Origin of the sequence: Kamptonema formosum PCC 10802, assembly GCF_000332335.1 — a bacterium.
Taxonomy (GTDB): domain Bacteria; phylum Cyanobacteriota; class Cyanobacteriia; order Cyanobacteriales; family Oscillatoriaceae; genus Oscillatoria.
Genome location: NZ_KB235948.1, coordinates 3925979 through 3983649 on the forward strand (window position 1 = coordinate 3925979; position 57671 = coordinate 3983649).

Here is a 57671-nt window from a genome sequence, read left to right on the forward strand (position 1 = left end):
GGTGCGTTCAAAACTGCCTTGAAGGACGGAATCCCCTCTGGGTTCAGCTCGACACCCGCTGTGTTAACAACCGGCAGTCCGACCTTAGGAATTGCGATCACCTCCAGCGAGTCGGATTGCAGATATTTAGCCAAGTACGCGAGGAATAAGGCTGTCGCGACAAATTGAGTGGTTGTTGCTGCGATTATTCCCACAAAACCCAGTCGGGCTGCCAAATAGGTGGTTTCTAAGCTGAGGTTAGTAGCGAGTCTGACTGCCTCAGTAGCTGCCGCCAGTGAGGCGAGTTCCGAGGCGGCTGGAAGATATCCAGGAGACGGAATAAACCCTATAGTATATGTGCCGCTGAAACCGATTCCATTAAACGGCGGCGAAGAGGTCCGGATAGTTCCGCCAGACACCACACCCGTCTCTTCTATCAGCCAAGTTGGGTTCCAAGTGCCTTGAGCATCTGGCAGTGCCCCTTCTCGCATGAAGAAGACTTGAGTTCCCTCCGGCAAACCTGCCGGTGCGGGAATGGCCAGCTGCGCCGGCACCTTCATCGGGTCATCCCCAGCATCTAAATTGAACGCACCGGCAATCTCGAATCCTTCTGGCACAGGAAGCGATAAATCCTCCCGACTCAGCGGAGTCAAGCTGACAGTTGTGTTCTCCTCTAGAGCGCCAGGAGCCACCATTACCATCGAGCCATCAGAAGCTCGCACCACACCCCCATCCGCTCCCAAAGTTGCCGGTCCAAGCTGCGGATTTTGCACCCGGATTGGAATAACTTCCACCGCTGAACCGTTGCTAACCGTTACAGTGGCGTCCCCCGACTTCAATGCGGTAACTAACCCATCCTCACTCACGCTCAAAACTGAGGGGTCACTCACCTCATATCGCGTCCCCGACTCATCAGTATTTAAGTCAGGCGAATTGGGCAATTCGTTTACTTTCACCGATAATTGCCGCGTCCCCCCAACCGGCAGAGAAATCGCATCGGGATAGGGATCTAGCCCATAGAGTTGGGCGAGTTCCACACTAAATTGTACTTCACTGTCCAGACTGCCTGAATCATTGGTCGCCGGCACAAGGGTGAAGCGAATCCCCTCAAACCCCGACACATTGCCATATTCATCTATCGCCCGCAAATAAAGGGTGTGACTTCCCTCTGACAGCGAACCGCCAAATATTTCCTCTAAAGCATTTCGGTCTAATGAAAATGTTCCATCCTCGTTGAGCCGGCTGGCAATCTCAGTAAAGCGCTCCACCGGCATCCCTTCAAAACCGGCACGCAAGCTGAAAATCCCACTGACATCGATCGCAGTACCGACAATCGCCGGGTCAGAGGTAATCCCATCTGCAGTGTCCTCACCCGTATCGTTCTCTAGATATGCCGCAATTTCTGGCGGTTCGGTGTCGGCTGAATTGATTTCATCTAAAATTTGTCCCCCCAAAACTGTCCCGCGCCAGTCTAGGGATGGTACAATTACATTATTTACCGATGGGGCTGTGCCCGTCGCACCGGCGACCTGAAACATCACATCGTTGTAATCTCTATCCGCACCGGCATTCACCTGCATATCTTCAAAAGCAAAAGCATACCCCTTGCCGGTGACATCAGCTATCTGCCCAGAATTGAAAGCATCTCTGGGGTCAGCTGTCGCTAATGAGAACAGGGGCCGCAAGCCGGTCAGTGCCGGATTGTTAAAGACATCCTGTATCTTATTCCGGGGGGCTAAAATAATCCCAAACTCATCCCCCGGATTCATATATACTGTCTTGACGCCCTGGTATGTCCCCTTATTCCAATTTTGCGGCTCAGCCCCCAAAACCCCGGCCAACTTAGCGCCTTCTGTGAAGTCCGAGATGACGGCATGCCCCTCTGAAGAATTACTCAGCGCCCGCCGCGCGGCTTCTTTGGCAAAGGCACTGTAATCGTTCAGGAAAGCCGGCATCCCCTCCAACTTAAAGATGCCTACCTCTCCCTCATAGAAGCCGCCATCAAATAGATAACTTATATCGACTTTACCGGTTGGGCCTACTTTAAACACTCCCAACTCAAAGGGGCTGTTACTGCTGGGGGCTAGGGGCTGACCTGTGAGCGGGTCAGTGTTGGTTTTGGGACTCACCTCCAGAATATAATCTGTGTCGCCGCTCACCCGAGAGATTTCAATCGAGTAGTCCCCCGCAATTAAGGCATCGGCATTAATCACTTCTGGACTTGTTCCGCTATTAGATGATGTGCGCAGTACAGAGCCGGTGCTGTCCAGCAATTTTATATCGGCATCGGCGCTCAATTCGCCCAGAGACAGACTGAAACTGCCCGGTGCGTCCAGAGTAAGCCGGTAAATGTCTGTTGGTTCGGCACTCAATATATTGCCGATATATGTTTCGCTGCTTTCTAGGGAGCCAATGTTGAAGTCGGACATCACTCACCTGACCTGTAAACTGCACACCATCACCCCTCGTAGCACGAATCTCTCCGTCACACCTGTCGGGAGCGGCTGACTTGTTTTTTACTGTAGCGAGTTTTTTTTTGGCTGTCAAACTTCTGCGCTCTCCCCCTCTGACCCTGGGATTTTAATGATTTCTCTTTTTGATTAGTATTTCTAATATTTGCCGAGGCTCGCCTGAAGCCCCGGGATTTGTTATGATTAAACAGCCGTAACTTAGAAAGATGCCCCGCACCGGCACCCCCTCCGCACCCCCTGAGGGAGCGTTTTTAGCACGCCTGAGGGCGGAATTATTAAAAAATTAAATAATTATTAAGCGGAATTATTAGAAATTTCTATAGCCGCCCGCCATGCCAGCCGGCACACTGCTGCTTAACACCCAAAAGGTGCCGGTGTCAATGAGTATTTTTAGTTAACCAGATGCCGGCGGCTGTTGTGGCTGCCCTTCTTGCGGTTGGCCCCACCTGTGGCCCGGGCCAGTAGGAGATGGCCCTCAAGACAGCACACCGCCACAAGTCTCTCTGCTGCGGGGTGCGCCGCAGCGCACCTGACACCTGTCTAATACCGCTTCATGGCCCGCTCCATCTCGCGCTTGTCTTCCCGCCGGCGCTCATCTTCGCGCTTGTCGTGCAGCTTCTTGCCTTTGCCGAGGGCGACTTCAATTTTTACCCAGCCGCGCTTCAGGTACATTTTCAAGGGAACCAAGGTTAATCCCTGCTGCTCGACTTTGCCAATCAGCTTGCGAATTTCTTGCTTGTGCATCAGCAGTCTGCGGGTGCGGCGGGGGTCGTGGTTGAAGTATTCGCTGGCTGTGCCGTAGGGCGAAATGTGGGCGTTAATCAGCCAGGCTTCTCCATTGCGAATCAGGACGTAGCCATCTCGCAGGTTGACTTTGCCTTCCCGAATCGATTTGACTTCTGTGCCTTTGAGTTCTATGCCTGCTTCGTAAGTGTCTAGGATTTCGTATAGGAAACGGGCTTGCCGGTTATCGCTAACTATTTTAATTCCTTCGCTTTTTTGTGCCATAATTAGTTTGGTGTTTGTAACTTTAGTTTAACTATTGGTAGCTGGCGAGCGAGAGCTCAAGGGCAGTCTGAGACGGTGGCCGGGGGCGCAGGGGCGGCCACGGGGGGCCGCCCCTACAATCGGTAATTTCTAATTTCTGCGCTGGCGGGTGAGGTTATCGACGCCCAGATCGGACTCACCTGGAATTGCCCAGCGACCGTTGGCTTCGCTGTCTCGAATCCGGTAATCGGTGACTCCGAAATCATCCTGGGGTCCCCACCCGACAGCGAGCCAGTCCCCAGAACGCAGCCCAACGCCGCGATAGGTGGTGCGGTCTACTGTCCAGGTGAGTTCGTAGGTGTCATCCGACCGGCGAATCCTTAGAGATCCATTGTATTCCCCGCCGGAATCTCTGCCCTTCACTTCGTAGTTGCCCTCGACTCTGCCGGATCTGCCGCCGGTGGCTGTTTCCTCGCCGATTTGTCCCCTGCCTCCGCTGTAAGTCCACTTTCCGTCCAGGGTGCCGTCTGAGTTGATGCGGTACACGGCGACTCCGTATGTCTTTCCTTGGGGTGCCCAGCCGACAAATAGGCGGTCATCCTCCAGAAAGGCCAGCCCTGAGAATTCGCCCTCAGAGGTGTTCCACGAGACGCTGTAGAGATTGGCGTCGCTGCTGCGGCTGATGGCTTGAATGTCTGCGGTGCCGGTGTACCTGTCTCCGTTGGGAGCCTTGCCTTCGCTAATTTTCCAGCTGCCTTCTATGCTGTTTCGGGAGGAGCGCTGCGCCAAAAAAGCCGGCTGGAATGTTTCAATCCCTGCTGCCGGCGCATGCAGCTTGGCCTTCTGCGGGAGGCTCGCGCCGGTTGGGCCCGTGAGGGTGAGGCTGGTGCCTGCGATCAGTAAACTGGCTAAAATCCGATTTCGCATCATGGTGCCTGTTTGGTTTGGGCGTTGAAGAATATTGCCCCGCCGCTGCTCGTCTAGAAACCCGGTTTCTTGGAGAAACCGGGTTTCTGGGGTTTCACCGGCTCGTGTGCTATTTGGACGGGTTTGGCGCTGTGTGAGTTGCTTGGCGCAAAGGACAAAAAGCGGGGCGGTCTGGAAGCCGGGCCGTCTCCGCCGGTGGCCACACCCCCGCCGCCGGCCCCGAAACTCTGACCTTTATGTAAATTTTTGTAAAAACCTTGACAACTGCCTAAAAAACAGTAACAATGAATACAGAAAAGAAATCGTTCATCTCTCAGGTGGGGGCGGGCCGACAGCTGGCCCGAGACACAGGAGAGACGGAAGTAGGGAGTCATTCCATCCCGAAGGAACGCGCCTCAACTCACCACACGCTGATTAGGAGGCGAAAACCATGCAACTGACAAATAGCGGAACCAACTACGAAGACACCCTGCCGGTGCTGTCTGCCGAAGAGAAGGCTCGCTCTCTGATGCACAACCGGCAGCTGGCCACTCAAAATCGCCAGCGTTCGCTGTTGAGCCGGGCTGCAGCCGAGATTGGACTGGCTCTCTAAGGTTTCCAGCTCCAGGAACCCGATAGGAAGCGATTTGCGAGTTTTGGCAAGAATGTCCGATCGTGGCCTTACAGTTTACCGCTGAGCAACCAGCGGGATGTCCTAAGAAAACTCATCTGTACTCACACCCCCTGAGGGGGTGTTTTTTTTGCTGGACTGCGCTCGGAGCGAGAAGGGAAGTCCAGAAAACTGATAAGCTCGCACTCAGCTGAATCTGCGCTATCCATCTTTAGAGCAGCCGGCAATTGGGCACGGACATCAGTGGCCTAGGGAGAAAAGGCGTAGGTACGGCGTTCGCCGGGCCTCTTAATCTAATGTCCTAATCTAACTGGCTACTGCTATATCCCCTCGTTAGGGGTCCAGGGACGCTTTCCTGGCCCGACAGGCGGGAAGGGGAGGCGAGCGAGGGGAGGCGAGCGAGGGGAGGCGAGCGTGCGAGGGAAAAATTCTCTGGGTTACGAGCTTGGCGAGGGGGATTATGAATGGGAGCGCGCGGCACGCCGTTCCGTGCAGGCGGCGTGCCCGAGGCAGCGGTAACGATATGATGATAAAAAACTTCCCTGTTGTGATAGCGTCAGCCCCAGAGTCCAGCGTCTATGTCTAACTCCGCCCAGATCGCAGACCAACGCCAGCCAAAGCCGCACCCCTCAAGTGCCAGCCACTCTGCCAGCCGATCTTCCAGCAAAGACAGCCGCAGAGACAGACGGCGGGAGAGGCAACTGAGGGACTCTGAGGGACCTCTAGAGCGATTGATTGGCTTTACCAGTTCAATTTTTTCTACATTCCGGACAGGAGCCTCCGACTGTCAGGCCGGTAACAAGTGGTACAGAAAAGGCAACTACGAGCTGGCGGTTGCCGCTTACGAAAAAGCGATTCAACTCAAGCCCGAGCTGCATGCGGCTTGGCTGCAGATGGGCAAGGCGCTGGAAAAGCTGCACCGGCACTCCGAGGCGATCTCAGCCTTTGACAGAGCGCTGCAACTGAAGCCGGACGACGGCATTAGCTGGACATTGCGAGGGAAGTGCCTCTACCACTTGCAGGAGTATGAAGCGGCGCTGGCCTCTCTGGATCAAGGCATTCAAATCGATCCGAAACGGGATGAAGCCTGGTATTACCAGGGCCGGTCGTTTGAGGCGCTGCAACAGCACCCTGCTGCGGCTGAGGCTTATGGCAAAGCCTGCCAGCTGATGCCTTCCTCGCACGCGGTTTGGCACCACCGAGGGCGCATGCTCCAGCACCTGCAACAGTTCTCACCGGCAGCTGACGCTTACGAGCGAGCGCTTCGCCTCAAGGGGGATAACTTTGAGACTTGGCTCAACTACGGCATGACGCTGGCGGTTTTGAAGCGATACGACGCAGCGGTGGCGGCTTGTGAGCGAGCGCTGCAACTGAACCCGAGCAGCTTGGAGGCTTGGATTCAGCGAGGGCTGGCTCTGGAGCAGCTGGAGCGGTATACGGATGCGGTCAGCTCCTACGACAGAGCGATTATACTGCAGCCGGATGCCTACGCGGCCTGGTATCACAAAGGGATGGCCCTGAAGCACCAGTGGTATGAAGCGGCTATCGCTTGCTTGGACAAGGCGATTGAACTGCAGTCCGATATCCCGCTGGGGTGGCACGGGCGGGGTGTGGCGCTGGCGGAATCGGGACAGCACGCAGCGGCGCTGGCTTCTTTTGACCGGGCGACTAAACTCAATCCGAAATGGCCGGATGCCTGGTTGGGGCGCGGGAAGGCGCTGTGCGGATTGCGCCGGCACAAGGATGCGATCATTGCCTACAGCAATGCCATTCAGCTGCAACCCGACTTCTCTGAGGCTTGGTTTGGGCGGGGCGAGGCGCTGGAGCAGCTGCAGCGCTACGCAGAAGCGATTGCCGCTTATGACAAAATTATTCAGCTGCACCCGGATGACTTGGGTGTGGCCTATCGGGCTTGGCTGAAACGCGGTCAGGTGCTCGAGCAGATGCAGCGGTATGAAGAGGCCACCGCCGCCTATGACACATTAATTGTCATTCGCCCGAAGGACGTGGAAGCTCGGCTGAAACGCGGCTACGCCCTGGAGCAAATGCAGCGGCACGCCGACGCCCTGGCCACCTATGACGAAGCTCTGGGCATTGGGCCAGAAAACGGCGCTTTTTGGCTGCGGCGCGGCAAGGTGTTGAGTGAAATGCAGCGCTACACCGAGGCTTTGGCTAACTTTGACCGGGCGATTCAGCTGATGCCCGGTCAGTACGAAGCTTGGTTGAGGCGCGGCGAACTGCTGGAATTGTTACAGCGCTATAAAGAGGCGGCCAGTTCTTATTCGATCGCGATGGAACTTAAGCCCGACTGCCAGGAAGCGATTCAGAACTGCCAGCGGGTGATGAGCAGGCTCGGAGAGTCATCATGACGTTCGGTTTTTCAATCCCGTGTTTGTTTCAATCCCGTGTTTCAATCCCGTTGCCGGGATTCAGCTGGCCAAAAATATGCCTCTCCTGCCGCCTGCTGAAATGATTGTCGCATTTATTTCGGCTTCTTTGCACAACCCTTGATGCTCCCCGGTTGCCCTGCCCGCAAGTCGGGTGCCCCAGAAGTGCCGGCGAGTCCAAAACTTATTAATTTTTGGGCCCGCCGCACCCTTTCTCGCCGGCACACTCCGCAACTGAGGTAAGGCAGATCGTCTGAGGGGGAGAGGGGGAAAGAAAGCCGGTCCATGAACAACTGATGATATAATTAAGGGCTTTTTGCATTAAGATTTCCTGTAGGGGGAGGGAGGCAAGCAAACTTGACCGCCCCAAGAATTTGTTTGGGTTTAAAGATATCCGTTTGGGTAATGTATATAAAATGGGGGTGTGCCAGTCGGAAAAGAGGTGGCATTTGCAGCGGTGTGGAGGAATTGTGCTGTGGGGCAGCCTCCGGTTTTGATGGTAAAGTAATAAAACGGATGCGAGTGCGGCTCTGGCGGGAGGGCGGTGAAGAGCGTGCGCAAGAATCCAAGAAATGTCAGAATAGAAAGTGGGAACCTGACGGATGCTGACAGGGCAGGTGCCGGTATGACGAAGGCCAGCAGGGTAAACAGAAAAGTAAGTGGGCGCGAGAAGAAACCAGAAGCGTAGAAGCCCGTTTTCGTGGGAGTGAGCGGGTTTATTGGAACGGCTCACAATCAGGGTAGTGGATCTGCTAGGCAACTGCGACAACAGCACTCCTGTCCAAACCCAGAAAATTTTGGCACACGATTGGATAATGAGCCACTTTCCAGACTTTTCTAGCCACGGCTATCAAGTCATTCAGGAACTGGGACGCAACCGTGAGGGCGGTCGTATTACTTACCAGGCGATTGACATCACTGGCGACCGGCAGGTTGTAATTAAACAGTTCTGCTTCACGGAAGCCGGTGCCAGCTGGGCGGGCTTTAAAGCGTACCAGCGCGAGATTCAAATTCTCAGAGAGCTAAATCACGCGGGTATCCCCAGCTACCTGAACTCGTTTGAAACCGCATCAGGGTTTTGCCTGGTGCAGGAATATAAATCGGCTTTCTCTCTCGCCGACCGGCACAGTTTTGCTGCGGATGAAATCAAGCACATTGCTGTGTCAGTATTAGAAATTTTGGCCTACCTGCAAAATCGCATTCCGCTAGTAATTCACCGGGATATTAAACCAGAGAATATCTTACTGTCAGAGGGCGATCCTGGCGGGCAGACCCAAGTTTACCTGGTGGATTTTGGTTTGGCCAGGATTAGTAGCGGGGGAGTTGCCACCAGCAGTGTCGCCGCCGGCACCTTAGGTTTCATGCCGCCAGAGCAGCTGTTCAACCGCTCGCTAACAGCGGCGTCAGACCTGTACAGTTTAGGGGCGACGCTGATTTGCATCCTCACCGGCACGGCATCGGCAGATATCGGAAACCTAATTAACGACACCTGTGGCTTTAATTTCAAACACCTACTCCCCAAACTGAACCGGCGTTTTGTTCACTGGCTGGAAAAAATGGTAGCTCCCAGCGCTAAAGATCGCTATCCCGACGCGGCGACAGCACTGGAAGCGCTCCAGCCGATTCAGGTCAAGAGCTCTCGATACCCTTCTTTTCGGGGGGTGCCGCTGGTTAAGCCGGCAGCTATCGCCGGCGCACTCTCTGCTGTCTGCGCGATTTTTGGGATGTTGCCCTCTGTGCGAATTGATGTGCGGCCCCCTTCCACGCTGAGTTCGCCGGCATCTACCCCGCCACCGGCTGCGAAAACTGGGGCGGCTGAATGGGTGAAACGAGGAGATTTGCTTCGCGACAGGCAGCGCTACTCTGACGCCTTGGCGGCTTATAACCAGGCGCTGAAAGTCAGCGACAGCTCTGCGGAAGCTTGGTATGGCCGGTGCTATGCGCTCACGAATTTGCAGCACCCCCAAGAAGCGCTTTTCGCCTGTGACAGGGCGTTAAACCTGAAGCCAAATTATGCGGAGGCGTGGCACCGGCGCGGCTACGCGCTTGACGACTTGGAACGCTATTCTGATGCGATCCAAGCTTACGACAAAGCGCTGCAAATCAAGCCGAACTACGATACGGCATGGCATAACCGGGGCTTCACGCTGGAAAAATTAGGCCGCTATCAGGACGCGCTCGCCTCTTATAACAAGTCGCTGCAATTCGACCCAAAGGATGCCGTGACTTGGCAGGAGCGAGGCCGGCTTTTAGATGCGTTGCGCCGTTATGACGAAGCGCTCGCCTCCTTTGACAGAGCGATCTCCCTGAAGCCGAAGTGCGAAAATGCTTGGCGGCAACGGGGCTTAACGCTGCGGAAAATAGGTCGCTATCAGGAAGCGCTCCTTTCTTATGATAAGTCGCTAGAACTCGACCCAAACAACCCAATTACATGGCACAGCAGGGGCGCAGTCTTAGAGAAATTGCAGCGCTTGGAAGAGGCGGCTGTTTCGTATAGCAAAGCGCTGCAATTCAATGCGGACTATCAATTGGCGCTTCAGGCCCAAAAGCGGAACATCAGTGGGAGCCAATCTTTAAAGGGCAAGCTGAATCCTTAAAAATGTTCCCCCTGAGCGGAGTGGGGGCGGGTTTATCGAGCTAGGGGTTTTCAGTGGGATGAAGTGCGGATAAGAAACCCGGTTTTTTTGAGAAACCGGGTTTCTCAGTACCTCACGCTTGATGAAAAACGCTCTAAGAAAAGGCGAAGCCGCAAGGCGCTTTTAGAGGGAGCATCTCATGCAGCGAGCAATCGGTGACGCCGAACCCGCCCTACCTTTGCCGGCAGCGCCCCACACCGGAGGGAAGCGCCGTTCCCGCTCCCCCTCTATCCGAAGGGAGATGCCCGACCGGCAGCTGGTGGGGGTGGCTCAGGGCGGGTGCGGAGCGCACAGTGCCATGATTTTGTCAATCCTTCAGTGATACAGATCACGCCTAGTCCAAAAATTTATCACGGATCGAGGTGGAGTAGAATCACAGAGACAATCTGCGGTAGAATAGAAAATGAACGTGGTAAAAAATGTTTGGGTTACAGGTTTGCCGAACAGGTCAGGTATGCAAATGGGTCACAATACGCTTGGAAAACTCTTACACAGTGAAAAAAGTGCGGTTTCAGCACTCCCAGATGTCAAGGAATGGATATCTGATTACAACTTCACGGTCAGCCTCTGTTTAGCCGTCAAAACAATGAAACAGGTGCTGGCTGAGGCGGGTTCGGGAGAGGACCACTGCTGTTTCTCCACTCCTGACGGGAAATTGGTGCTGACGCCGAAAGCCTTGGATATCTTGAGATCCCACTGTCTGGACGAACACTGGGAGTATTTTCAAAATTACCTGCTGGCGTAAGAGGTTTACTAGGAAAAAGTAGCCGGTGCGCCGGTGCGCCCTACCGCGTTTGGGGAGGGCGGAGCTTTTGATTTATGGGATAAGGCCATGTTATGTTTATGTCGGCCTGCTTATACGATTGCGCTTTTATGTCCCAGAAGCCCTACGATTTACTCCTCCGGGAGTGCCGGCTGCTCACCGGCGAGGTGGTTGATATTGCCATTAAAGATGGCTGGATTGCGGCGATTGCGCCCCAGCTCGGCGAGCCGGCTGATATGGAAATCAGTGTTGGGGGCAAGCTGGCCAGCCCCCCCTTTGTGGAGTCGCACATTCATCTGGATTCGGCTTTGAGTGCCGGTGAGCCCCGACTGAATGCCAGCGGCACGCTGTTTGAAGGGATTGAAATTTGGGCGGAGCGCAAGCAAAGTTTAAGCTTGACAGATGTTAAAAAACGTGCTATAGAAACCCTGAAGCTGCAAGCGTCTCAAGGGGTTTTGTTTGTTCGCACTCATGCGGATGTGAGCGAATCCAGCCTGACGGCGCTGCAAGGTTTGCTGGAAGTGCGGGAGGAAGTTAAAGACTGGATTTCCGTGCAAGTGGTGGCGTTCCCTCAAGATGGGATTTATGGCAAACCCGAGAATGAGGCGCTGCTGGAAAAAGCTCTGGAGATGGGGGCGGATGCGGTGGGCGGCATTCCGCATTATGAATTCACGCGGGAAGATGGGGTGCGCTCGGTTCACCGCATCTTTGAATTAGCTGAGAAATATGACAGGCTGATTGATATTCACTGCGATGAAATTGACGACGAGCAGTCGCGGTTTTTGGAAGTTGTGGCGGCTGGCGCGATTCGCACCGGCATGGGGGCGCGAGTCACCGCCAGCCACACGACGGCGTTTGGCTCGTACAATAGCGCCTACGCTTACAAATTGATGGGGCTATTGGAGCGCTCTCAAATCAATTTTATTGCCAATCCCCTGATTAATATTACGCTGCAGGGGCGGACGGACACTTATCCGAAACGCCGGGGGGTAACGCGGGTGAAGGAGTTGTGGCAGCGGGGGCTGAATGTATCGTTGGGGCACGATTGCGTGCGAGATCCCTGGTACAGTTTGGGCACCGGCAATATGCTGGATGTGGCTTATATGGCGGTGCACGTTTGCCAGATGACCGGCGTGGCGGAAATTGATGCCTGTTATGATATGGTGACGAGTCACGGCGCGCGCACGCTGCAGCTGGAGAATTACGGAATTGAGGTGGGGAAACCGGCGTCTTTGATTGTTTTGGATGCGGAGAGCCGGTATGATGCTATTCGCCGCCGCCCGACAGTTGTTTATGTGATTTCGCGGGGTAAGCTGTTAGTTGAGACAGAGGTGCCGGTGACGAAGTGGCGCTAAGTCACAAGAAACCGGGTTTCTAGAGAAGAAACCCGGTTTCTGGCTTTCCGAGAGTAAAGTCACAAGTGTCACCGGCAGTGATATAATAAGTACCGAACGGAGGCCATAGGGCGAATCGCAAACAAACCAACTACCACGAGACTGGATAAATTTCATGCTGCAAACCGTACTGGGTGGGCGCTACCACATCACCAGCCATTTGGGGGGCGGGGGATTTGGTCAAACCTATCTCGCTGAAGACCGGCAGCTACCCGGTTCCCACCGCTGCGCCGTTAAGAAACTTTTGCCGGTGGCGAGCGATCCGGCAACTTTGCAGATAGCGAGACGTTTATTCGATACCGAAGCGCAAGTCTTGCACAAATTAGGAAGTCACGACCGGATTCCCCAACTTCTGGCTTACTTTGAGGAAAATCAAGAATTCTATCTGGTGCAGGAATTTATTGAAGGTCGAGAGCTGAGTCAGGAACTAACTCAGGGGAACCCGCTGGGTGAGGGTGAGGTTATCTCCCTTCTGCGAGACATTCTGGAAGTCTTGGAATTTGTCCACCGGCAGAATGTCATTCACCGGGATATCAATCCCCGAAATATCATCCGCCGCGACAGAGATGGCCGGTTGGTTTTAATTGATTTTGGGGCGGTCAAACAGGTGGCCACCCAGATAAGCAATCCTCAAGGGCAGACGCGCTTGAGTGTTATCATTGGCACGCCCGGTTATATGCCCAGCGAGCAAGCTCACGGGAATCCCAAACTCAGCAGCGATATTTACGCGGTGGGGATAATTGGAATTCAAGCCCTCACCGGCTTGCTTCCCAACCAGCTTCCAACCGATCCCGCTACAGAAGAAATTATCTGGCATAACCGAGCATCTGTCAGCCCTGAGCTAGCAAGAGTTTTGGACAAAATGGTTCGGTATGATTTCCGCGAGCGCTATGCGTCAGCGGCGGAAGCGCTGCGAGCGATCGAAGCGTTGAAAGCCCCCACTGTCACTGTTACTCCCGCCACAGTGCCGGTGGCCAAACCTGCGCCGGCTCAGCCGAAAAAATCTGGCTCGCTCCTGTTAAAGGTTTTCCTCTCCACCGGCTTACTTGGAATCGGGGTTGCTGCGTCGTTTTTTCTGGCCAGAGCCCTCAATTCCTCTAACGCGACTGATTTATATAACCGGGGCAATACCCTGTATAATTTAAAGCGGTATGAAGAAGCCCTCGCCGCTTACCAAAAAGCGATTAAAATTAGACCGGACTACGCTGAAGCTTGGAAAGAACAGGGCAATATCCTGTATAATTTAAAGCGTCACTCCGAAGCGCTCGACGCTTACGAGAAGGCGATTCAAATCCAGCCGGACTATGTGGAAGCCTGGACGGGGCGGGGAGGCGTGCTGGACGCCAGCAAGCGGTACGAAGAGGCGGTTGCTTCCTTCGATCAGGCGTTAAAAATCCAGCCGGACTCCGCAGAAGCTTGGAAGGAGCGAGGCGATGCGCTGCTGAATTTGCCGCGATATGAAGAGGCGATATCTTCTTATGACAGGGCGGTGGAATTAAAGCCGGATTACGATCGAGCTTGGTACAGTCGCGGCTGGGCGCTACACAATTTGCAACAGTACGAACAGGCGGTCGCTTCTTATGATAGAGCGGTTGAGTTAAAGTCGGATTACGATAGCGCTTGGTACAGTAGAGGCAATTCGCTTCTCAAGTTGGAGCGTTACAAAAAGGCGGTTGAGTCCTATGACAGGGCGATTCGCTTAAAGCCATCTCACTATCAAGCTTGGTACAGTCGGGGGAATGCGCTGGGGAATTTGCGCCGGCACAAAGAGGCGGTTGAGTCGTATGAGAAAGCGGTTCGCTACAAGCCGGACTTTTACGAAGCCTGGAACAGTATGGGATCGGCGCTCCATCAGTTGCGCCGGTACGAGGAAGCGATTAACGCCTATGACCGCGCTATCAATTTGCGGAAGAATGACTTCCAGATTTGGTATAATAAAGGCAACGCGGAATATAATTTGAAGCGATATGAGCGAGCCGTCGCCTCTTATGACAGTGCGCTGCAAATCCAGCCAGAGCTCTGGGAGGCTTGGTACAGCCGTGGGAACGCACTGGTGGAGTTGAATCGCTATGAAGATGCGGTTGCTTCTTATGATAGGGCGGTTGAGTTAAAGCCGGATTTCCGAGACGCCATTCAGGCTCAAAAGAAGGCGCTGCGTCTGCTGGAAGCGGAAAAGTTGAAGCGAGAGGGCAACAAAGAAGGCAAAAAAGAAGTGTGACGGCAGACTTTTGTGCGGCTGATTCCGCTCACCGGCAGCGGGTGCCGGTGGGGGAATGGGCTCGCTCATTTCTTGCGTTTCTCATATTAGTGAGGTACTGAGAAACGCGGTTTCTTAAAGAAACCGGGTTTCTGGGCCATTCCCCTCGTTCCCAGGCTCTGCCTGGGAACGCCGTGAAAGGAGGCTCTGCCTCCTTAAGTAGCAAGTTGGGTTATAATATATCTGGTGCGCATTAAAGTGAGCGACTATGGCAGTAAGCAAAAGCTATGACTACTTCTCTCCGGAAGACTATTTAGAAGGAGAGAGGGTAAGCCCCATCAAACACGAGTACCGGCAAGGCGAAATCTACGCAATGGCGGGGGCGAGCGACGCCCATGTGACCCTTGCTGTCAACTTAGTAAGCCTCCTGAGAAACCATGTTCGGGGTACTGGCTGTCGCACCTACACAAGCGACATGAAAGTTCGGATTGAGCGAGCCAATAGCTTTTACTATCCCGATGTGATGGTGACTTGTGATGAGCGGGATAGAACTCCTGAAGATTTCAAGCGCTACCCGCGCTTAATTGTTGAGGTGCTTTCCCCTTGGACGGCTGCTTTTGACAGAGGGGACAAATTTGCCGATTACCGAACGATAGAAACTCTACAGGAATATGTGCTAGTCAGTCAAGACCGGCTGAGTGTGGAGTGTTTCCGCCGCAATTCTGAGGGGCGCTGGGAACTGTACCCCTACAGCGAAGGGGAAGAAGTACACTTGGCTTCTGTTGACTTTCGCTGTCCGATTGCTGTAATTTATGAAGATGTTTTGGGGCTGGGTTAATCGGTTAATCGATTTGTCTGGGTGCGTTACGCTATTGGACTTCGCCCCCTACAATTACTTCAAAAGTCCGCGCAGGCGGACTTTGTTTGTATAGCTGCGATTTCCAATCGCCAGGGTGTATTGGCCCAAATCTTCGGCACCCGAGCGTAACGCACGCCAAACTTATTTCTGAATCGGGCGGGATGCCGGCGCAATCCTCTGCCTGGGTTTAGCAACAATCATCAGCGGATCTCCTACTGTGGTAACTTTCCAGGGCGGTGATTCCAGCTGGCGAGCGGAAATCAGAAATGGGGAGGAGCGCAGCAGGCGCTTGACCAACAGTTTCGGCGGGATAAAGGCAGATAAATAGGGCTCGTTGACACTGCCAACATACGCATACGCGCCATTCTCTAACCATCTCCCGCCAACGGTGTTTGGGTCTTCGGGTTCGGTGGCGGACCAACTGTGAATGAAGTGAATTGCTGCGGGAAATTTGATTTTTGGAATATCCGCCACCACAGCTTGACCCTCCCCCACGTTGAATGATAGCTTATCGCCGCTAGAGTTAACAAATATTAAATCGTACTCCCATTTGCTGCTGGCCAAACTGCGCCACTTTTCCAGGTTGGCTTCAGGTCTTTCTACCATTTTAACATCCAAACTTATCTCCCTGAACTGAGCGGCTGCTTCGTTCATCTCATATTCCTTCCAGGAGCCTTCCTTTGGATAGCTGCTGTAAAGCATCGCTGTTTTAGGTTCCAGAAATATCGCGCACATGGCTTGATACACCGCACGCGCTTGCGAGCCGTAAATCCAGCCAACTACTGCCCAGCGCTTGCCATCGCCGTGGCGGGCTAAGCCGTCAGTTACGGCGAACTGTTCGCCGGCTTTTTTAGGGGATTGATATTTCACCGGCAGCCGGCGCACAATGGTAACAGTATCGATGGAATCGCCGAGAGTGTCATAGGAATAGCCGGTCTCTCTCACCACCCGCTCAACGCTGTCTTTCAGGCGCTCCCACCTTTCGGTATTCAGGGTGTCGTTGGGCAGTCCAAAATTGCCTCCCAAAAACCCTAAAGGCTCCCCCCGATCTGCAGCTAAAGCCACTGCCGCCGGCCACACGGGGTCTTTTTCCCATGCGATCACAGCTCCTGGCGGTTCCCAACCGAGCCGGTGCCACGTTTCTTTCAGCGATTTGACATCGGTTGCGCCCCACGCCGCTGCTGCCGCACGCCGCATGGACTGGCGCAGAGTGTCGCCCTCTGGCAAGGGTTCTTTGACTGCCGGCATGCGAATCACTTCCGCCGGCTTGAAACGCTCAATAAACATCGGCGTGTAGGTGTCATCTTCTATTAAAATCGGCCAGCGACCTTCCAGACTCCACTGCCCTATCGCGGCTAGAAATGTCGCGCCGTCGGGAACGACAATAACCCGATCTACTGTTGGAATTTTATCGCGAATCGTGGCAGTGCGCAGACCGGCTCGCACCGGCCAGGGTTCTTTTAGCGCTGATGCCGGCAGCGAAAATGGCCCTTGTGGCTTTTGCTGCAGCGTGAAAAGCCAGACCCCCAGCCCGCCTAACAGCAGGGCGACAAGCACCCCTGCAAAAATCCAGCGTTTGCCCATGATAGCTTCCTTGACACAATTTATTACTTATTGCTATCATATTAAGAGAACCTAAATATAGGTGAATGAAAGTTGCCTTGTTCCCAGGATATTTCAGGGAACGCGCCTCTGGGGGGCTGCTGCCTCGTTTCTAAAATAAGCAGATTAAAAGCGTAATAGCTTATAATCTTTCCCAGGATGGATACCGGTTGGGCCGATCGCTTCACCGGCAGCACTGGCCTCCCCTCTGGCACAGACCCCAGCTGTCCTTGGCCCGGGCGTCGGGCCAGCACCCCTCCCCCAGGGGAACGGCTCGCCGTTTGTCAAAAAAAATAAAGATATGTAATATGTTTGGCCCTATTGTTAAATAATTGTGAATAAATGTAAATAATGCTTTCGGGCGTTGACAGGGATGTGAGAAGATAGTAGGTAGCAGTTGCTGCAAAGGGCGATTGTTTCAGACAGTGCATCACAGCGAAGTCAATATATCAGGGTTATGAGCATCTATCCAGACTTTTCTGAAGAAGGCTATCAAGTCAAACTAGAACTGGCACGCAACCCGGAACGGGGGCGCATTACCTACCTAGCTACGGCATTTAACCGGGACCAGCTGGTTGTTATCAAAGAATTTCGCTTTGCTATAGCGGATTCTAGTGTTTTGGGAGTAAAAGCTTATCAAAGCTAGATACAAATCATGCAAGATATAAAGCACCCCCGCCTCATTTCTTGCCTGGAGTTTTTTGAAACTAAGCAGGGTTTTTGCCTGGTGCGCGACTATAAGAAAGCACCATCTTTAGCTGAGATACACAGCTTGCCACCGGAAAGAATCAAGCCAATCATCATGTCTATTTTGGAAATATTGGCCGACATGCAAAAGCGCGTCCCGCCATTTATCCACGGCAACATTAAACCAGAGAATGTCTTGATTGATTACGATCTGAATGCTTATCTGGTGGATTGGGGTTTGGACAGGATTGGGGGCGGTAAAGCCACCGGCATCCCGGGGTTCATGCCGCCGGAGCAGCAGTTCAATCCTTCTCCGAGCTTGACCTCAGACCTCTACAGTTTAGGAGCGACGCTAATTTGCCTGCTCACCGGCACCAGCAGTGCTGATATTGGAAAGTTTGTGGATAGTAGCTATCGCTTAAATTTCAAAGGGCTGCTGCCTCAACTAAATCCGCGCTTTATTTCCTGGCTGTAAAAGATGGTGGCCGGCAATGTCAACGAGCGCTATCCTAATGCTATTTCTGCCTTGAAAGCACTGAAGCCAATTCAGGTTAAACTACCAGAAAGTGGCACAACACTGAAGGCGCTAGCTGCTGCTGTGATTACGGTCGCGATTGGCGCTTTCGCCACTACCGGAACCAATTTCATCTCTAACCCACACAACAGTGTTGTAAAACAGCTAATAGAAACGCGAAACTGTCCAAACTGCGATTTGGAGAATGTTAACCTGGCCGGTGCTAACTTGAAAAGTGCCAACCTGGCGGGTGCTAACTTAGCCGGTGCCAACCTCAAGGGTGCCAATCTGGAGGCGGCTTACCTGATGGATGCCAACCTCGCCGGTGCCAATCTGGCGGGAGCGGTTCTCGGAGATGCTTACTTCAAGGGTGCCAATCTGGAAAGTGCCAATTTCAGGGGTGCTAACCTCAAGAACGCTAACCTGGGGGGTGCTGTTCTCGGAGATAATTTTTTCAAGGAGGCTAATTTGGAGGGTGCTAATCTCAAGGGTGCCAGTTTAGAGGGTTCAAACCTGCAGGCTGCTAACCTGGGTTATGCTAACCTGGAAGAGGCGAATTTGCAGGGTGCCCTGTTGCTGAGCGCTAACCTGGAGGCTGCTAACTTGAAGAATGCTAACCTGGAGAGTGCGAACCTCCCCGATGCCAACCTGGGGGGTGCTAATCTGGAGAGTGCTAGTTTGGTAGGTGCTAACCTCAAGGGTGCTTTGGTGGCGCGAACTAATTTGAAAGATGCCAACTTGAAAGATGCCAATCTCAATAACACTCCCCTGGAGCGAAAGATAATATCTGAGCGAGCGGATCGTTAATAGAGTGAGCATCCCGATTATGTAGGGGCGAGCATGAGGGCGAATAATCTCAGGCGTCAAAACCAGCAATTGATAATCCTCATGCTTCGCCCTCACCAGGGTATGTCAATAAAATAGGCCGGTCAGAGAAACAGGGTTTCTTGGTAACAGAAACGAAACCCTGTTTCTGGCCATCAGGCATTATCTGGCTTTTCGGGGGACGACGCAAGCGCTCGCATTACGGCTTGCTGACATATGTACCAAAAATAGAGTGCAATATTTATCTCGCTGAACAACTTGGTGATACCTTCTAGGAGACTAGGAACTGATCCCGATAAATGGCTCTGGTCTACTGCTAACGCTATAAAAAATAACGTGATGCTAGCAAATAGCAACCTGTAAGGTGTGGCCTGTAATTCTCTTTTGAAAAATAAGGCGTAGCCGATAATCGCAAGGGGGTAAAGCGAGACAAACATTAGCTTAGAAACACCAGATCGTTCCAAGAAAACGTGAATGCGGAAGATTTCATCTAAGAGATACCCACCCGTTATTAATCCTGAACAAAAAATAAATAGAGTTTGTTTAGATCGGGGTTCCCTCGTTCTAAGTAAGCCCCAGGTAAACCCACAAACTACCACAGGTACAGAACACAATAGTTGAAAGATATATGTTAATAATCTTTCCTCAATATAAGAACCTGCTACTGGGGGCTTAAATAATTCTTCTAAAGGTTGCCCCAAGGACTTTATGCAGACAACTATCCCCCCTACGGACAGGAGAGATAAAGCATTTACCAGAATAAAAAGTCGGGAATTTTTCATATAGTCTCGACGATTTACTGTCAAATTCAAGAGAGTCTGTTCAGATTAATTGATTGTTGCCAAAACTTCAACCACACATATCATACCACACGGGAGCATCCGGTTTTTGAAACTCCCCTGGTGAGGGCGAAGCATTCGGATTATCAATTACTGGTTTTGCCCGAGAGATTATTCGCCGGAATGCTTCTCCCCTACATAATCGGGATGCTCACTCCCACACCTCCTTATAACTAAACTTTCGCACCGGCTCAAGCGAGCCGCCCTTGGCCAGAAACCTTAACAAGCCATCGTCCCTGCCCTTTTTATCAATATTGCACAATAAACAGCAACTGTCAAGTCACACTCCCTCTTGGGGGCGCAATCGATATTCGGCTTTGCCCGCCTTAAGCCCCAATGCTGTTTGGGCCAGTTCCCCGGCACCCCCTGCCGGCGTTTTGTGAAGAAAAGTATAAATTTACAGAGGATTTTAAAATTCTGTGCCAAGCTGAAAGTAATATAGCTTTTCTCATATTAGTGAGGTGCTGAGAAACCCGGTTTCTTTTAAAACCGGCTTTCTGGGCCATAGTTTATCCAACTGAGAACCGCTATATACTTACTCAGGCGTGTCGCGGACATCAACTGCGACAGGGAGTTAAATAAAATGAGCGAAATCCCAGATTTTTCCAGCCACGGCTATCAGATTATCCGAGAAATTGGACGCAACCAAGAAGCGGGGCGCATCACCTACCTGGCTACCAGCACCCCTCCCAACCAAGGGGATGAGACAGAACAAGTGCGGGTGGTTATCAAAGATTTTCGCTTTGCTCTTGCCGGTGCGGAGTGGTCGGGCTTCAAAGCGTATCAGCGCGAGATTGAAGTGCTGCAGCAGCTTTCTCACCCCCGCATTCCCCGCTATTTGGATTCCTTTGAAGCTCCCCACGGCTTTTGCCTGGTGCAGGAATATAAAGATGCGCTGTCTTTAGCCGAAAAATCCACTTTATCGCAGAAAAACCTTAAGTATATAGCTATCTCTGTATTAGAAATTTTGGCCGATCTGCAAAAGCTCAACCCACCAGTCATACACTGGGATATCAAACCGGATAATATCCTGGTGGATGAGCAATTTAACGCTTATCTGGTAGATTTTGGTTTTCCCCGAATTCGCGGCGGACAACTGGCGATCAGCAGCGTCACCACCGGCACTCCGGGTTTTATGCCGCCGGAGGAGCAATTTGGACACCAGATCTCGGAAGCTTCTGATTTATACAGTTTGGGGGCGACGCTGATTTGCCTGCTCACCGGCACTCGCAGCGCGGATGTCGGGAAGTTAATTGATGACGACTACCGATTTAGTTTCAAACATCTGGTTCCTAAACTCAATCCGCGTTTCGCGGGGTGGCTGGAAAAGATGGTCGCCTCTAATGTCAAAGATCGATATGCTAATGCTAGTGTGGCTTTGGCAGCACTGAAGCGGGTTGATGTTGCTGGTGAGGGAACTCTGGCAGAGAGTAAATTCCGCACTGTAAAACGGAGAAAAAGGCTCCCCCTTCTCAGCGCAGTCGCCGTCTCGGCTGCAATTTGTTTGGCTTTATTTATGCTGTGGCAATACAGTACAATCGCGAGGTTGCTGCTATTTAAAGAATGTCGAGCGTGCGATCTCCAGCTTGCCAACTTGGGAGGTGCCAAGTTGGGAAATGCCAATCTGGGCGATGCCAACCTGGGGGATGCCAACCTGGAGGGTGCCAATCTGGGGGGTGCCAACCTGGGGGGTGCCAAGCTGTGGCGTGCCAGCCTCAAGGGTGCCAACCTGGAGGGTGCTGACTTGGAGGGTGCCAACCTGAGGCTTGCCAAATTCAAGAGTGCCCAAATTAACAAAGATACTAAACTGGATAATAAATGGCGTCTCGTGTGGGGGATTGTTAATCAAGGAGCGAAGGGGGCTGATTTAAAAGGTGCCAATCTGGAGGGTGCCAACCTGGAGGCTGCCAACCTGGAAGGTGCTAATCTGGAGGGTGCCAACCTGTGGAATGCCAACCTGGAGCGTGTCAATTTCAGGGGTGCTAACTTGGGGGATGCTAATCTCAGGGGTGCTAATTTCAAGGCTGCCAATCTGGCGGGTGCGAACTTGGTTGGTGCCAAGCTGGAGCGTGCCGACTTGGGGGATGTCAAAATCGACAAGGACACCAAATTGGATGACAAATGGGGTTTAGTCTGGCGGATTGTTAATCAAGGAGCGAAGGGGGCTGATTTAAAGGGTGCCGACCTGGGGGATGCTAACCTGGAGGATGCCGACCTGTCCAATGCTAACCTGGCCGGTGCCAAGTTGGGGGATGCCGACCTGGTGGGTGTCAACTTGGGGAGTGCCAAGCTGGGGGGTGCCGGTCTGTCGAATGCCAATCTGGAGGGTGCTTACCTGCAAAATGCCGATCTGGGGGGTGCCGATTTGGAGAATGCTAACCTCAAGGGTGCTAACCTCAAGGGTGCCAACCTCAAGGGTGCCAACTTGCACGGTGCCAAACTGGAGGGTGCCAAACTGGAGGGTGCCAAGCTGGAGGGAGCAATTATGCCCGATGGCACAAAGCACCAGTAGGCGCGGTTTGGCGCTGTGGCGATGCCGGTTTTGGATTGAAGCGCCTTCAGCCGCCGGCAATCCCAATCTTTATACCTTGAGGCATCTGTGTCTGTAATTTTAATCTGCTTGTTCTAGAAACGAGGCAGAGCCTCTAAAGGGGCGTTCCCAGCCTCAGGCTGGGAACGAGGGTAATGCGATGCAATGCTGATTTAAGATCCATTTGACGAGTGATGACCAAAACTGGTTAAAAGACTTTCAAGTGTCGGCAGCAGTTGATTGACTTGCTTGAGCCGAATAATTAGATCCCAGATAGGTTCTGCTTTTTTCCAGGCTCCTGCATAAGCAAGGTGACGCAAGCGATCAGCTAAATTGTCCTTTGTCCAAGCGCCTTTAAAGATAGAACTCCATCGGTAAAACTCTTGATAAGAGTGCCAATACCCCTCCTCCAATGTTTCAACGCTCATCTGCATCGGGCGGTAGACGGCATGGCGCGTGTCATAGAGATCCCAGTTGTGAGTGGTAATGCGCTTTTGAGCCAACATCCTTTCGTACAGAGGCGTACCTGGATAGGGAGTCAAAATATGAAACGTTGCCGTCTCAATGCCCTGACTGATAGCCCATTCAACTGTTAGATCAAAAACAGTTTTATCATCGCTATCCATACCATAAACAAAACTGCCATTGACCATGACGCCGTATTCTCGTAACCGCCGAATTGCAGCACTGTAATCCCGATTGAGATTGTGGTATTTGTGCTGTTCTCGCAGATTGTGATGGTTGAGGGTTTCAAACCCAACAAATAAACTCCGCAATCCAGCGTTGACTGCCTTTTCTAAAATTCCAGGCTTCAGAATTGATTGCACCGTAGCTGCTGCCTGCCAAACTCGTCCCATTCCCTTCATTCCTTCAAATAACTCAGCTGCAAAATCTTCCCGAGCAAATAGATTATCGTCCAAAAAGTAAACGTGTTTTCCAGGTAATTTCTCTAGTTCAGCTAGAGCCTGGTCTACAGGTTGAGTGTAGAAGGATTTGCCGCCCTTGTAAAAGGCATCTTTATAACAGAAGTCACAGTGGTGAGGACACCCTCTAGAAACCACTATGGAGTTGGGAATAAGGTAGTGATGGCGCTTAATTAAATCCCGACGAATTGGGGGAGCATTTACTAGCGATCGGATTTTAGACTGATATACCGGGGCGGCGCGTCCAGCCCGGAAATCCTGGAGAAATTGAGGCCAAGTATCCTCACCTGGCCCTAAGAACATTGTGTCAGCATGTTGAGCGGCTTCCTGCGGTAATGAAGTGACATGCAAACCCCCCATAGCCACATACGCGCCTTTATTTCGATAGCGATCTGCCAACTCATAAGCTCGATATGCTGAAGTAATGTAGACCTGAATTACGACGAGATCGGGTTCGTCATTGAGATTGATGCTTTCTATATGTTCGTCTTGCAGATCGATCTCGTCATCTGGATCGAAAAAGGCCGCGATCGTTGCTAATCCCAGGGGTGGAAAGAGATGATACTTAATCGGTCTCCAAAAAGGACTAAGGGCTTCTGTTAGAGCGGGCAATATCATTTTGACTTTCATAGATGCTCTTCTTTCTCAACGGAGTCTTCAATAGAGTTACCAGCTGGATAAGATCGTTTCTCTGTTTCAACTAACGCCTGTTGTTTAAAGTTACACTCCCTCTCACTCACCATCAAAGTCTCTCTTTCTCTATCAGGGACTTCGCACACTCCGGCTCAAGCGCAGCCGGGGGTCAGAAACGTTAACAAGCAATCGCCCCTACCGTCTCTATAAATATTGCACAATAATCAGCAACTGTCAAGTCACACTCCCTCTTCCGGGGGGAATTGGCATTCCGCTTTGGCTGCCTTAAGCCCCAATGGCCCTCACATATCCTTTCTCTTGTAGCAGCCATGCCCCCTGTCTCTCCCTCGATGCAGTCGGGTTTATAATGGGCAGCGCTAAAATTATTAAGCACTGTTACGCCCTGTCCTCATGTTTGACCCCGCCGGCATCCCAGACGCCCAGCCAGCCTCATCGCCAAATGGCCACAACCCGCCCCGCCAGGGCAATACCATCCGCATTCGCGGCGCTCGACAGCACAACCTGAAGAACATCGACCTGGAATTGCCTCGCGATCGCCTGATCGTGTTCACCGGCGTCTCCGGTTCCGGCAAATCCTCCCTCGCCTTCGACACCATCTTCGCCGAAGGACAGCGCCGCTATGTCGAATCCCTGAGCGCCTACGCCCGCCAGTTCCTCGGACAGCTGGACAAACCCGATGTGGACGCCATCGAGGGACTCAGCCCCGCCATCTCCATCGACCAAAAATCCACCTCCCACAACCCGCGCTCCACCGTCGGAACCGTCACCGAGATTTACGACTACCTGCGCCTGCTGTTCGGGCGTGCCGGCGAGCCCCACTGTCCCATCTGCGACCGCTGCATCGCCCCCCAAACCATCGACGAGATGTGCGACCGCATCATGGAACTCCCCGACCGCACGCGCTTCCAAATCCTCTCCCCCGTCGTGCGCGGCAAAAAGGGCACCCACCAGAAGCTGCTGTCCAGTTTAGCCTCGGAAGGATTTGTGCGCGTCAGGGTGGATGGCGAAATTCGAGCGCTCGATGAAACTATCGAGCTTGATAAAAACCACACCCACACCATCGAGATCGTTATCGACCGGCTGATCAAAAAGCCCGACCTGCAGGAGCGTCTGGTCGATTCCCTCACCACTTGCCTGCGCCATTCCGGCGGAATTGCCGTCATCCAGATATTAAATGACACATCCGCCGAGACAGCTGCTGCGCGGCGTGGGAATAATTATAGCACAAACCCGCCAAAAGATGCAAGTCTCCCATCTGAAGGAATTCCGCAAGAATTGGTGTTTTCGGAAAACTTTGCCTGTCCGGAACATGGGGCGGTAATGGAAGAACTTTCCCCGCGACTGTTCTCTTTTAACTCGCCTTATGGGGCGTGCCCGAGCTGTCACGGGTTGGGTTTCTTGCGGACTTTTTCGCCAGATTTGGTGGTTGCAGACCCAGACGCGCCGGTGAGTAGCGCCATCGCGCCTTGGGCGGACAAGGAGAACCCTTACTATTTCTCGCTGCTGTGCGCTGTCGGTAAAACTTGTGGCTTTGATATCGACACGCCTTGGAAGAAACTGACTGAATACCAGCAGCATTTTGTGCTGCACGGTGGGGAAGATCCTATTGTGATGAAAGGCGAGAGGGGCTATCACCGGCACTTCCCCGGCGTGCTGAGTTTCCTCCAGCGCCAGTATGAGGAGACAGCTTCGGAGCTGCAAAAGCAGAAGCTGGAGCAGTATCTTGTGTGCCAGCCCTGTGAAGCCTGTCAGGGAAAGCGTCTGAAACCGGAAGCGCTTTCCGTGCGCATGGGGCAGTACCGGATTGCGGAGTTAACCGGCGCATCGATTAAAGAGTGCGTGGAGCGGATTAATCAGCTGAAGTTGAGCGAGCGACAAGCCAAGATTGCTGATTTGGTGCTCAGGGAAATTCGGGCGCGGCTGCAATTCCTGCTGGATGTGGGGCTGGATTATTTGACTTTGGACAGACCGGCAATGACGCTCTCCGGTGGGGAAGCGCAGCGGATTCGTCTCGCGACGCAAATCGGTTCCGGTTTAACCGGCGTGCTCTATGTTTTGGATGAGCCGAGCATTGGGCTGCACCAGCGAGATAATGGGCGGCTTTTGCACACGCTGACGAAATTGCGGGATTTGGGGAATACGCTGGTTGTGGTGGAGCACGATGAGGAAACGATTCGGGCGGCTGACCATCTTGTGGATATTGGCCCAGGTGCCGGTGTTCGCGGCGGAAATATTGTGGCGCAAGGGGATTTGAAAACCTTGCTGGCGGCGGAGGATTCGCTCACCGGCGCGTACCTGTCGGGGCGGAAGGTGATAGAGACGCCGGTGCAAAGGCGGGAAGGAAACGGAAACTCTCTGCGCATCAAAAACGCCCGCCGCAACAACCTGAAAAACATCGAGGTTGAGATTCCGTTGGGCAAACTCGTCTGCATCACCGGCGTGTCGGGTTCGGGGAAATCCACTTTAATTAACGAGTTGCTCTATCCCTCCCTGCAGCACCACCTGACGCGCAAAGTTGCCTTTCCCAAGGAGATGGATGCGATAGAGGGGCTCGATGCAATTGACAAAGCCATTGTGATTGACCAGTCTCCGATCGGGAGAACTCCGCGTTCTAACCCAGCGACTTACACCGGCGTGTTTGACGTGATTCGGGATTTGTTTGCGGAAACCATTGAAGCCAAGGCGAGGGGTTACAAGCCAGGGCAATTTTCCTTCAATGTTAAAGGCGGGAGGTGCGAAGCTTGCGGCGGACAGGGCGTGAATGTGATTGAGATGAACTTTCTGCCGGATGTGTACGTGCAGTGCGAGATTTGCAAGGGGGCGCGGTACAACCGGGAAACCTTGCAGGTGAAGTACAAGGGGAAATCGATTGCCGAAGTTTTGGATATGACGGTGGAAGAAGCCGTGGAGGTGTTTAAGAATATCCCCAGGGCGGCGAGCCGGTTGCAAACTTTGGCGGATGTCGGGTTGGGTTATCTCCGCCTCGGGCAAACCGCGCCCACCCTGTCTGGAGGTGAGGCGCAGCGGGTGAAGCTGGGATCTGAACTGTCTCGCCGCGCTACGGGGAAGACGCTTTATTTAATAGATGAGCCTACGACGGGCTTGTCTTTTTATGATGTGCACCAGCTGCTGAATGTGCTGCAGCGGCTGGTGGATAAGGGGAATTCGATTATCGTGATTGAGCACAATTTAGATGTGATTCGCAGCGCCGACTGGGTGATTGATTTGGGACCCGAAGGCGGAGATAAGGGGGGTGAGGTGATTGCTGCCGGCACCCCGGAGGATGTGGCGAATTCTCCGCGCTCTTATACCGGGCAATATTTGAAGATGGTACTGGCGCAGCATCCGCCAAAGGGGGCTGTGGGGATGCGATAAGCTCTTAGGCTTTTAACCTGCTTTTCCGTTGAAAGTCAAGAAACCGGGTTTCTTTAAGAAACCCGGTTTCTGGGACTAAATCGCGTCTCTACAAGGGAGGGGCAGATGTTTTTTTAATCGTCTCGGCGATTCTTTTGGCGACTTCTTCGCTCCTCCAGTAACTGTCGTGGGCGTCGCCGCCATGCAGCAGGGCGAGCATTGTCTGGCTCACCGACTCGGTTATCCAGTCGGAAAAGTCAGCCTTTTGGGTAATCGCGTCTTGAAAGTCGAGGTATTTTTCCTCGTCATCCACCAGATCGAACATGAGGTTTGCCAGTGGCCAAGCTACAGGATCGCCTGGATGGATAAAGTTTATCCAAGGTAGCTGCTGGCGCACTCTCTTGTAAAGTGCCTCCAGCATCTGGTTGAGCAGGGGTTGAAAGTCGTGACTGCTTCCATTGACGCTAATCAGGCTAAATAGGGCGAGCGGCGAGCCCATTGTGTGAATGCTGGCCAGACGGATGCCATCCCCCGGATTGGGGGCTAATCCGGACAAAAATTCGCGAATTTCCATGACATCTTTAGAGCCGGGCACTCTCTTAGCTTCGGGCGTGTTTTCGTCGCCCCAACGGTCAGCAAACAGGATGTCAAATAGAATGACTGTACCCCAACTGTGAGTTACGAGGTGCAGCCGGTCTGTTTCGGGGTTGTAGCGCTTCGATCCATCCGGAGTGTACAGCGCTGTCCTTGCCTGATCTTTGAGCCTCTCGACAACGTTGGAACCGACGTGCCGGCTGAGGTAAAGAGCGGCATCGCCAGCAAACTGCAACAGCTGATTGGCGCGGAAGTCTTTGAACCAAAGCTTATCCCAAATCTCGTTCGAGGCTTTTAGTCTTGTTAGGAGTTTTTCCTCTTCGGTTTTGTTGACATCTCCCCAGTAAAGGGTTATCTTTTTCAGCTTCAGGGATGACCCTGCGTTTCCCTGAATCAGCTTAAAAAGCTTGTCGGCGTAAGCCGGCTGTTCCCGCTTCTCGCGGGTGTTGACACCGTGTATAAATAGGATATAATCAGTAGCCATCAGCGATTTTAGTGGTTTATAGTTTACGACATGTGTACCGACTGTTCCCACAGGTTTCCGGGTTTTTCGTGAGGGTTTTACAAAACTTAATTTTTCCGGTGGGGTGCGTTCTGCTTTGCGGAACGCACCCTACTACTGCCGGGGGCAGAGGCAATCGGCAGTGGGATGTGATATAATATAGCGTGCCGGCTGGCGTCACGCCCCCCACTTCTTGCAGAGACGGGATTTATCGGGTCTGAATTTTGGCTGTCGGGAACGCACCCCACTTCAGGTGCCGGGGGCAGAGGCGATCCCCATTGAAATGTGATATAAATGTGATATAATGCCGGTGGTGTGCGCGGGCGCGCCACCCACCCTACTTGTTCTAGAAACGCGGTTTAGCGCGTCTGAATTTTGCCGCACCCATTGGCGGGCATCTCATAAAGGTTGAGGAGGATATATGTCTGTGCTAGAGGGGTCTTGGAAACACGAATACATCACCGCAAATGGGGTGAAACTGCACTATGTCACCCAAGGAAAGGGCCCGCTGATGCTCATGCTGCACGGGTTTCCTGAGTTCTGGTATTCGTGGCGTCACCAAATTCCGGAATTTGCCAAAGATCATAAAGTCGTCGCGCTCGATTTGCGGGGCTACAACGACAGCGACAAACCCAAAGAGCAATCCGCTTACGTGATGGAGGAGTTCGTCAAAGATGTGGGAGGCGTAATCAAGGGGTTGGGCTATGAAAGCTGCGTCTTGGTGGCGCACGACTGGGGGGGCGTGATTGCCTGGTTTTTCGCTTACGCGCATCCGGAAATGGTGGAGAAGCTGATTGTGATGAATATTCCCCACCCGGCGAAATTTTCTGAGGCGCTGCGCAGCAATCCGCAACAGCTGCAGCGGAGCTGGTACATCTTTTTCTTCCAGATGCCGGTGCTGCCCGAGCTGTGGCTCCAGTGGAATGACTATCAGCTCATTGACGAATTTTTTAGGGGGATGGCAGTCGATAAAAGCGCCTTCACGCGGGAAGATATCGAAGCCTATAAAGACGCCGCCGCAAAACGGGGCGCTCTCACCGCCAGTATCAATTACTACCGCAACATTTTTCAAAGTTTTTTCAACCCAGACCAGTGGGGGGTGCTGCGCGTTCCGGCGCTGATGATATGGGGGGAGAATGACACGGCTCTCGGCACGGAATTAACCTACGGCACAGAAGCGTATGTGGAAGATTTTCAAATTCGGTACATCCCGAATTGCAGCCACTGGGTGCAGCAGGAAAAACCGGAGTTGGTGAACCAGTACATGCGAGAGTTTTTGAGCGAGGATTTGTCTGGGGGTTGACAGGGAGCAAGAGGGGGGCGATAATGGGGGAGAGAGTCGGAAGCTGCCGGCATGCGGCGGGTAGCCGAGACTCCGCCCTCTTGTAGGGGGCTGTACTTGAAGCCGGTGGCAGCACCCCCTGCAGGGAAGTGCTGTGAAAAAGGACGCAAAGAGCTTCGGAAGAACGGCAACCCACCTCCGGATCGCTGTCGAAGATGCCCAAGTTACAGTCACGATCGTGAGAAGATTATGAAGAGCAGGATTATTGCTTTCTTTAATAACAAAGGAAAAGTTGGCAAAACTTCCCTGGTGTATCACTTGGCATGGATGTACAGCGATCTGGGGTTTCGGGTGGTTGCAGCGGATCTCGACCCGCAAGCGAACCTCACAGCTGCCTTTTTGGATGACGATCGCTTGGAAGAACTTTGGCCAGAGGGGAATCATCCCAACACTGTCTTTGGATGCGTGCAGCCTCTGATTAGAGCCATCGGTGATATTGCAGAGCCTCACTTGGAATATGTCGAAGAACAGCTGTCATTATGGGGCGGAAAACTGGCACTTTTAGTCGGGGATTTATCACTTTCAGCTTTTGAAGACCAGCTCTCAGAAGTGTGGCCCAAGTGCATGGATGGCGATGAGCGCGCCTTCCGTGTCATATCTGCCTTTTGGAGAATGATGCAGAAGACAGCCACCGCACACAAAGCTGATGTGATTTTAATGGACTTAGGGCCAAATTTAGGGGCGATTAATCGCGCCGCACTGATTGCAGCGGATTGGGTTGTTGTGCCGCTTTCTCCAGATTTGTTTTCTTTGCAGGGCTTGCGCAACCTGGGCCCCACTTTGCGACGCTGGCGAGAAAACTGGAAAGATAGATTGAAGAAGAACCCAGCACCTGATTTGCAGTTGCCAGAAGGTCGGATGCAGCCGGTTGGTTATGTTGTTTTGCAGCACTCAGTCAGGCTAGATCGTCCCGTGAAGGCATACAACCGCTGGATTGCCCGCATCCCGACAGTTTATCGAGACGCTGTGTTAAATCAGCCTGAGGATGGCGGCATTTCTGTGGCAGACGACCCTCACTGTCTGGCGCTGCTCAAGAACTACCAGAGTTTGATGCCGATGGCTCAGGAAGCTCACAAGCCTATCTTCCACTTAAAGCCGGCTGATGGGGCTATTGGCGCTCACACTTCTGCGGTCAGAAATGTGAGCCGAGATTTTCAGGCTTTAGCTGAAAAAATCGCTCAGCAGACGGAAGTTCATATTTCCTCTCTTTTCTAAAGGGCGAGGGAGTTCGTGACTTGGGCTTTATTATAAAAATAAAGCCACAATAAGCTGTTAGACTTTTAACCGGCTTGTTGGATAAAGGAGGTAGAGCCTCCAGAACCTCGTTCCCAGGCTCCGCCTGGGAACGAGAGAACTCCTGCAGAAATTCGATCGCTCTCTCAAGCCGTCTACAGTTCGAGGAACGGGTAATCGGTATATCCCGCCTCACCGGCACCGTAGAAAGTTTTGGGATCTGCCGGCGGATTCAATTCCGCATTCAGTTCAAAGCGTTTTGGCAAGTCAGGATTGGCAATAAACAGCCGGCCAAACGAAACTAAGTCCGCATCACCGCTTGCCAGAACAGCATTGGCTTTATCTTTATCATAGCCCCCATTGGCGATAACCGTACCTTTGTAAAGCGGGCGGAACACCGGCAGCACGGGATCGATCGCCTCGCCGGTGGCCACATCCGCCTCATTGGGCTCCATCAGGTGAATGTAGGCTAGATCGAAGCGATTCAGGGCTTGGATAACATAGCTGAAAGTCTCTTTGCGGTTTGAGTCCTTCATGCCGTAGAAGGTATTGCTGGGAGAAAGTTTAATCCCCACGCGATTGCCACCCCAGACCCCGGTCACAGCTTCTACCAATTCTAGCACAAATCGGGCGCGGTTTTCAATCGATCCCCCATATTTATCGGTACGCTGATTGGAGCCATCGAGCAAAAATTGCTCAAGAAGATACCCAAAAGCGCCGTGCAGCTCAACCCCGTCAAATCCTGCAGCCTTGGCCTTTTCAGCCCCCTTGCGGAACTGCTCGACAATCTCTGGAATTTCACCGGTTTCCAGGGCGCGGGGAGTGGACAGCTCTACTTTCCCAATCGGGGTGTGGAGTTGCCCCACACCGGCGATAGCGCTGGGCGCAACCGGCATTTCCCCATTCAGGAGAGCGGGGTGAGCGATGCGCCCGCTGTGCCAAAGTTGCAAGAAAATCCGCCCTCCCTTATCGCGAACAGCTTCAGTAACTCGCCGCCAACCGTCTGCCTGTTCCTGCGAGTAGATTCCCGGGCAATTCATATAGCCATTGCTCAGGGGAGAAACCATCGCAGCCTCAGTAATAATTAACCCCGCTGAGGCTCGCTGCGCGTAGTAGGTTGCCATCAGCGGTTGCGGCACGCCGCCGGTCGCCCGCAGGCGCGTCAGGGGAGCCATCACGAGCCGGTTGGGCAGGGTGTGCGGTCCCAGTTGCGCCGGGGTAAATAGGTTGGGTTGAGCAGTATTTTCAGACGCTACAGATGACATTGAGTGTTCTCCTTAATGCACACTTAATAATTTACCACGTTCCGGAGGCAGGTACGCCGCCTGCGGCTACAGCTTTCCCTCGTGCCCAGGCGTAACCTGGGCACGAGAAATTGCTTTGGGTGCCTGCAATCCCTTAGAGGGCAGCGGATACAGCCAGCAACGGTTTGCGCCCCAACCGATAGCTCATTTAGACCAAGAACTGGCACTGCCAGACATGGCAGAAGTTGCGGGAATGAGCCAGTATTATTTCTGCCGGCTGTTCAGCCAGTCAATGGGCGTCGCGCCCTATCAGTATGTGATTCAGCAGCGGGTGGAGCGCGCCAAAGGGTTGCTGAAAGAGCGGAGACTCCCCCTTGCTGATGTTGCCTTGGCGTGCGGGGAAAGCCAACCAAAGTCACTTTACCAAACACTTCCGCCAGCTCACCGGCATCACCCCCAAGGCTTATCGGGAAAAGTAAAAGATAGAAGTTTCCGATCTTGCCGGCGGTACCGCCGGCAAAAACTCATTTCGTGCTATCCTGTAAAATGAACAAAACCGCTGGCTGCCGATTTTCGCCAGCCTTGGGCGGGAAATACAGGGGAAAATCGTTTCTCTGCCGGCAGAGGGTGCGGAATTTTCTGTCGCAATTCCGGTGAGGCAGCAGCCGCGAAAGCCGGTTTGATTTTTGCGATCCGCCAAGAATCGCGGGCGAGTGCCACCGGCGAAGGCGCAGCGTTGCGCTATCGGGCGTCTCGCCCGCCCCCACAAACTGTCCCACAAGCGCGTCACAAGAGTTATAGCAGCAGTCATATTGGTTACGACATCAGTGGCCTAGGGGAAAAGGCGTAGGACAGGCGTCCCGCCTGTCCTACTGTCCTAACCTAAGTGAATACTGCTATACATCTAATTCAAACTCTCGATTTTCTCCACGTCTGTCCTGAATAATTTCCACCGGCCATTTGTTTTCCTTAACGTATGTATGACGGCTGCCCTATTATTCCTGAAGTCGGGTCCCGCAATTTTTATGGTGGTCTGAGTGACCCTCACTTTGGCTTCACTTCCTGCAATATTAATCACCTCCAGGCTATTCAGCTCATATTTCAAGTCATAGTCATTAAACAGGTTTTGCGTCAGAGCTTTTGTCACTTCAAAAACCGGAGATCCTGGGTCAATCGTGGCAAGATACCCTTCTAAATCTTCTCTTTGCAAGGCTCTCAGATTTTCATACACGGCTGCTTTGATGGCCTCTATTTGATTGTTCGCCTGAGAGAGCTGCTCTTCTGGCCTCTTTCCTTCTGCTTTTGCCAGAGGTTCGTTCCAGCTCGTTAAAGCCTTTTCTGCTTGCTGGCAAGCACTGACACTAGAACTAATCATTAACAAGCTCAGCCCAGCAGCTAGCCGTGAAGTTTTTAATAATTTCTCTGTGAGAACAGACATAACAGATGCGACCCCGAAATGCACTTATAGCGGTTCTCAGTTGGATGGAGTGCGCCTCAAAAAGCAGGTTTCTGTAAGAAACCGGGTTTCTCAGCCCCTCATTGATATGAGAAACGCTAGATTAATAGTATCACAAAAATAAACTTGTGTCAAGCTACAAATTTATTTCCTGTTTTGCAGCAAATTTTATCCCGGGAATCGACCCAGATGAGTCAAATTACCTGACGGCTTTCAATCCCTCACCGGCATCCCTTCACTCCTGCGACACATCCCCGCCGCCAGTGACTTCATCCCATCCTACCGCCACCCCGCAAAGTGCCGGTGAAACCGAGCCAAGAAGTGCGCTTTGAGCTGACAGAAAAACGCTTTACCTCTGAGTTGCATGCCAGAGTTTAACGGAGGCTTCACCTAATCTTAACTTCCGTCTGTTAGACCTGCAAAATTCCCTTGGCCGGCACTGGGGGTCGCAGAAGAAAGAGCCCGGCGTTGCCAGACTCCCACACCAGCAGCACCGGCAGCCGGTGGGTTAACTTTTGTTGCGGTGGCCACGCGCCAGCGCCGGCTGGGGCAAACTCTTAAGCAAGTCTTAAGCCGCACGCGCAGTCTTTGTAAGAATTGTCACACTTTTTGCGCTACATTTTTTGCGATTATGGTAAGCTGCGCCAAAAAAGCTCTCGCGTCACGCAAATGGAAGGTTTATCCCACATACTAGAGATTGCCCAGACCTCAACCCCCAGCGCCTCACTGCAATCCTTTTCCCGAAAAGCCAGCCTTGCGATAGCCCTGATTGGCTGTGCTGTCCTCTTGGGTTGGATATTCGACATCGCAACCCTCAAAAGCCTCTTGCCCGGACTGGTCAGTATGAAAGCCAACACAGCCATTTGCTTCATTCTCACTGGAGTCTCCTTGCGGCTGTGGCACTTGGGAAGCCAGCGAGCGGGCCAGCCTCTCGCACGCCGAATCGGATCTGGCTCGGCGGAAAGCGGGAGAAACTCTCTTGCTTCTCCCCTGTTGCTTGTTTCTTCTTGCTTAGCAATTACCGTCATTCTTATCAGTCTGCTCACCCTGATTCAGTACAGCTTTCAGGCAGACTTTGGCATTGATGAACTCCTGTTCAAAGACAGCGCCAGCGCAGTTGCAACCTCCGCCCCAGGACGGATGGCACCCAATACCGCCCTGGCTTTTCTCTTGCTAGGCTCTGCCCTACTTCTGCTGAGTGCGCCCCGCCCCAACTATCTTCCCGCCCAGTTCTTTAGTTTGGGAGCGTTCTTGATTGGCTTCCTGGGTTTCTTAGGCTATGTTTATGGCAATACCTATTTTTACAAAGCCGGCTCCTCCTACACAGCAATGGCGGCGCACACAGCCTTTGCCTTCATTTTACTGTGCCTCGGCATTCTCTTTGCCCGTCCAGACCGGGGCTTGATGGCGCTTATCGCCAGCGATCATGCCGGCGGAATCATGGCCAGACGGCTGTCCCCAGCTGTGACAGCTATTCCGCCAGCTGTGGGCTATTTAATATTAGCCTGGTATCGCTCGAATGTCTACACTGCCGAAATGGCGATCTCGCTGTTTTGCATCTTGACCGTCATCATTTTCGCCGCCCTGATTTGGTGGAATGCCAGAGCCCTGGGTATTGTCGATGGCCAGCGCTGGCGAGCGGAAGCCGCCCTCAAACAGGTGAATGAACAGCTAGAAAATAGAGTGGAGGATCGCACAGCACAGCTTCTGAAAGCCAACGATGAATTGCAAAAAGAGATCGCCGAGCGCCAGAAAAGCTATAACCTGTTGCAGGCTGTCATTGAAAGCACAACCGATGCCATTTTTGTCAAGGATATTGAGGGGCGCTACCTAATGGTTAACGCGGCCAGTGCCCCGATGCTTGGAAAGCCGGTGGGAGAGATTGTCGGGCGGGAGGACAGCGATTTTTTGCCGCCAGAAGTCGCCCGTAAAGTCAGGGAGATAGACCGGAAAATTCTGACAGAGGGCGCGGAAAAAATCCTTGAAGAAGATGTCTCGATAGTGGGAGATAAGCGGACGTATCTCTCTACGAAAAGCGTTTGGCGGGACGCGCAAGGAAATATTATGGGGCTGGTTGGAATTGCGCGGGACATCACCCCCCGCGTACAGGTAGAAGAAGCGCTGCGGCAATCCGAGGCGCGATATCGAGAGCAGGCCACTCAGCTGCAAAAAACTTTACGCGAACTGCAGCGCACTCAAGCTCAACTGATTCAAACTGAAAAAATCTCCAGTCTGGGGCAGCTGGTTGCCGGTCTCGCCCACGAAATTAATAACCCCATCAATTTCATCTACGGCAATATCACTCACGCCAGTCAGTACGCTCAAGACTTGCTCAACCTCATCAACCTCTACATCAAGCACTATCCCAGCCCCGCGCCGGAAATTCAAGCGGAAATAGAAGCCACTGACCTCGATTTTCTCGCCGAAGACTTGCCCAAACTGCTTTCCTCTATGAAGCTGGGCGCTGACCGCATCCGCGAGCTTGTCGTGTCCTTGCGCAACTTCTCCCGCTTGGATGAAGCCCAGATGAAGCCGGTGGACATTCACGAAGGAATTGACAGCACCCTGCTGATTTTGCAGCACCGGCTCAAAGCCAAGACAGAACGTCCCGGCATTGAGGTCATCAAAGAATATGGCAATTTGCCAGAGGTGGAATGTTACCCCGGGCAGCTCAACCAGGTGTTTATGAATATTTTGGCTAATGCCATCGACGCCCTGGAAGAATACAGCCGGCTGCAATTGCTTTCTGAAAACCGGCAGCATCGCAGCACCATCCGTATCCGCACCGAACAGATCAACGAGGACTGGATTTCCATCCGAATTGCCGACAGCGGTGCTGGCATTCCAGAGCAAGTCAAGCAGAGACTTTTTGACCCCTTTTTTACCACCAAGCCGGTCGGCAAAGGCACGGGGTTGGGTCTGTCTATTAGCTATCAGATTGTCGTGGAAAAACACAAGGGGCGGTTGAAGTTCATTTCCGCTCTCGGTGAGGGGACAGAGTTTGTCATAGAAATTCCCCTCCGGCAACCCTGTGAGTAAAAGTGGGGTGCGTTAATAACGCTTAATAACGCACCCCACCCACTCAGCTCTCCCCTCCCTTTCGGATAAATTGCTTCAAAATCTCCCCAGGACTGCGGTCCCAAGTGTCGATATGCTCGTATATCAAGCCATCAGGGTTCAGTTTGTACGTCGAGTAGCCATTGAAAAACACGCGAGCTTTCCAGGGAACTCGCAAAACCCCGCGAACAGTCCAATTGGCTAAAATCGTGTCCTCCGCTGTCTGATTCACGTCGTGAAGGTCGAAATACAATTCCGTAAAGAAGAGCTGGCCGTGAAATCGCAGCGTCCAAAAGATAATCCGGTAATTAAATTTCCATTTAAACGTGTTAACCGGGTCTTTAAAGTAGATATCGTTCGTGTAGATGTCGTAGGAGATATCTCTCTCAAAAAGCGCCGGCAAGTCCTTTTCGAGCGTCTCCACTACCCCTTTTACCTGCAATTGATATTCGCTCACGCCAACCCCCTCACTCTTTAACATCGCTATTATATAGCAGTTCTAAATGATTTGCGCAACCGCTGGGTGCCCAGAAACCCGGTTTCTTAAAGAAACCGGGTTTCTGAAATTTTCCCCTCGTTTCCCCTCCTTCCCAGCCTCAGGCTGGGAACGCCGCTTTTGGAGGCTCTGCCTCCTAGCACACCTTGGGTAAAATAGTATTAGCCCGGGCCTGAAAAAAGATTGCGAAACACCCCGATCGAACGCCGCAAAAGTTCGGAAGCGGGATATTTCAAGGAGCGAGGCGGTAAAATCTCTGCTCCTGGTAGCGTCAGCTGCGCAACAGAAGGAAATTCTGCCGCATCTTTATAAGGACCGGCTCGCAACACCTTCCCCAGAGCGCCGCCATCCTCTCGCAAACCTTCATAAAAAAACAGCACCTCCCCTTGAATCCCGCGAGAGCGATTGTACTCAATCGCCCGCAACAAATACTCGGGGCTAATCCGGTACGAACCCAGCTTTATCAAAATGCCGGGAGCGAGCTTTAGCCGCTGTTCAGGCGCAAACTGCTCGCTCACCAGCCGGTCGATAATACTTTTATAACTATTAAAGTCGCGGCGATATACCTGCGGGTGGATAATATCCACCAGCCCCCGCTCAACCCAACCTTTCGAGTCTTGCAGGTATTCATCCAGACTCCACTTGTAGATACTCGGAGCCAGCGACACAATTAAATTTGGCTTGGCGCTCTTGACTTCTCGGTAAAGATGTGCTAAAAAATCTGTAAGAATATCCGCACGCCACTGCACCCATTGCGGGTCTTTGGGGTTGTGCGGCGGATTGCAATTAAACGCCTTGCAGTAGCGATCCACAGTTGCCGAGTCGTAACCCCCTTCGCAGGGAAACGCCGGCATTCGGTCATCTCCTTGAATGCCGTCAATGTCGTAATTGCTGGCAACTTCCACCACCAAACTCAAGAGGAATTTCTGCACCTCCGGATCGAGGGCGTTCATCCACTCAAAGCCATTCTTTTTCAGCAGCTTGCCGGTGATATCGCGAGCCGCCCACTCCGGTTTTTTGGCCAGCATGTGACCGCCATTCAGATTGTAGGAACTGGCGAATCCGTATTCAAACCAGGGTATCACAGCCAGGCGGTGCCGGCCAGCCTCTTCAATCAATTCTGCCAAAGGATCGCGACCGGCATAAAGCGGGTCAATCTCCACCCCAAACGTCTCCCGCATCACTGGACTGGGATAGAGAGTGCGAGCCTTATTCCAAACCACGGGAAACACCACATTAAATCCCGTATCGGCGAGGAAGTCCATCGCCTCAGCAATTCTTTGCCTTGACGTGAGAACCTTACTGTCAGTATTCGTCAGCCAAACGCCGCGCGTTTCCATAGTTTTGCCATCCAGAAAATGGGGGGATGGGGAATCTCCCCCTCTCCCCCTCTAACCTAAGCTTTATCCGATTGAGCGGATATTTCAGGAGGTTCTGGCCCGCCTGCCGGCACGGGAATAGCCTGACCCGTGCGCTCTCGCCACCACGCCAGCAGCGTACTGGCAATAAAAATGCTCGAATAAGCGCCGGCAGTGAAGCCAATAATCAGAGCCAGGGCAAAATATTTCAGCGTTTCCCCCCCAAACAGAAAGATAGAAAATAGCGTCAGCAGTACGGTGAGGGTCGTGTTGATCGAGCGGGTGAGCGTTTGATTCACCGCATCATCAACAATCTGGTTAATGTGCTGGTTTGGATGGAGGTTAATCACCTCCCGCACCCGGTCGTAGATCACCACCGTATCGTTAACCGAGAACCCGATAATTGTGAGCAGGGCGACGATAAACAAGCTGTCCACTTCCACGCCCAGCACCAAGCCGAGAATCGAAAAAATGCCAACCGTAATCAAAACGTCGTGGAACAGGGCCACGAAGGCAAAAAAGGCGTAATCTAGCTGGAACCGAAACGTCAGGTAAACCGTGATGCCGGCGAAAGAGACAATCACCGCCAGCAGCCCAGAGGCAAAAATCTGACCTCCCAGAGTCGGGCCAACCGTGTCAATTTTGGTTTTCTTCGGGTCAAAGGCACCAATTTTTTCACTCAGCGCCGTTTGCAGCTGGGTGCGCCGCTCCACATCTAATGTTTTTGTGCGGATCGAAACGGCATATCGGTCTACCACTTGGATGCTGCTGTTGGCCAACCCCTGGGCGTCCATCACTTGCCGGACGGCGGCGAGATCGATCGGGCGAGCGCAATTGTTGGGTTTTGTGCAGTCGAGCTCAAACTCCAGCCGCGTCCCGCCGATGAAATCCAGACTGGGACGCAGGGGGGCGCGGATATCTGGCCGCGTCCAAGAAATGGCCATCGCAATCAGCCCGCTGAGGATGATGGCTGCAGACAGCGCCCACCAAAACGAGCGCTGTTTGATCACATTCAATTTCATCTGGCTGCCTCCGCCTAAGATTTAGTTGCCACCGGCAGGTTGGGACAAAAGAGTTGCGGTTTGCGCAACTCTGGAAAGCCGAGGGCGAATAACAGCAGGGTGCGACTGCAGGTAATGGCGGTAAACATACTCACCGCCACCCCCAGTCCGAGAGTCAGGGCAAAGCCCTTCACCAGACCGGTTCCCAGCCAGAACAGCGCCGCACAGGCAATCACCGTCGTCACGTTGCCGTCTAGAATGCTGGAGAAGGCGCGGTAAAAACCGGACTCAACCGAGCGGTACAGCGTCTTGCCGGTTCGCAGTTCTTCCCTTGTGCGCTCAAAAATCAGCACGTTGGCGTCAACCGCCATGCCGATGCTGAGGATAAAACCGGCAATTCCTGGCAAAGTCAGGGTGACGCCCAGCAGCGCAAAACTGGCCATTGTCAGCAGGGCGTAGATTGTCAGCGCCACATCCGCGATCAGCCCGGGCAGCCGGTAGTAGACTCCCATGAATACCAGCACCAACGCTAGCCCGCCAATCCCGGCATAGATGCTGCGCTTGATGCTGTCTCGTCCCAGCGTCGCGCCCACAGTGCGGTTTTCCACAATTTCCACCGGCACCGGCAGCGCCCCGCCCCGCAGCTGCACCCCCAGTTCGTTGGCGGATTCTGCGGTAAAGTTGCCGGTAATCACCGCCCTGCCGCCGGTGATGCCGGTTTGCGCAAATTCCGGCCCGACTACGGGAGCGCTTATCAGCTTATTATCGAGGAAAATGCCAATTCGGCGTCCTGTGCCGGCCAGATTTTTGGTCAGCTCCGCAAATTTTTCGCCCCCCTCGGCATCAAAGTTGAGGCCCACCTCCCAGCGGTTGCCGGCTGATGTCGGTTGAGCGTAGGCATCTTTGAGGTTTTTGCCGGTTAATCCCACGCTTTCATAGAGTTTGGTGGAGAGCGCCTCTACTTGCTCATTTTTCTGTTTGAGAGCGGCTTCGTTTTGTGCCACTGCCGCTGCGTCTCCCTTCCCTTCCAACTCCGCCTGTTTGGACAGTAATTGCTGGAATTCTTGCTTTCTGACATCCAATTCAGCTGTCAGTTCCCCATTGTTTGTTTCTTTGCGGAACTCCAGCTGCGCCGTGCCGCCGAGCACGCGCTCTGCCTGTTGGGGGTCGCTCACCCCGGGCAGCTGCACGAGAATTTGATCTGAACCGGATGTCTGGACTAAGGCTTCCGACACGCCCAGCCCGTTCACCCGATTTTCTACCACCTTTTGAACCGCTTCCAAAACGCGAGCGTCAATTGTTTTCACCTGTTCGGAAGGTTTCACCTGAATGGTCAGCTGCGACCCTCCCTGCAGGTCCAGCCCCAGCCGGATCGGAACCGTAGCCAGCACCGCTATTGCGGCGATTGCCAGGACGGCGATTAATGCCATTAATGAAGTCTGTTTTTGCATGCTCCCAACCGATTTTAGATTTTAGATTTTAGATTTTAGATTTTAGATTTTAGATTTTAGATTTTAGATTTCATCCAAAACCCTCCCACCAAAATCTCTCAATTTTAGATTTTAGCTTTCTGATTTTAGATTCTTTCCTTCTCTTTTTCATCCAAAATCCCCATCCAAAATCCAAAATCTCTTTCTCTTAGATTTTAGCTTTTAGCTTTTAGATTTCCCACTTCTCTTTTCAATCCAAAATCCAAAATCCAAAATCCAAAATCTCTTAAACTCGCAGGCCCACCATTTTCCGCACCGCTTCCACAATTTGCTCGGGCTGCACGATTGTCAGGCGTTCCAGGGTGCCGTTGTAAGGCGTTGGAATATCCTGAGAGGACAGCCGCAGCACCGGCGCATCCAGCTCGTCAAACAGCCGGTCGTTAATCGAGGCAATGACTTCCGCCGCAATGCCGCCGGTTTTCATGCACTCCTCCACCACAATCACCCGGTGGGTTTTGCGGATGGAGGCACCGATGGTCTCAAAGTCAAGGGGTTTGAGGGAAATCAGGTCGATCACTTCCGGGTCGAAGCCCTCCTTTTCCAGCGTTTTCACTGCTTGCGTGACGTGGTGGCGCATGCGGGAATAGGTGAGGATTGTGACATCTTTGCCTTTGCGCACCACTTCCGCCTTGTCCAGGGGCAGCAGGTACTCTTCCTCAGGCAGGTCTTCTTTGAGGTTGTACAGGAGGACGTGCTCGAAGAACAGCACCGGATTTTCGTCGCGGATGGCGGATTTTAGCAGACCTTTGGCGTTGTAGGGAGTCGAGCAGGCGACGATTTTCAAACCCGGAACCGCCTGGAAGTATGCTTCTAGGCGCTGGGAGTGCTCTGCCCCCAGCTGCCGCCCCACACCCCCCGGACCGCGAATCACCATTGGGATTTTGAAGTTGCCGCCGGAAGTATAGCGCAACATGCCGGCATTGTTGGAAATTTGGTTGAAGGCGAGCAGCAGGAAGCCCATATTCATGCCTTCGATAATGGGCCGCAGGCCACTCATTGCCGCTCCCACCGCCATGCCGGTGAAGCTATTTTCGGCGATCGGCGTGTCCAGAACCCGCAGTTCGCCATATTTTTTGTATAAGTCTTTTGTGACTTTATAGGAGCCCCCGTAGTGGCCCACGTCTTCGCCGAGGACGAATACGGTTGGGTCGCGCTCCATTTCTTCATCTATGGCTGCCCGGAGGGCGTTAAAGAAAAGCGTTTCGGCCATTTTCTAAGCAGTTTAATTGGTCAAACTCCTATTATAGCAATAAACAGTCAGTTTAGGGGATTTTGGATGCAAGGATTTGGGATGCAAGGATTTGGGATTGGGGATACAAAGATGCAAGGATTGGGGATGAATTGCTTCTGCCCCACGCCCGATGCCCCATACCCTATGCCCGCCAAATCTTGAGGGTGCCGTCCCCACTGCCACTGACCAGGGTGCGGCCATCGGGACTGAAGGCGACCGTCATCACTGCGTGTGACTGCTGGGAGTCTCCCGTGAGGGTGTGCAGTCGCTCCCCTGTGCCGGTGTCCCAAATCGCTGTGGTGCCGTCCCCGCTGCCACTGGCGACTGTCTGGCCTTTCGGGCTGAAGGCGACGGCATAAACCGCATCGGCATGACCTTTCAGGGTGTGGCATTCCGTGCCTGCCGGCAGGTGCCACAGCTTGACTGTCCTGTCCCCACTGCCGGTGGCCAGCATCTCGCCGCCCGGGCTGATGGCGGCGGAGTAAACGGCGTCCGCATGGCCACTGAGGGTGTGCGACTGCTGGAACCCGCCGGCACTGAGCTGCCAGAGTTTGACGCTGCTGTCCCGGTGACCGCTGGCCAGAAGTTTGCCGTCGGGGCTGACCGCCACAGCGTTCACCGGCGCAGATGGCTCGCAGGCGCTGCCCAGCAGCACGCCGGTGCGCACCTGCCAGAGGTGGAGGGTTCCCCCACTGCCACCGCCGGCTCCGGAGGGCCCAGAGCGGGCCGGTGTGGCAAATACGGTATCGGAAAAGGAGTCATCGCTGCCCGAAATCAGGGTTTGGCCATCGGGGGTGAAGGCGAGGCCGGTGACTCGCCCGCCCCCCCGGAGGCTGCGCAGCGGCGATCCTTGCGGTCGCCGGTACGCGCCGGAGGGCAGCTGCCACAGATCGACGGTGCCGTCAGGAGCGCCAATTGCCAGAATCTGGCCATCGGGACTGATGGCAGCGGCGTTGACGCCTAAGGGATAGCCAAACAGGCTGTGCAGCCGTTCGCCTGTTTCCAAGTGCCACAGCTTGACGGCACTGTCGCAGCTGCCGCTGACCAGAATCTGGCCGTCGGGGCTGAATGCCAGACCGGCCACTGGGCCTGAACGTTCGGAAATGGTGCGAATTAGTTGGGCGTTTTGCCAAGACATGGGGATAGGGATCGCCGGTGCGTCTGCTTAAATGGTGGGGTGTGTCAGGTGGGCTGCGCCCCAATCGCCGCACCCGATCGATAATTTGATTCTAATCAGGATTTAGACGGATTTTACAGGAACTCGCCCAGCAGTCGCGCCGAAACAGCGCGGCTTTTCCTGGGGGGTGAGTCAGGCGTGGCGCTTTTGGTGCCACTGCCATGCGTGAGCCACAATTTCACTTAAGTTGGGGTACTCCGGACGCCAGCCCAAGATGTTTCTGGCTCTGTCGCTGCTGCCTACGAGCACCGGCGGATCGCCCGCGCGCCGCTCGCACTCCACCGTTTTAATCTCCCGTCCGGTTACCGACCGGGCTGTTTCTATCACTTCTCTGACAGAAAAGCCACTGCCATTTCCCAAGTTAAATACTTCACTTTTTCCACCTTTCAACAAATACTCTATCCCCAAAACATGGGCGGATGCCAGATCGTTGACGTGAATGTAGTCTCGAATGCAAGTGCCATCTGGGTTGGGGTAATCCGTGCCAAAAATCGAGATGGATTCCCGTTTGCCCAGGGCTGCTAGCAACAGCAGCGGAATCAGGTGAGTTTCTGGCGCGTGGTCCTCCCCCAGCAACCCGCTCGGATCGGCACCGGCAGCATTAAAGTAGCGGAAACAAACTGATTTTAAGTTGTGCGCGACATCAAAATCAGATAGAATTCGCTCCACCATCCACTTGCTCCTGGCGTAGGGACTGATGGGATTTTCGGGATGCTCTTCCGGAATGGGAAGGATGCTGGGAATTCCGTAGAGGGCGCAAGTGGAAGAAAACACCAGTTTGTCCACTCCCGCTGCCTGCATCGCTTCCAGAAGCGTTAAAGTGCCGGTGACGTTATTGCGGTAGTATTTGCCCGGATGGTTGACGGACTCACCGACAGCAATATAAGCAGCAAAGTGCATTACCGCTGCAATCGGGTGCTCCGCAAACAGCCGGTCGAGCAAGGCGCGGTCGTTCGTATCCCCCTCAATCAGCTCGACCTGCAGCACCTTATCTACAATATCCCGGTGCCCGTACTCCAGGTTGTCCAGAATGACCACCGGATAGCCGGCGCGTTGCAGCGCCAGCACTGCATGGCAGCCAATATATCCGGCTCCACCCGTTACTAAAATCGTTGGTTTAACTTGTGACACTTTTAATCCGTTGCAATTGATTTGAGTTAATATACTAGCGCTTCTAAATGATTCGTACCAGCAAGAGATGGGGCAGCCACGGGGGGACTGCCCCTACAGTTACTGTTCAAATGATTTAGAGGCGCTATAGAATCTTTGCCGGCACCTGAGGAGCAGTCCCTGATGTTCTGTTTCCTCCCCTCATCCCAAAGTGCCGGCGGTGACAGGGGTGAGGAGTAGCAGCCGTGCGACACTTCGGTTTACTTCTTACCGGCTTTGACGAGGTTTCCCAGTTTCTTGCGAACCTTTCTGTTGTAAACACTCACAAATCGCTGGGCGTCCTGCACTTGCAGCGAAACTTCCGCCGCCAGTCCGGTTACGCCTTCCACCTCGCGCAAAAACTTTCGCCGGCAGAAATTCATCGGTTCCGAGTACACCCTGGAAGTGGACAGCGTTGGTTTCGGCCCGCACCAGTGTATCACAGTGGCGTCGTCGTCGAGCACCTCCGGCCCGGTTTCCCCCACCGGAAAGCGCTTTCTCAGCTCCTCCTGGTCGAAATCTGGCACGAGCAGCTGCATGTATTCTTTTCCCACGCGAATCCTCCCCTGTTCAGCCGCCCGGAAAATCATAAAATTCAAGAATCCCATCTCTCCATATTTAAATACCCCAGGATACTTTTCTGTAAAATCTAAAATTTCTATATACTCAGACAGAGGGAAAACATCTCGCGTCCCGAAGAACATCCCCGTGCAGTAATAGTCATCTCGATACTTCTGCCAGGGGAAGTCGGGAAAATGCTTCTCCATCTCCCGAATCTCAAAGAAAAACTTAGCGACGGACTCTTCAGAATACTTGTAGCGAGGCCGGTCTACAATCAGGTCAAAATCCTTAAAATTCGCATACTTCAGGAGGTCCCCCCAAATTATTGTATCGGCATCCAGCATCAGGAAGTGCTTCCACGGGCTTTCCCAAAATCCGATCATCTTGGTTTTTCCCCAGCCAAAGCTTCTGCGCCTGAGAACCTCGTGGGTGACGCTGCTGTGATTGATGACCCTAGCGCCATAGGCTTTTTCCGCATCAGCCACAGAAAATGTGCCGTCCACCAGCAGGCAGATCGGAACATCGCCCAGGAAATGCCTGATGCTGGCACAGCAACCCTTGGCAAACAAGTAATCCGAGGCACAGCAGGCCACAATGATGCCAAAATCTTCCATAATCGCCGATCCTAATTCCTGACGGGGTGAGAGAGGGGTTGACCGACCCGAGGGGGCGGACTTGAGTTGGTTGATCGCAAACCTAAACCCAGCATAGCTAACAGACGCGGATTTCTGTGGGCAGCCCCCCAAAGTCCTGTTGGCCTTTGGAGTTTAGTGGCTCTCTGCCCACCCAAGCTCTCTACCCTTTTAGCCCACAGGTCTTTTATAGGCTAGCAGAAAGTCGCAAGCCACGGGCGGAATTGTTAAAAGTTTGTAACAAAAGCAGCCCGATTAAAATTTTTATGATAATTTTACCGATAAACAGGCAGGGTGTTTTTTAGCCGCTTTGGCGGCATGTTGAGGTGGAACCTCTTCTCACCAGAGGCTCCCATGAGTCACCATAGACTGAGATGCGGTAACGGTTTGTGGCGAGAAGCCACACTTTGGGCAAATGGAACGCGATAGCATAGCTGTACTGATAACTTGCCATAACCGCCGGCAGAAGACCTTGGCCTGTCTGGCGGCGCTGTTCAGTCAGGTTCTCCCACCTGAGGTGGATCTGGGCGTATATCTGGTGGATGACGGCAGCACCGACGGCACAGCAGAGGCTGTGCGGCAGGCTTACCCGCAGGTGAGGGTTCTCCAGGGGGATGGGAGTCTGTTCTGGAACGGGGGGATGCGGCGGGCCTTTGACGCCGCTGTCAAGGACGCCCCCGACTATTACCTGTGGCTCAACGATGACACCTTGCTCGACCCAGAAGCCGTGAGCGCCCTGCTGGCCACATACCGCAGGCTGGCTGAGCTTGGCGGTGAGCGAGCCATTGTCACCGGATCTACCCGCGATCCAGATACCGGCAAACACACCTATGGAGGTGTGGTGCGCAGCAATTGGTGGCATCCTTTCCAATATCGCTTGCTCGAACCGGCTCAAGAGCCTCAGCGCTGTGATAGCATGTGTGGGAACTGTGTCCTGATCCCGCTCGCCGTCGCCCAACGGGTGGGAAATTTAGACCCAGCTTTCATCCACTATGCAGCCGACTGGGACTACGGTTTGCGAGCTAGACAAAAAGGATGCTCGGTCTGGATAGCTCCAGGCTATCAGGCAACCTGTTCGTCAAACCCCAAGCCGGCTTCCAAAACGGAGGCGCAGTTGCGCGAGCAATTAAATAAGGTCAGCCAACCTAAGGGGCTGGCACTCCAAGATGTCACCCTTCAACCGATGGAAGAGTGGAAGGTGCTGGCCCACAGGCACGGCGGGCCGCTGTGGCCGATATTTTGGCTGCTGCCGTATCGGAGGGTGCTTTGGATCTCTTTAGTGGGCCGGTTGAAGGGACATGGGGCGTGAGAGTCTTTTTTGTTTTAGATAAGCTAAATTGAAGGTTGCAAGGGATACGGCGCTATAACTTGCACCAGCATTCGAGATAACTCAGGGGAAACCGTATGGAGGATCTCCGTATCGCTTGGCTTGTTCCTTCAGTAGAATTGGGGGCGTACTGGCAGCCCGTCTTAAAAGAATTCACGAAGGTGTATAAGAATACAATCTTTTACACCGGCCAGGTGTGGCCAGGATTCGACCCAACTGCTCCTGGTGCCTCTGCAATCCAGTTAGTAGGAGAGACGAAGTTTGTCGAAACCACTAAGATAAAGACGGGCTACGATCGTGGCTTCATCGTAGTGTCGCCGAGTATCGTCGTGGATTTGCTGAAGTTTAAGCCTGACCTGATTTTTGCCCAGGCTTTCTCCCTGTGGACTGTACTGGCGGTGCTGCTCCAGCCAATAGGCCGGTGGCGGACTGTTATTATTTACGACGGGAGCTCGCCCAATACAGACTTTCGCGATTCCGGTTTTCGTTCCTTCGCCCGCCGGATACTGGCTCGCTTTGCTGAGGCTTTTGTTTCCAACAGTCAGGCGGGAACGAAATATCTGATGGAAGTTCTCAACGCAAAGCCAGACAGAGTTTTCACCAGAACCTATTTGGTTCCGGATGCGGAAGCTTTGCTGCAACGGCTTGAAAAGTCTGAACTCCCAGAGCTAAAATTGCAGCATCCAATTTTTCTGTATGTGGGGCGAATCTCACAGAGAAAAGGACTGAAGACTCTTCTAGAAGCGTGCTCTATTCTTAAAAATCAGGGATACTCCAACTATACGCTGCTCATCGTGGGTGAGGGGGACCAGCGCCCAGAACTGGAAGCCTTTATTAAAGAGCGCAATATTGAAGATCGGGTAACGTGGGCGGGATGGGTCGATTACGGACGTCTGGGGGCGTACTTCAGTCAGGCCGATGTTTTTGTATTTCCTACTTATGAGGATGTCTGGGGGATGGTGGTGCCGGAAGCTATGGTGTTCGGCAAACCTGTCCTGTGCTCAAAAGGAGCGGCAGCCGCTGAACTGATCCAAGAAGGGGAGAACGGTTACATTTTTGACCCCCACAATCCAAAAGAACTCGCTCACGTCATGGGCATCCTTTTGGACAATCCAGAATTAATCGCCTCAATGGGCGAGCGCTCGCACCAGCTGATTGCTAAGATAACGCCAGAGTCAGCGGCACAAGCTTTCGTCGAGGTGACATCTTTTGTTATGGGCAATCGGTGAGGTGATGGCTGCATGAAAATCCTTTTATCTTGCTTCGCCTGCGAACCGGGCAGCGGCTCCGAGGAGGGTGTAGGCTGGAATACGGTGTTGCAGACCGCCAAGTACGGCGAGGTTTGGGTGCTGACTCGAACCTTTTACCGCTCTGCCATTGAGGCAGAACTCAGCCGCAACCCGTTGCCCAACCTGCACTTTGTCTACATCGAGCCCCTCAACTGGAGCGAGGATTTTAGAGGCCGGCAAGGGGGTCTGCAACTTCATTACTACCTCTGGCAGATCCTGGCATATTTCAAGGCGCGGTCACTGCACCGGCAGATTGGCTTTGACATCGTGCGCCACGTCACCTATGTGAAATTTTGGTCGCCCAGCTTTGTCTCGCTGCTGCCAGTTCCGTTTATTTGGGGGCCGGTGGGCGGCGGAGAAGCCGCACCCAAAACGTTTTGGCAGGATTTCAGCCTGCGGGCAAAGATTTACGAAACAGCGCGAGACTTTGGCCAGCGGCTGGGTGAGAGCGATCCCTTTGCCCGCCTGACGGCGCGGCGCAGCTTTTTAGCGCAGGCGACAACGGAAGATACCGCCAAGCGGGTGATAAAAATGGGGGCCAAAAATGTCCGGGTGTTTTCCGAGGCCGGTTTGTCGAAACAAGAAATAGCGCGTCTGGCACAGTACCCGATGCCCGACGCCCCCCCAGTCAGGTTCATCAGCATGGGCCGGCTGTTGCACTGGAAAGGCTATCACCTGTCGGTGCGTGCCTTCGCCCAAGCGGGGATCTTGGATGCCGAATACTGGCTGCTGGGGGACGGGCCTGAACGACAGCAGCTCCAGTCTCTGGTTGAAGAGCTCGGTGTTGCTTCCCGGGTGAAACTTTGGGGAAGGCTGCCACGGGAAGAGAGTTTGCGCAAGCTAGGGCAGTCCCACGTCCTGGTACACCCCAGCCTGCACGACTCTGGGGGGTGGACGTGCCTGGAAGGGATGGCGGCGGGGCGTCCAGTCATCTGCCTGGATCTCGGCGGACCGGCCACCCAGATTACAGAGGAAACCGGCATCAAGGTGCCGGCACCCGATCCCGACCGGGCTGTGCTAGGCTTGGCGGAGGCCATGATTCGCCTGGCCGGCGACCCTGTGCTGCGCCAGCGCATGGGTGAGGCGGGACAGCAGCGGGTGAGGGAGGTCTTTGACTGGGATGTCAAAGGTCAATTTTTTGCCAAACTGTGCGAAGATATTCTGGCTGGCAAATTCGTAAGCGGGTAGGCGCAAAAAAACACTCATTGAAAAACCCGGTTTCTTAAAGAAACCGGGTTTTGGAAAGTTCCTCATTTCCCACTGGCGCTGTTTCCCGCGAGGGTGCGGGTCAAGTCATCCCAGAAACCGGGTTTCTTTGAATGGGAGCCGCGTTCATTATGGCGTTCTAGCCTCAGGGCGGCTGCCGGCACGGAGATGCCCCCGATTTGTTACCGATTAAGAAGAATACAGGACTCGCTCTCTAGGAGGGCTGAGATCCTAACTTCCAACTTTATCCGTACCGTTTCTCTTCCTCTGGAGGAGTAGCTTCTAAAGGATCAAATTTCCGGAATTTGAATGCCTGTAATATAAACAGGAAAATATACAGGGGATTTAACAGGATGTATCGCCTCCAGAGACGCCTCGGTTCTTGCACAAGCCGGAAAAACCATTCCAGACCAATCTGGGACAGAAACTCCGGGGCTTTCGGCAATTTGCCGGCGTGAAAATCAAAAGCTGCACCCACAGCCATCGCCGGCATGGAGAGAGCGTCGCCATTTTCATACACCCACACCTCTTGCCTGGGGCACCCCAATCCCACGAAGGTAATAGAGGCACCGCTATTGCGAATTTGTGCTATAATCTCCTGATTTTCTTCTGCAGAGACTTGCCGGAATTTAGAAGGCTGAGTCCCTGCAATCACCAGTTTGGGAAACCGGGCGCAAAGATTGTTGGATAAAGGTTCCAGCACAGAAGGGCTACTGCCGTACAAGTAGATGGGCAGTCCCTCTCGGGCGGCGCGTTCGCAGACTCGCAACATAGTCTTTGGCCCGCACACCTGATCGGGAAGCCGCGTTTTGTAAAGCAAATTCAAAGCCCAGCGCACAGGCTGGCCGTCCGGCAACACCAGGTCAAAATCATTCAGGCGATAGCGATGGGTTTTATCCAGGACTCCAGTCATCACCCCATGAACGGCTAGGGCGGAAACTTTCATTCTCCTGCCTTCATGGGCGGCTGCAATAATTTTATCGACAGCCGCCTCGTAATCAAGAGCGTTTACCCAGACGCCCAGGAGATTTTTTTTCCCCTTATCAATCATTGGACAGCCTCTTCGCTCCAACGTTCCAGGTTAAATTCGTAAATCTCCTGCAAGATTTGCCGCACGTTATATTTCTGCTTCCAGTTGGGATAGTGGCTGCTGAATTTGCCGTTATCGCTGATCCACCAGATATGGTCGCCTATGCGATTCTGCTCCACATAGTTCCAATTGAGCTTCCGACCGGCAATCTCCTCGCACATTTGGATCGCTTCCAGCATTGAGCAGTTGCTGTACCGCCCGCCTCCGCTGTTGTACACTTCCCCGCTGCGCGGAGCCTTATAAAACTCATAAAAGGCGTTAATCAGATCGGCGCTGTGGATATTGTCGCGGACTTGCTTGCCTTTGTAGCCAAACACCTTATAAGGTTTGCCCGTCACGGCACACTTCATCAAGTAGGCCAGGAAGCCGTGCAATTCCGCACCGGAGTGCGTTGGGCCCGTGAGGCATCCGCCGCGAAAGCACCCACTTTTCAGTCCGAAATAGCGCCCGTATTCCTGTACCAGAACGTCCGCCGCTACCTTGGATGCGCCAAACAAGCTATGCAGCGTCTGGTCTACCGACATATCTTCCCGGATGCCCCCATAATAGGTGTGACTGGAGTCGATTTCCCAGCGATATTCCAATTCCACCAAAGGCAGGCGATTGGGCGTATCCCCGTACACCTTGTTGGTTGAGGTAAAGATAAAAACGGCTTCTGGCGCATATTGGCGGGTCGCTTCCAGCATGTTGAGCGTCCCATTGGCATTTACGGTAAAGTCCGTTTTTGGCTCCCGCGCCGCCCAGTCGTGGGAGGGCTGAGCTGCTGTGTGAATCACCAACTCAATATCCGAACCGTATTGCTTAAAAACCTGGGTTATGGCTTCATAATCCCGAATATCGGCAGTGACGTGGTGATACTTGGCTCCTAACGACTTCTCCAGCCGCTGCCGGTTCCAGCTGGTGGAAGCCTCCGCGCCAAAGAAATAGCTGCGCATGTCATTGTCGATTCCCACTACGTCAAAGCCCTGATTGGCAAAGAACGCAGATGCCTCAGAACCGATAAGTCCGGCTGAGCCGGTGATGATAGCAATGCTCACAGTTGACTTCCCAAAACAATAAAGGTTTTATGTTTAGAGCGTCCCGCCAGTGCGTGCCTTTGTGGCGTCTGCCGTCTTCGCCCCAGACCCCATCCGTGCTGTAGATCCCCCCTGGCCGCACTTTGCCATTGGTTTTTGCCAGAGTGCTGCTAGTTTTTTACCATGATAGTGCAGCTTTTGTTTGCGCTGGCAACTCGGGTCTGGGCCGCTCACTTCCGATGGGCGACAAACACTTTTTCTGGTTGTGATGCTAGCATCACAACCGGCTCACTTTGCAACAGTCCCATCCCTGTTTCCCTGCCGGTCGGAGGCTGGCTGGTGGGCTGCACAGGAGAAACGGCACCACTAGCGGCGCTCCTGTTAAATTTTGTGCCGGCTAATTTAAGTAGATTTACGGATGACAGCTGAGTTTTTAACAGGTAAGCGATTGACCCAATCAGGAGTTTTTAGCGCACAATTAGGTGCCCTGTCAACAGTTTAGTACGGTTGAGAGCAGTTGCGAAGACTCTTGACAAAAGATTAAGGAAACTTAAGAGCGAGCCGGAGGCGCACAGCAGAGCCCCGGCGAAGCCATTACACAGCCCGACAGGCGGCGGCAATGGGACACCGGCAGCGTCGCGCCACAGCCGGGCCCGCCGGTGAGCCCGAAGCTGTTAAACTAGCATTCGCTACCCTTATTTTTCCCAAATCGAGTCTGTTGATAACCATGCAGGGGACAGAACGGCCCATCGGTGTGGATTTGTTTGCCGGTGCCGGCGGCATGAGCCTCGGCTTTGAACAAGCAGGGTTTGATGTCCGAGCTGCCGTCGAGCTTGACCCCATCCACTGCGCCACCCACGAGTTTAACTTCCCATTTTGGCCTGTCCTGTGCAAAAGTGTCGCCGAGACTGCCGCAGGGGATATCAGAAACCTGCCTGATATTGGCGAGCGGGACATCGACGCCGTGTTTGGTGGCCCTCCCTGCCAAGGCTTCTCCCCGATCGGCAAACGCGCCCCAGATGACCCCCGCAACGCCCTGGTTTTTCACTTCCTGCGCCTCGTCTTGGAGCTGCGACCGAAATACTTTGTCATGGAAAACGTGCGGGGACTCACCACCGGCAATCACCGGAAATTCCTCCTGGAAATTATACAGGAATTGAAGTCTGGCGGCTACCAGGTCGAAGAAAATTACAAAGTTCTCAATGCCGCTGACTATGGCGTGCCGCAGCATCGGGAAAGGTTATTTCTCCTGGGATGCCGGCAGGGTTTGCCCCTGCCCAAATACCCCCAACCCATTGCCAAACCCGCTTCATCTAAGGGTAAGAATTACAGCCAGCTGTCGTTTTTTCCCGCCGGCCCGACGGTGTGGGACGCTATCGGAGATTTGCCGGAAGTTGGAGATTGCCCAGAATTGCTAACAAGAGACTGGGCGATAGCAGAGTTTTCAAAACCGAGCCATTACGCCGGTCAGCTGCGCGGTTTTTATCCTGTAGAGGGCGATTACTCTGCCCCGCGCGAATTCGATTCCCAGCTTCTCACTTCCAGTCTGGCGACAGATCACACCCCAGAATCTGTAAAAAGATTTGCCGCCACTTTACCGGGCGAAACCGAGCCGGTCAGTCGCTTTCACAAGCTCGACGCTCACGGGATTTGCAACACCCTGAGAGCCGGAACCGCCAGCAATCGCGGCGCTTTCACCTCTCCTCGACCGATTCATCCCTATCAACCCCGCTGCATCACCGTGCGCGAGGCGGCGCGGCTGCACTCCTACCCCGACTGGTTTCGCTTCCACGTCACCAAATGGCACGGATTCCGGCAAGTGGGAAATTCGGTGCCCCCCCTGCTAGCAAAAGCCGTGGCGTCAGAGATTGTCCGCGCTCTCGGCGTGATGCCGGTGAAGCCAAAAGACAAGAGGGAGCTAGGAGATGAAAAGTTCCTGCAGATGAATATGTCTCAAGCCGCTCAGCGTTACGGTGTCGCCCCACAGGTGATAGAGCCGAGAATCAGACGGAACAGACAAAAAAGTCAGTAGCGTCAGGTGCTGAGAAACCCAGTTTCTTTAAGAAACCGGGTTTCAAAGGTCGCACTTCACCCAACTGAAAACCGCTCTATTCCCGCACCCCACTCAAACGGCGTCAGCGAGCTAATACAGCGGTTTTAGCCCTGTCATTCAATAGCAGTTTGCCCTCTCCATCCACACTAAAGTCTTTCCCCGGCACAAATCCCTTGCTAATCAACCGCTTGTACGCAGCTGCTGAAATGATTTTTTGCACTTCCTGCATGACATCGGCAGGAATAATGTGTTGCGCGCTCCAGAAAAACGAGTCAGTGTCTGACCAGAAGAGCAAACGCTCTATACTGACGATCGTGACGCCAGCTACCTCTTCCAGGGTGAGCTGGCTTCTCAGATGGGCTATGAGGGCAGAGCCTATCTCCCTGTTTCGGGCTCTCATCGCCAGAGTTAACTTCCTGCTTTCGCGTTCTAGCTCTAACTGGTTCATACTTGGCTGTTAAGTTTTTATTCCTAACTGGTGTTCGGGTTGCCCCGGCTGTGAATGCCGTTCTGCTAAGTATACCGAAAGGTGCGCGCAAATATATCTTGGGGTGGTTGTCAGATATTTGCTTTTCCTAAAAACTGCTCAGGAACATCCCTCCCAGGGTAGAGGGGACAACAGGAGCGGCAGCGCTCTGGCTTGAAAATGTTTGTAGTTGGGCTTTAGCCCTACCGGCTCCTTTGCGGTGGAGCCAGTTTTCATTGGTGGCGGTGTGCGCAGTTCCGAAGCGACTGCCTCGATATGCGATTGCCCCTGTCGGGAGTGGGTGCCGGGCGGGCCTTGCGCCGGCCCGGCGCTCTGGATCGCAAGAGAGCAATTTATCCAATTAATTAAACGTATTTAATCTAAGAAAATAGAGCAGGGCTTCCCAAAATAAAAGCCCCCCGGTGAGGGTGGCTTTTTGGTTTTGCCGTTCGTTTAGAGGATTAGTGCGTGAGTTTAGCCCTTGCTTTGAAAGAAGAAGACTCCTACAATTTGCCAGGGCACATGGCCGGACAAAAAATTTTCTGTATTTGATTCAGCAGTCTTCTTTGTAAATGGCGGAAAGGAAGAAAAATATCTGGAACAAAAGCGATCTATTTGCGCTCGTAAGTTTGCCTGATTAACTAGATTAAACATCGCACCGGCACGCGGCTGAGTTTAAAGCTGAGTTTAGAGGGCGGAAGCTTGCCCAACATTTTTCTCGCACATTCCCGTCAGTAAAGTTCCGGAGGTGTCTCTGCTGCGGACCGGTCGCACAAGTCCCTAAGCCAAACAGGGCGCAACCGTCGCCACAACTGACTTAGCAAGGGCGTTGAGGTCATAACCGCCTTCTAAGCCAAAAACAATTTTGCGAGACACCTGCAGGCAGTATTTCGCAAACAGCCCAAAATCCTGCGGTTGCAGCTCAATACTGGCTAGCGGGTCAGCTGCATTGGCATCGTAGCCGGCGCTAACAATCAGTAAATCCGGCTGAAAGCCCTTTAAAAAAGGCACAACCTTTCGCTCAAAAGCCAGCTGGTACTCAGCGCCAATGCTGCCCGGAACCATCGGAAGATTCAGCACATTATTGTGCGCCCCGCGCTCCTCGGGATGCCCTGTGCCCGGATAGCAAGGGGACTGGTGCAGGGAGCAGTAGGCAATTTGGGGGTGGTTCTCCACAATATCCTGGGTGCCGTTGCCGTGATGCACGTCCCAGTCGAGGATGGCCACGCGCTGGACTCCAGGCTGTTCCAGGGCGTAGTGAGCGGCGATAGCGGCGTTAGAAAACAGGCAAAAACCCATACCGCGCTTGCTGAGGGCGTGGTGTCCCGGTGGGCGAGCCAGGACAAAGGCCGGCTCTCCCGTGGCCAAGACGCGCCCCACACCGTCCAGCCAGGCACTCACCGCCAGCAGCGCCACCTCATAACTGCGGGGCGACACCGGCGTATCGCCGTCAATGTGGCCGCCGCCGCTCTGAGCCAGAAGCCAGACTGACTCAATGTAGTCCCGGGAGTGGACTTTTTCCATCACCGGCTCAACCGGTCGCGCCGCCACTGGGGTTGGCAGGTGCCACTGGAGCCGGTCAGCCCAAGGAGCAGCGTTGAGAGCGCTGACAATCGCCCTCAGCCGGTCGGGACGCTCCGGGTGGAACCGGCCAGTATCGTGCAGCAAGAAATCTTCAGAGTAGATTACGGGCAGCATAGTCACAGGAAATGCTCGCTATTCCCTGATTCTACCTTCTTGGGCAAAAAGTATCGCACAAGGCATGCCTTGGAGCCAGTTTATCGCAGAAATCGGTTTTTTTTAACAGACCGGGTTTCTTAACCCCAACCGCACCCCCAAATCTCCTTTTCCCGGCAGCCAAAAGCCAAACCGCGATCGCCGGCATGAGAGCCTTGAAAATGTGATAGAATATTAAGCAGAATAGCTAATTAATGGGACAACAAGCAGTATTTCAGGAGTTTTTTTGTCTTTTAGCTGCCAAACCCTCAGATTTTTGGAGTTTTTCACAGTATGAGCACGTCCCAGGAGCGGATTATCCCCACGGATTTGCGGAACGAAATGTCCCGGTCGTACTTGGAATACGCCATGAGCGTGATAGTGGGGCGGGCGCTCCCCGATGCCAGGGATGGACTCAAGCCCGTGCACCGGCGCATCCTGTACGCGATGCACGAACTGGGCCTGACCCCAGATCGCCCCTTCCGCAAGTGCGCCCGCGTCGTCGGGGAAGTGCTGGGTAAATATCACCCCCACGGCGACACCGCCGTGTACGACGCCTTGGTGCGGATGGCCCAGGATTTTTCCATGCGCAGCCCCCTGATTGACGGTCACGGCAATTTCGGCTCGATTGACGACGACCCGCCGGCAGCAATGCGGTACACCGAATGCCGGTTGAAACCCCTGACCTCCGAAGCCATGCTGCGGGACATCGACTCCGAAACCGTCGATTTCGGCGATAACTTCGACGGGTCCCAGCAAGAACCCCTGGTGATGCCGGCACGCATACCCCAACTCCTGCTCAACGGCTCCTCCGGGATTGCCGTGGGCATGGCCACCAACATCCCGCCCCACAACCTCGGAGAGCTGGTTGACGGTTCGATCGCCCTGATCCGCAATCCAGACATCACCGACGCCCAGCTCATGCAGTACATCCCCGGACCCGACTTCCCCACCGGCGGACAGATCCTGGGAGTCACCGGCATCCGCGAAGCGTACACCGGCGGTCGCGGTTCCATCACCATGCGGGGGGTGGCCACGATTGAAACCATTGAGCACCGGGGACGCCCCGACCGAGAAGCAATTATCATCACCGAACTGCCCTACCAAACCAACAAGGCGGCCCTGGTTGAGAAAATTGCCGAACTCGTCAACGACAAGCGCATCGAAGGCATTGCCGACATCCGGGACGAGAGCGACCGCGACGGGATGCGGATTGTCATCGAACTCAAGCGGGACGCCTACCCCCGCGTCGTCCTCAACAACCTCTACAAACAAACCCCCCTGCAAGCCAACTTCGGGGCGAATATGCTGGCTTTGGTGAGTGGGGAGCCGCAGCTGCTCACCCTCAAGCAGTTCCTCAGCGTCTTCCTGGAATTCCGCATCGAAGCGATTACCAGGCGGACTCAGTACGAACTGCGCAAAGCTGAGGAGCGCGACCACTTGCTGCAAGGGTTGCTGATCGCCCTCGCCAATTTGGATGCCATTATCCGACTGATTCGCAGCGCCTCTGACACGGCCAGCGCCCGTCAGGAACTGATGGAAAATTTTGGGCTCTCCGAAGCGCAAGCCGATGCGATTTTGCAAATGCAGCTGCGGCGGCTGACCGCCCTTGAAGCGGATAAAATCCGGCAGGAACACGAGGATTTACAAGTTCAGATTGCCGACTTGCAGGATATTCTCGCCAAGCGAGAGCGGATTCTGGGAATCATCGAAACCGAAGCGATAGAACTGAAAAACAAGTTCGCCACGCCGCGCCGCACAGTCATCGAACACGCCGAAGGTGAAATCGACGACACGGACCTGATTGCTAATGAAAAAGCCTTGATTCTGCTCACCGAACAGGGCTA

The 57671-nt window shown here is 53.5% G+C and carries 45 protein-coding genes and 1 riboswitch (1 of these 46 cut by a window edge); of the genes, 24 read left to right on the plus strand and 21 right to left on the minus strand.

Annotated elements, in window-relative coordinates:
- The 3 genes from OSC10802_RS40585 to OSC10802_RS40590 form a co-directional block, all read right to left on the minus strand.
- Window positions 1–2408, minus strand: a 2408-nt coding sequence (locus OSC10802_RS40585; protein ID WP_044170154.1) for a DUF4114 domain-containing protein, incomplete at its 3' end; no start/stop codon positions are given.
- 582 nt (window positions 2409–2990) lie between these two features.
- Window positions 2991–3458, minus strand: a complete 468-nt coding sequence (smpB, locus tag OSC10802_RS0116910; RefSeq protein ID WP_017717953.1) for an SsrA-binding protein SmpB — start codon at window positions 3456–3458, stop codon at window positions 2991–2993.
- A gap of 129 nt (window positions 3459–3587) precedes the next feature.
- Window positions 3588–4367, minus strand: coding sequence for a hypothetical protein (locus tag OSC10802_RS40590; RefSeq protein ID WP_017717954.1), 780 nt, complete (start codon window positions 4365–4367; stop codon window positions 3588–3590).
- A 298-nt stretch (window positions 4368–4665) separates the two neighbouring features.
- Window positions 4666–4759, plus strand: a riboswitch (Glutamine riboswitch).
- A 35-nt stretch (window positions 4760–4794) separates the two neighbouring features.
- On the opposite strand from OSC10802_RS40590, the gene OSC10802_RS50130 reads away from it, so the two are divergent.
- The 8 genes from OSC10802_RS50130 to OSC10802_RS0116960 all read left to right on the plus strand — a co-directional run bounded on the left by OSC10802_RS50130 (window position 4795) and on the right by OSC10802_RS0116960 (window position 15189).
- Entirely contained in the window at window positions 4795–4956 is a 162-nt protein-coding gene (locus OSC10802_RS50130) for a hypothetical protein (protein ID WP_017717956.1), read from the plus strand.
- 596 nt (window positions 4957–5552) lie between these two features.
- A complete protein-coding gene (locus tag OSC10802_RS40595; RefSeq protein WP_017717957.1) occupies window positions 5553–7343 on the plus strand; it encodes a tetratricopeptide repeat protein in 1791 nt (596 codons plus the stop codon).
- Window positions 7344–8176: 833 nt separating this feature from the next.
- The gene (locus OSC10802_RS53060; RefSeq protein ID WP_198525142.1) at window positions 8177–9958 is read left to right on the plus strand and encodes a serine/threonine-protein kinase; all 1782 of its coding nucleotides are present in this window, start codon (window positions 8177–8179) and stop codon (window positions 9956–9958) included.
- A 178-nt stretch (window positions 9959–10136) separates the two neighbouring features.
- Complete coding sequence (locus tag OSC10802_RS50140) at window positions 10137–10319, plus strand: hypothetical protein (protein WP_155967958.1); 183 nt, start codon at window positions 10137–10139, stop codon at window positions 10317–10319.
- Between the two features lie 138 nt (window positions 10320–10457).
- Window positions 10458–10742, plus strand: a complete 285-nt coding sequence (locus OSC10802_RS0116945; RefSeq protein ID WP_155967961.1) for a hypothetical protein — start codon at window positions 10458–10460, stop codon at window positions 10740–10742.
- 128 nt (window positions 10743–10870) lie between these two features.
- Complete coding sequence (codA, locus tag OSC10802_RS0116950; protein ID WP_026098565.1) at window positions 10871–12115, plus strand: cytosine deaminase; 1245 nt, start codon at window positions 10871–10873, stop codon at window positions 12113–12115.
- Window positions 12116–12269: 154 nt separating this feature from the next.
- The gene (locus OSC10802_RS0116955) at window positions 12270–14372 is read left to right on the plus strand and encodes a serine/threonine-protein kinase (RefSeq protein WP_017717962.1); all 2103 of its coding nucleotides are present in this window, start codon (window positions 12270–12272) and stop codon (window positions 14370–14372) included.
- Between the two features lie 247 nt (window positions 14373–14619).
- A complete protein-coding gene (locus tag OSC10802_RS0116960) occupies window positions 14620–15189 on the plus strand; it encodes a Uma2 family endonuclease (RefSeq protein ID WP_017717963.1) in 570 nt (189 codons plus the stop codon).
- 162 nt (window positions 15190–15351) lie between these two features.
- Here the strand turns inward: OSC10802_RS0116960 and OSC10802_RS0116965 are convergent, their stop codons facing one another.
- A complete protein-coding gene (locus tag OSC10802_RS0116965; RefSeq protein WP_017717964.1) occupies window positions 15352–16794 on the minus strand; it encodes a hypothetical protein in 1443 nt (480 codons plus the stop codon).
- A 475-nt stretch (window positions 16795–17269) separates the two neighbouring features.
- On the opposite strand from OSC10802_RS0116965, the gene OSC10802_RS44495 reads away from it, so the two are divergent.
- Genes OSC10802_RS44495 through OSC10802_RS40610 form a run of 3 tightly spaced genes read left to right on the plus strand, consistent with a single transcriptional unit; the run spans window position 17270 to window position 18820 of the window.
- Window positions 17270–17458: a hypothetical protein gene (locus OSC10802_RS44495; RefSeq protein ID WP_017717965.1), complete on the plus strand. Its 189-nt coding sequence runs from the start codon at window positions 17270–17272 to the stop codon at window positions 17456–17458.
- A 9-nt stretch (window positions 17459–17467) separates the two neighbouring features.
- Window positions 17468–17974, plus strand: coding sequence for a serine/threonine protein kinase (locus OSC10802_RS44500; protein ID WP_017717966.1), 507 nt, complete (start codon window positions 17468–17470; stop codon window positions 17972–17974).
- Window positions 17975–17977: 3 nt separating this feature from the next.
- The gene (locus OSC10802_RS40610; RefSeq protein ID WP_017717967.1) at window positions 17978–18820 is read left to right on the plus strand and encodes a pentapeptide repeat-containing protein; all 843 of its coding nucleotides are present in this window, start codon (window positions 17978–17980) and stop codon (window positions 18818–18820) included.
- 173 nt (window positions 18821–18993) lie between these two features.
- Here OSC10802_RS40610 and OSC10802_RS57205 read toward each other — a convergent pair whose 3' ends face one another.
- On the minus strand, window positions 18994–19620 hold the full coding sequence (locus tag OSC10802_RS57205) for a DUF8692 domain-containing protein (protein ID WP_026098566.1): 627 nt from the start codon (window positions 19618–19620) through the stop codon (window positions 18994–18996).
- 640 nt (window positions 19621–20260) lie between these two features.
- On the opposite strand from OSC10802_RS57205, the gene OSC10802_RS45420 reads away from it, so the two are divergent.
- Window positions 20261–22189: a pentapeptide repeat-containing protein gene (locus tag OSC10802_RS45420; protein ID WP_017717970.1), complete on the plus strand. Its 1929-nt coding sequence runs from the start codon at window positions 20261–20263 to the stop codon at window positions 22187–22189.
- A 191-nt stretch (window positions 22190–22380) separates the two neighbouring features.
- Here OSC10802_RS45420 and OSC10802_RS0116995 read toward each other — a convergent pair whose 3' ends face one another.
- Complete coding sequence (locus OSC10802_RS0116995) at window positions 22381–23760, minus strand: B12-binding domain-containing radical SAM protein (RefSeq protein ID WP_017717971.1); 1380 nt, start codon at window positions 23758–23760, stop codon at window positions 22381–22383.
- A 414-nt stretch (window positions 23761–24174) separates the two neighbouring features.
- On the opposite strand from OSC10802_RS0116995, the gene uvrA reads away from it, so the two are divergent.
- Window positions 24175–27159 carry an excinuclease ABC subunit UvrA gene (gene uvrA / locus OSC10802_RS0117000; RefSeq protein ID WP_017717972.1) on the plus strand — a complete coding sequence of 995 codons (2985 nt, stop codon included), beginning with the start codon at window positions 24175–24177 and terminating at the stop codon, window positions 27157–27159.
- Window positions 27160–27247: 88 nt separating this feature from the next.
- Here uvrA and OSC10802_RS0117005 read toward each other — a convergent pair whose 3' ends face one another.
- Window positions 27248–28216 (minus strand): hypothetical protein, encoded by a 969-nt coding sequence (locus OSC10802_RS0117005; protein ID WP_017717973.1) that lies wholly within the window; start codon window positions 28214–28216, stop codon window positions 27248–27250.
- Between the two features lie 439 nt (window positions 28217–28655).
- On the opposite strand from OSC10802_RS0117005, the gene OSC10802_RS0117010 reads away from it, so the two are divergent.
- Together OSC10802_RS0117010 and OSC10802_RS0117015 are read left to right on the plus strand one after the other, a co-directional pair.
- Window positions 28656–29537, plus strand: coding sequence for an alpha/beta fold hydrolase (locus OSC10802_RS0117010; RefSeq protein WP_017717974.1), 882 nt, complete (start codon window positions 28656–28658; stop codon window positions 29535–29537).
- Between the two features lie 228 nt (window positions 29538–29765).
- Complete coding sequence (locus tag OSC10802_RS0117015; RefSeq protein ID WP_017717975.1) at window positions 29766–30791, plus strand: ParA family protein; 1026 nt, start codon at window positions 29766–29768, stop codon at window positions 30789–30791.
- Between the two features lie 173 nt (window positions 30792–30964).
- Here the strand turns inward: OSC10802_RS0117015 and OSC10802_RS0117020 are convergent, their stop codons facing one another.
- On the minus strand, window positions 30965–32074 hold the full coding sequence (locus tag OSC10802_RS0117020; RefSeq protein WP_017717976.1) for an alkene reductase: 1110 nt from the start codon (window positions 32072–32074) through the stop codon (window positions 30965–30967).
- A 115-nt stretch (window positions 32075–32189) separates the two neighbouring features.
- Between OSC10802_RS0117020 and OSC10802_RS53065 the strand changes: the two genes are divergently transcribed.
- Both OSC10802_RS53065 and OSC10802_RS53070 read left to right on the plus strand, forming a co-directional pair.
- Entirely contained in the window at window positions 32190–32603 is a 414-nt protein-coding gene (locus OSC10802_RS53065) for a helix-turn-helix domain-containing protein (RefSeq protein ID WP_026098569.1), read from the plus strand.
- A 129-nt stretch (window positions 32604–32732) separates the two neighbouring features.
- A complete protein-coding gene (locus OSC10802_RS53070) occupies window positions 32733–32903 on the plus strand; it encodes a hypothetical protein (protein ID WP_198525143.1) in 171 nt (56 codons plus the stop codon).
- Window positions 32904–32957: 54 nt separating this feature from the next.
- Here the strand turns inward: OSC10802_RS53070 and OSC10802_RS0117030 are convergent, their stop codons facing one another.
- On the minus strand, window positions 32958–33491 hold the full coding sequence (locus tag OSC10802_RS0117030) for a Cif family virulence factor (RefSeq protein WP_017717977.1): 534 nt from the start codon (window positions 33489–33491) through the stop codon (window positions 32958–32960).
- Between the two features lie 146 nt (window positions 33492–33637).
- Between OSC10802_RS0117030 and OSC10802_RS50145 the strand changes: the two genes are divergently transcribed.
- Complete coding sequence (locus tag OSC10802_RS50145; RefSeq protein WP_155967970.1) at window positions 33638–33841, plus strand: hypothetical protein; 204 nt, start codon at window positions 33638–33640, stop codon at window positions 33839–33841.
- Between the two features lie 337 nt (window positions 33842–34178).
- Window positions 34179–36548: a PAS domain-containing sensor histidine kinase gene (locus tag OSC10802_RS0117040; RefSeq protein ID WP_155968817.1), complete on the plus strand. Its 2370-nt coding sequence runs from the start codon at window positions 34179–34181 to the stop codon at window positions 36546–36548.
- A 43-nt stretch (window positions 36549–36591) separates the two neighbouring features.
- Here the strand turns inward: OSC10802_RS0117040 and OSC10802_RS0117045 are convergent, their stop codons facing one another.
- The 8 genes from OSC10802_RS0117045 to OSC10802_RS0117080 all read right to left on the minus strand — a co-directional run bounded on the left by OSC10802_RS0117045 (window position 36592) and on the right by OSC10802_RS0117080 (window position 45643).
- Window positions 36592–37047: a C6orf136 family protein gene (locus OSC10802_RS0117045; RefSeq protein ID WP_017717979.1), complete on the minus strand. Its 456-nt coding sequence runs from the start codon at window positions 37045–37047 to the stop codon at window positions 36592–36594.
- Window positions 37048–37223: 176 nt separating this feature from the next.
- Window positions 37224–38402 carry a glycoside hydrolase family 10-like protein gene (locus OSC10802_RS0117050; protein WP_026098571.1) on the minus strand — a complete coding sequence of 393 codons (1179 nt, stop codon included), beginning with the start codon at window positions 38400–38402 and terminating at the stop codon, window positions 37224–37226.
- A 56-nt stretch (window positions 38403–38458) separates the two neighbouring features.
- Complete coding sequence (gene secF, locus OSC10802_RS0117055) at window positions 38459–39442, minus strand: protein translocase subunit SecF (protein ID WP_017717981.1); 984 nt, start codon at window positions 39440–39442, stop codon at window positions 38459–38461.
- Window positions 39443–39456: 14 nt separating this feature from the next.
- Complete coding sequence (gene secD, locus OSC10802_RS0117060; RefSeq protein WP_017717982.1) at window positions 39457–40872, minus strand: protein translocase subunit SecD; 1416 nt, start codon at window positions 40870–40872, stop codon at window positions 39457–39459.
- Between the two features lie 265 nt (window positions 40873–41137).
- Entirely contained in the window at window positions 41138–42121 is a 984-nt protein-coding gene (locus OSC10802_RS0117065) for an alpha-ketoacid dehydrogenase subunit beta (RefSeq protein WP_017717983.1), read from the minus strand.
- A 163-nt stretch (window positions 42122–42284) separates the two neighbouring features.
- The gene (locus OSC10802_RS40630) at window positions 42285–43280 is read right to left on the minus strand and encodes a WD40 repeat domain-containing protein (protein ID WP_017717984.1); all 996 of its coding nucleotides are present in this window, start codon (window positions 43278–43280) and stop codon (window positions 42285–42287) included.
- A 171-nt stretch (window positions 43281–43451) separates the two neighbouring features.
- Window positions 43452–44450: a UDP-glucose 4-epimerase GalE gene (galE, locus tag OSC10802_RS0117075; protein ID WP_017717985.1), complete on the minus strand. Its 999-nt coding sequence runs from the start codon at window positions 44448–44450 to the stop codon at window positions 43452–43454.
- 239 nt (window positions 44451–44689) lie between these two features.
- The gene (locus tag OSC10802_RS0117080; RefSeq protein WP_017717986.1) at window positions 44690–45643 is read right to left on the minus strand and encodes a hypothetical protein; all 954 of its coding nucleotides are present in this window, start codon (window positions 45641–45643) and stop codon (window positions 44690–44692) included.
- Between the two features lie 433 nt (window positions 45644–46076).
- On the opposite strand from OSC10802_RS0117080, the gene OSC10802_RS0117085 reads away from it, so the two are divergent.
- The 3 genes from OSC10802_RS0117085 (at window position 46077) to OSC10802_RS0117095 (ending at window position 49465) form a co-directional block, all read left to right on the plus strand.
- The gene (locus tag OSC10802_RS0117085) at window positions 46077–46970 is read left to right on the plus strand and encodes a glycosyltransferase family 2 protein (protein WP_017717987.1); all 894 of its coding nucleotides are present in this window, start codon (window positions 46077–46079) and stop codon (window positions 46968–46970) included.
- Between the two features lie 95 nt (window positions 46971–47065).
- A complete protein-coding gene (locus OSC10802_RS0117090) occupies window positions 47066–48217 on the plus strand; it encodes a glycosyltransferase family 4 protein (protein WP_017717988.1) in 1152 nt (383 codons plus the stop codon).
- Window positions 48218–48229: 12 nt separating this feature from the next.
- Window positions 48230–49465 carry a glycosyltransferase family 4 protein gene (locus OSC10802_RS0117095; protein ID WP_017717989.1) on the plus strand — a complete coding sequence of 412 codons (1236 nt, stop codon included), beginning with the start codon at window positions 48230–48232 and terminating at the stop codon, window positions 49463–49465.
- Between the two features lie 262 nt (window positions 49466–49727).
- Here OSC10802_RS0117095 and OSC10802_RS0117100 read toward each other — a convergent pair whose 3' ends face one another.
- Entirely contained in the window at window positions 49728–50534 is an 807-nt protein-coding gene (locus OSC10802_RS0117100) for a WecB/TagA/CpsF family glycosyltransferase (protein ID WP_017717990.1), read from the minus strand.
- A complete protein-coding gene (locus tag OSC10802_RS0117105; RefSeq protein ID WP_017717991.1) occupies window positions 50531–51610 on the minus strand; it encodes an NAD-dependent epimerase/dehydratase family protein in 1080 nt (359 codons plus the stop codon). The genes OSC10802_RS0117100 and OSC10802_RS0117105 overlap by 4 nt, the downstream gene beginning before the upstream one ends.
- Before the next feature lie 598 nt (window positions 51611–52208).
- Between OSC10802_RS0117105 and OSC10802_RS0117115 the strand changes: the two genes are divergently transcribed.
- Window positions 52209–53621 carry a DNA cytosine methyltransferase gene (locus tag OSC10802_RS0117115; RefSeq protein WP_017717993.1) on the plus strand — a complete coding sequence of 471 codons (1413 nt, stop codon included), beginning with the start codon at window positions 52209–52211 and terminating at the stop codon, window positions 53619–53621.
- 103 nt (window positions 53622–53724) lie between these two features.
- Here OSC10802_RS0117115 and OSC10802_RS0117120 read toward each other — a convergent pair whose 3' ends face one another.
- Both OSC10802_RS0117120 and OSC10802_RS0117125 read right to left on the minus strand, forming a co-directional pair.
- Window positions 53725–54090, minus strand: a complete 366-nt coding sequence (locus OSC10802_RS0117120) for a hypothetical protein (protein ID WP_017717994.1) — start codon at window positions 54088–54090, stop codon at window positions 53725–53727.
- Window positions 54091–54888: 798 nt separating this feature from the next.
- Window positions 54889–55806, minus strand: a complete 918-nt coding sequence (locus tag OSC10802_RS0117125) for a histone deacetylase family protein (RefSeq protein ID WP_017717995.1) — start codon at window positions 55804–55806, stop codon at window positions 54889–54891.
- A gap of 312 nt (window positions 55807–56118) precedes the next feature.
- On the opposite strand from OSC10802_RS0117125, the gene gyrA reads away from it, so the two are divergent.
- Window positions 56119–57671: the 5' portion of a DNA topoisomerase (ATP-hydrolyzing) subunit A gene (gyrA, locus tag OSC10802_RS0117130; protein ID WP_017717996.1), read on the plus strand. Its footprint extends 1045 nt past the window's final position; only the first 1553 of its 2598 coding nucleotides appear in the window; the start codon lies at window positions 56119–56121; its stop codon lies beyond the right edge, outside the window.

What these genes read in the sequence shown, in the direction of transcription:
- smpB (WP_017717953.1), bottom strand. Translation starts at nt 3,458, where the DNA reads ATGGCACAAAAAAGCGAAGGAATTAAAATAGTTAGCGATAACCGGCAA.
- OSC10802_RS40590 (WP_017717954.1), bottom strand. Translation starts at nt 4,367, where the DNA reads ATGATGCGAAATCGGATTTTAGCCAGTTTACTGATCGCAGGCACCAGC.
- OSC10802_RS50130 (WP_017717956.1), top strand. Translation starts at nt 4,795, where the DNA reads ATGCAACTGACAAATAGCGGAACCAACTACGAAGACACCCTGCCGGTG.
- OSC10802_RS40595 (WP_017717957.1), top strand. Translation starts at nt 5,553, where the DNA reads ATGTCTAACTCCGCCCAGATCGCAGACCAACGCCAGCCAAAGCCGCAC.
- OSC10802_RS53060 (WP_198525142.1), top strand. Translation starts at nt 8,177, where the DNA reads ATGAGCCACTTTCCAGACTTTTCTAGCCACGGCTATCAAGTCATTCAG.
- OSC10802_RS50140 (WP_155967958.1), top strand. Translation starts at nt 10,137, where the DNA reads ATGCAGCGAGCAATCGGTGACGCCGAACCCGCCCTACCTTTGCCGGCA.
- OSC10802_RS0116945 (WP_155967961.1), top strand. Translation starts at nt 10,458, where the DNA reads ATGGGTCACAATACGCTTGGAAAACTCTTACACAGTGAAAAAAGTGCG.
- codA (WP_026098565.1), top strand. Translation starts at nt 10,871, where the DNA reads ATGTCCCAGAAGCCCTACGATTTACTCCTCCGGGAGTGCCGGCTGCTC.
- OSC10802_RS0116955 (WP_017717962.1), top strand. Translation starts at nt 12,270, where the DNA reads ATGCTGCAAACCGTACTGGGTGGGCGCTACCACATCACCAGCCATTTG.
- OSC10802_RS0116960 (WP_017717963.1), top strand. Translation starts at nt 14,620, where the DNA reads ATGGCAGTAAGCAAAAGCTATGACTACTTCTCTCCGGAAGACTATTTA.
- OSC10802_RS0116965 (WP_017717964.1), bottom strand. Translation starts at nt 16,794, where the DNA reads ATGGGCAAACGCTGGATTTTTGCAGGGGTGCTTGTCGCCCTGCTGTTA.
- OSC10802_RS44495 (WP_017717965.1), top strand. Translation starts at nt 17,270, where the DNA reads ATGAGCATCTATCCAGACTTTTCTGAAGAAGGCTATCAAGTCAAACTA.
- OSC10802_RS44500 (WP_017717966.1), top strand. Translation starts at nt 17,468, where the DNA reads ATGCAAGATATAAAGCACCCCCGCCTCATTTCTTGCCTGGAGTTTTTT.
- OSC10802_RS40610 (WP_017717967.1), top strand. Translation starts at nt 17,978, where the DNA reads ATGGTGGCCGGCAATGTCAACGAGCGCTATCCTAATGCTATTTCTGCC.
- OSC10802_RS57205 (WP_026098566.1), bottom strand. Translation starts at nt 19,620, where the DNA reads ATGAAAAATTCCCGACTTTTTATTCTGGTAAATGCTTTATCTCTCCTG.
- OSC10802_RS45420 (WP_017717970.1), top strand. Translation starts at nt 20,261, where the DNA reads ATGAGCGAAATCCCAGATTTTTCCAGCCACGGCTATCAGATTATCCGA.
- OSC10802_RS0116995 (WP_017717971.1), bottom strand. Translation starts at nt 23,760, where the DNA reads ATGAAAGTCAAAATGATATTGCCCGCTCTAACAGAAGCCCTTAGTCCT.
- uvrA (WP_017717972.1), top strand. Translation starts at nt 24,175, where the DNA reads ATGTTTGACCCCGCCGGCATCCCAGACGCCCAGCCAGCCTCATCGCCA.
- OSC10802_RS0117005 (WP_017717973.1), bottom strand. Translation starts at nt 28,216, where the DNA reads ATGGCTACTGATTATATCCTATTTATACACGGTGTCAACACCCGCGAG.
- OSC10802_RS0117010 (WP_017717974.1), top strand. Translation starts at nt 28,656, where the DNA reads ATGTCTGTGCTAGAGGGGTCTTGGAAACACGAATACATCACCGCAAAT.
- OSC10802_RS0117015 (WP_017717975.1), top strand. Translation starts at nt 29,766, where the DNA reads ATGAAGAGCAGGATTATTGCTTTCTTTAATAACAAAGGAAAAGTTGGC.
- OSC10802_RS0117020 (WP_017717976.1), bottom strand. Translation starts at nt 32,074, where the DNA reads ATGTCATCTGTAGCGTCTGAAAATACTGCTCAACCCAACCTATTTACC.
- OSC10802_RS0117030 (WP_017717977.1), bottom strand. Translation starts at nt 33,491, where the DNA reads ATGTCTGTTCTCACAGAGAAATTATTAAAAACTTCACGGCTAGCTGCT.
- OSC10802_RS0117040 (WP_155968817.1), top strand. Translation starts at nt 34,179, where the DNA reads ATGGAAGGTTTATCCCACATACTAGAGATTGCCCAGACCTCAACCCCC.
- OSC10802_RS0117045 (WP_017717979.1), bottom strand. Translation starts at nt 37,047, where the DNA reads ATGTTAAAGAGTGAGGGGGTTGGCGTGAGCGAATATCAATTGCAGGTA.
- OSC10802_RS0117050 (WP_026098571.1), bottom strand. Translation starts at nt 38,402, where the DNA reads ATGGAAACGCGCGGCGTTTGGCTGACGAATACTGACAGTAAGGTTCTC.
- secF (WP_017717981.1), bottom strand. Translation starts at nt 39,442, where the DNA reads ATGAAATTGAATGTGATCAAACAGCGCTCGTTTTGGTGGGCGCTGTCT.
- secD (WP_017717982.1), bottom strand. Translation starts at nt 40,872, where the DNA reads ATGCAAAAACAGACTTCATTAATGGCATTAATCGCCGTCCTGGCAATC.
- OSC10802_RS0117065 (WP_017717983.1), bottom strand. Translation starts at nt 42,121, where the DNA reads ATGGCCGAAACGCTTTTCTTTAACGCCCTCCGGGCAGCCATAGATGAA.
- OSC10802_RS40630 (WP_017717984.1), bottom strand. Translation starts at nt 43,280, where the DNA reads ATGTCTTGGCAAAACGCCCAACTAATTCGCACCATTTCCGAACGTTCA.
- OSC10802_RS0117080 (WP_017717986.1), bottom strand. Translation starts at nt 45,643, where the DNA reads ATGGAAGATTTTGGCATCATTGTGGCCTGCTGTGCCTCGGATTACTTG.
- OSC10802_RS0117085 (WP_017717987.1), top strand. Translation starts at nt 46,077, where the DNA reads ATGGAACGCGATAGCATAGCTGTACTGATAACTTGCCATAACCGCCGG.
- OSC10802_RS0117090 (WP_017717988.1), top strand. Translation starts at nt 47,066, where the DNA reads ATGGAGGATCTCCGTATCGCTTGGCTTGTTCCTTCAGTAGAATTGGGG.
- OSC10802_RS0117095 (WP_017717989.1), top strand. Translation starts at nt 48,230, where the DNA reads ATGAAAATCCTTTTATCTTGCTTCGCCTGCGAACCGGGCAGCGGCTCC.
- OSC10802_RS0117100 (WP_017717990.1), bottom strand. Translation starts at nt 50,534, where the DNA reads ATGATTGATAAGGGGAAAAAAAATCTCCTGGGCGTCTGGGTAAACGCT.
- OSC10802_RS0117115 (WP_017717993.1), top strand. Translation starts at nt 52,209, where the DNA reads ATGGGACACCGGCAGCGTCGCGCCACAGCCGGGCCCGCCGGTGAGCCC.
- OSC10802_RS0117120 (WP_017717994.1), bottom strand. Translation starts at nt 54,090, where the DNA reads ATGAACCAGTTAGAGCTAGAACGCGAAAGCAGGAAGTTAACTCTGGCG.
- OSC10802_RS0117125 (WP_017717995.1), bottom strand. Translation starts at nt 55,806, where the DNA reads ATGCTGCCCGTAATCTACTCTGAAGATTTCTTGCTGCACGATACTGGC.